This window comes from Streptomyces gelaticus, from assembly GCF_014649535.1.
Classification (GTDB): Bacteria; Actinomycetota; Actinomycetes; order Streptomycetales; family Streptomycetaceae; genus Streptomyces; species Streptomyces gelaticus.
Genome location: NZ_BMTF01000026.1, coordinates 1 through 56090 on the forward strand (window position 1 = coordinate 1; position 56090 = coordinate 56090).

The following is a 56090-nucleotide window of genomic DNA, read 5'->3' on the forward strand; positions in this document are numbered from 1 at the left end:
ACACACCGCGTCGGTGTGGCCGATCAGGGGTTCACCTACAGGTCGGCCGGTGGCAAGATCCCACACCCGCACCGTCTCGTCGGCGCTACCGGTGACGGCAACCGCACGGTCCCCCACCGCCCCCGTTGCCACCGCACACACCGCGTCGGTGTGGCCGATCAGGGGTTCACCCACGGTCCGGCCAGTGGCAAGGTCCCAGACCCGCACCGTCCCGTCATCGCTGCCGGTGACGGCGACCGGGCGGCCCTCCATTACGGTCGTCGCTACTGCCCACACCTCCTTGGTGTGGCCGGTGAGGGGGTCGCCGACAGGTCGCCCGGTGGCAAGGTCCCAAACCCGCACCGACTTGTCGGCACTGCCGGTGACAGCGACCGGGCGGCCCTCCACCATAGTCATCGCCACCGCCTCGACCGGGCCGGTGTGGCCGGTGAGGGGCTCGCCGACAGGTCGCCCGGTGGCAAGGTCCCAAACCCGCACCGACTTGTCGGCGCTGCCGGTGACGGCGACCGGGCGGCCCTCCACCACACCCGTCGCCACCGCACACAACCCGCCGGTGTGGCCGGACAGGGTATGCCGGAGACGGTGGTCGACCATGCTGCCAGTAGCCCACTCCAGCCCCCACCGTGCGGCCGCCGCACCGTCCACTGGTGCGGCGGTGATCCGTGCCGACAGCCCGTGGTCCCCGTAGCGGGCCGCGTCCAACGCAAGCACCTGCCGTCGCGCCCCCGCACTGGCATCCCAGTGCACATGCGCTGACGCCCGGTATACCGCCGCCGCGAGCATCTCCTCCCGCCCCGTCGCGCCGTCCAGCGCCGCCAGGACCTGCCCGGGGTCGGCGTTCACCAGCCACCCTGGATCGCTCAACTGCCCACCCGCCACCGCGGGCTCACGGCCCCGACCGCCACTTTGATGACCATCCGACATGACCGACACGGTAACCGCCCTCGCCCCCAGCCAACACGCCCCTCCCCACGCCAAAACAAACTCCGGTAACAAGACACGTACTTCTACGCACACCTCGACCAACCCCAGCCCGATCCACAATGCCCGGCACAATGAACAGAACCGCACCACGTCCCCGAGCCCACCAGCAGCGACCGTTCCAACACCCGCAATGTCACAGCGAGTAGAGATCTCTCGAACCACGGTCAGACCCAAACGATCCCTTCAACCTGCGCCTATCCGCGCGGCCTGTTAATCCGTTGGTTGTGGGTTCGAGTCCCACACGGCCTACCACTGGCAGGCAGGGAAAACCCCTCTGACCTGCTACGGAGCGCCTCGATCGGTTTCCGCCGGTCGGGGCGCTCCGTCGTTCGCGGCCTCGTGCGTGAGCGGACGGTCCGGCAGCAGCCGCTACGGGGGCGGCTTTACGGGCACGAGGCACCAGCGCAGCGGCGGCTTCTGCCGCGGCCTTGTCGACCTCAGGCAGCAGGCTCGTGTACGTGTCCGAGGTCAGCGTGATCGTGGAGTGGCGGAGCGTCTCCTTGATCGTGTGGAGGTCGCCTCCGCCGCCGTGCGTGAGGGTCGCGGAAACGTGCCGCAGGTCCCGGAGGGTGATCGGCGGAAGATCGGTGCGCGCCAGGATGCTGCGGAACGTCTCGGAGACGGTCTCGGGGTGGAGCCAGGACCCGTCCTCCTGGGTGAACACCTTGCCGGTGTCCTTCCACGCCGTGCCCCACTTCTCCTTCTCCTTGAGCTGGCGCTCGCGGAGCACGGCCACGTTCAGGCTGTCGAGGGCGATGGTGCTGGCGCTTCCGTCGGTCTTGGGCGCGGACTCGTACGGGTCCCAGCCGTCGACCACGATCTCCTTGGCTGGAGTGATCAGCCCGGCGTCCAGTTCGACGTCGGCCCAGTCCCGGCCGACCGCCTCTCCCCGCCGAAGGCCCCGGGTGCCCGACAGGTGGAAGAACGCGTACAGCCGTTCGCCCTCGGCCGCGTCGAGGAGGGCGCCGAACTGCTCCGGCGTCCACACCATGACAGGGGAGGGCTTCTCGCCGGTGGCACGCCATCGCGCGACGCGCTGCTCGGTCCACAGCAGCGGCTTCGGCCGCTTGCCGGACTCCAATTCGACGTGGGATGCCGGGTTGAACGTGATGAGCTGCTGGCTGATCGCCGCGTTCAGCGCCGCTCGGAGCGTCCGCCGGATGCTCTGCCGGGTGGCCGGCCCGGTCGGCTTCCGGAACGGCTTCATCTCGTCGAGCTTCGCCCGCTGGACGGCCAGCCGCGCACGCTCGGCCGCGACCGGGCGTCCCGGCTTGCTGGGCTTGCACCTCGCGATCTGTTCGCGACGGGCCTGGTTCTCGGCCTCGATCACCTCATTCGCGTCGGCGATGGCATCGAACATCTCCACAAGGTGGCCGACGTTGAGACGATCGAGCCGCCCAGTACGACCGCCTCCGCGAAGACGCCTTCGACCTCGCGGAACAGGTCTCCGAGGGTCTCCTCACCCTCGACGACGCCACAGCGGCACTCGACGAGCGGCAAGAGGAGGAACGGCTCCGGCAGTACGTGATCGATGCCGACGCCATCCGCCTCGCGGACGGCGATACCGCCCCGCCCCTGGCCCAGCTCGCCGAACGGGGCGACATCACCTGGCACCAGGCCCACCAACGAGCCGATCAGTTCCTCGCCCACCGACAGGAAGCCGTCCACCGAGCGCGGCAAGCCCTCCAACTGATTGCCGAGAACTGGGCCGCCATCCCAGACCTTGCCGCCCAACCCGACACCCTCTTCGCCCGGGACATCTTCGAGGGCCTCGCACCCGAAGCCCGTTCCCTCGCCCAGCGCTTGATCACCCTGATCTGAGCCAGCGCAAGCCCTCGGGGCCAGAGTGAAGACGCCAGTCCCGTGGGCGATCCCGTGCAGAGGGAAGCCCGCCCTGGTCGCGGGGCTCATGACGCGGGGGGTGCCTCTATGTCCTTCGTCAAGTTCGCGCTGCCGGTTTTGAGGGTTTTCATCCTGGTCATGCGGCGAGGGTGACGGTGGGGGGTTCGGGACTCGTAGAAGGTGCCGTCTCGGAGCATCGCGAACAGGACGCTGGTGCGTTGGCGGGCGAGGCGGAGGAGGGCCTGGGTGTGGGTTTTGCCGCGGGCGCGTTGCTTGTCGTAGTAGGTGCGGGAGGCGGGATCGGCGTTCATGCAGGCGAAGGCGGAGAGGAACATGGCGCGTTTGAGCTGCCGGTTTCCGCCTCGGGGTGCGTGCTCGCCGTGGATCGATGTGCCGGACGATTTCGTGGTGGGGGCGAGGCCGGCGTAGGAGGCGAGGTGGGCGGCGGTGGGGAAGTTGGTGCCGTCTCCGACGGTGACCAGCAGCACGGCGGCGGTCCTGACGCCGACGCCGGGCATCGACGTCAGGACCGGGGAAAGAGGGTGAGCCTCCAGCAGGGTGTTGATCTGGGCTTCCAGGGCCCGGCGCTGTTCCTGGACGGCCGCGAGCGAGCGGGCCAGGGAGGGAACGACGATGTCGAGGGTGCCGCTCCCTGGCACGACGACGGTCTGCTCGTCGAGCGCGTCGAAGACGTCGTCGATCAGCCGGGTGGCCATGCGCGGGGCCTTGGGCCGGACGAGTTCGACGAGGCGGCGGCGTCCGGCCTTTCGCAGTGCGGCCGGGGATCCGTGGCGTTCAAGAAGCCAGGTGACGGCCTGGTGGTCGAGACGGGGGCCCAGGACACGCTCCAGGCTTGGGTGGAACTGGGTGAGCAGGCCGCGTATCCGGTTGGACGTGCGGGTGGCCTCGGCGGCCAGGTCCTGGTCGAAGCCGACGAGCACGGTCAGCTCGGCGGTGATCTCGTCGGTCAGTTCCAGAGAGCGCAGGGTGTGCGGCAGGGTGCGGGCCGCATCCGCGATCACCGCCGCGTCACGAGCGTCGGTCTTCGCCTCGCCGGGATACAGGTCGGCGATCCGGCGCATTGCCAGGCCGGGCAGGTAGGCGACCTTGCAGCCCGCGTCCCGGGCCACGGCCAGCGGGAGGGCGCCGATCGAGGCGGGCTGGTCCACGATTACCAGGACGGTGCCGAACTTCGCGGTCAGCTTGTCGAACACGGCCCGCAGCCTCGGCTCGCTGTTGGGCAGCTGCTTGTCGAGGACCTTCTTCCCGGCCGGAGTGAGTCCGTGGCCGTGATGAGCACTCTTGCCGACGTCCAGGCCGAGGAACACGCCCACGTCTTCGGTATCGAACATCGCACCCCTCCAGGCGAGTTGAACGTGCCGGCCTCGGCAGTGGTGTCGTACGCGCGCATCCACGTTATGCAGACCTGCTGCCCGCGAGCTGTCCGGCATTGCGCCGGACCGGGCAGTGGCCGGACCTCTCATCAGCGTCTCCGACGGCACCTCCCGGGCCCGGTGACACCACCCCCCAGGTCATCCGTTCGACAGGGGGACACAGTCATGCCGGACCCGGAGGCCAGCGGCCCTCTTGCAGGGCCGCGGAAACATAACGGGGGAACGGCAGGCACTTCCGTGGCCAGGGGGCTGCGAAGTGCGGCTGCACGACACCACCCTCTACACGTCGCTGTTCCGTTACGACGACAACCTGCTGATCAACCCGCACGTGTGGGGCCAGCCGGCCAGCGCCAACCCTCTGCTCCACCTCAACAAGGCTGACGGCATGGGGTGGTTCGGCAACTACGCTCAGAGCTTCGAAGCCGTCTGGGCCGGCGCACGGCCCTGGACACCCGACCAGGAGGGGACCGCCGCACATGGGCAGGACTGAGTACTACAACGACCCCGCCGCTCCGAAGGCGAACACTCTCATCCCCGCCAGCAACCTGCTCGTTGTCGACGACAGCGGTGCCATCCTTCTGCAGCGCCGCCGCGACACGGGCCAGTGGGCTCTCCCGGGCGGCGCCCAGGACATCGGCGAGACCGCCGCTCAGTGCGCGGTGCGGGAGTGTCTGGAGGAGACCGGCATCGTCACCGAGATCACCGGCTTCCTCGGCGTCTACACGAACCCGAACCACATCGTCGCCTACACCGACGGCGAGATCCGCCAGCAGTACGAAAACACCTACATCGGCCGCCCCGTCGGCGGCGAGCCCACCATCAACGACGAGGCCGACGGCGTCCGATTCGTCCAGCCGGCCGACCTGGACGAATACGACATCCACGCCAGCATGCGCCAGCAGATCGGCGACTACCTCGCCGGCACCTACCCCTACCTGGGCTGAGCCGCCAGTTCCGCCTCCACCCGCGCCACGGCAGCGAAGATTTCCGGCGCCGCCCGTCGGATGAACTGTCCGACGATGCTTTCGGCGCCGTAGCGTCCGACGATCTCTGCGACCCGCTCCCTGGCGGTGGTCTGTTGGCCGTGGGGAGTGGTCGTCATGTCGCAGTAGACCAGCGCGTCCACCAGCAAGGGCTCTTCCAGCATTGGGAACTCCGTCGCCAGCTCGTCTCGCAGCCCGCGCTCCTCGGCCTCCAGCAGTGCGAACGAGTGGTTCGCTACCAATCGCACTAGCCGCTTGTCGGCCCCGTGCTCGTCATGGAGGAACCGGGCGCCGTCGAGCGGGTGGAAGCCGGTTACCGCGAGCCGGGGCGCGTACCCCACGTCATGGAGCACAGCGGCTGCCGTCAATAGGTTGGCGTCGTTCCGCAAGATCCGTCCGACCTCGGCCGCCCGGGCTGCGACTCCCTGGCTGTGCGCCCACCGCCGAGGGAACGCATCACCGAGCTCAACCTCTGCGACCCGCCTGGCCCAGTCCACCGTCACCTCGTCCATGGCCCACTACATGCCCTGGACGAGTGGCTGCCAGTCGTACCAGAAAGGGAGGCCGTGCCCGTGAGTCTTGCCGAAAGCTTTCCGGTGCACCGGAAGCCCCCGGGGAGAGCGAGTAGATCAACCAGGAGGATGGCCAGCCCTTCAAGGGAAATGGTCCTGGGCATAAGGCGAGGCCCGGGTGTGTGGATAGAGAACATCCATGCACCCGGGCAACTCCATAAAGAGTCCATCAGCTCAGATGACCCGCGCTTCGCCGCTCCAGCGCCCCAATTCTCCGAGGCGGGAAACAATATCCTCGAAGCGCTTTACTGCCGACGCTATGCGCTTCTGCTGCTCAATATCTAGGTTGCCTGATGTGTCAACAGGGACATCGACGCTGAGTTCCTTTACGCGGGTGGCAAACAGCTTCGCCTCGTAGAGGAATCCACCCGCGGTGACGGCGCTCTGGAGTGCAACCGAGAGGTAGTCGAGATCGATATCCTGGCCTGCTTGAGGCTGGACAACGATCACGTCGTCAGCAAGGAGGCAGCCAGCGGGACGCACAAAAACCTTTCCGACGGAAGCTCCATTTGCGTTCACGGCAACTGAAGGCGCCTTCTCCAGAGGGAACGCCGGTTCCGTCGGAGGGGCATCCTTGGGAGTTCCGCGAGCCCGCTTCTTCTGGCTAGCGAGCCATGTTGTCCCCGCGCCCACGGGGGTGGTCCGGCCAGTGGTTCCTGGTCGACGCGAGCGCTTTTCTTCCCTGGGAAATAGCTATCTCGCCGGAGCCATCCCGCGAAACTCGCACCACGTGTCTACTGCCGAAATCAAGGAAGCTCGATGCGGGGCAGGGTCGGACCGCACCCGGCGGACGCAGGTGGTACGTGCCGGCGCCCACTCCGGGCAGCATCACGACCACGCCGACCCGCCCGTCCTTGGCGGTGTCGCGGGCAAGGTCGCCGAGTCGTGGATAGAACGGTCCGGCCGTCCCTAACTCGCTTCCCTGTGAAGGGAGATGGGGTGTTGGTCGTCCTGTCATGCCCCAGAAGTTAGCGCCACGTCAGGGGGCAATATGAATCGGAGGAATACGGCCCTCATCCGTCCAGGTGGAAGCGGTCGGACATGCGGCGCAGCTTCTCGCGGGTGGCGATCCGCTCGGCGTAGACGATGCCACGGAGGGTCGACCGGGCGATCGGATGGTTCCGTACGAGCTGCGGGGCGATCCGCTCCGCGGTCTCCAGCGCGGTGAGCGCGCGATCGCGGTTGCCGTCCCAGAGCCACGCGCGGGCGAGGTCCATGTGGTGGTGGCCCTGGCGGGAGTTGGGAAGTGCGGCGACGAGTTCGGGGGCCATGCGGCGGTTTATGGCGAGCGCCTTGGTCTGCTCGCCGGTCTCCAGGGCGACGCTGACCGCGTGGATCTGCACGTTGCCGGGGGAGAAGGTGACCGAGTGCCGGTCGTAGATCGGTGGGTTGTGGCGGCCTGCCATCCGGCCGGCAGCATGGCGGGCGTGGTTGATCCGCTCGTCGGCCTCAGCCGGTCGGCCCGCGCGGGCCGCGGCGACGGCGGCCCGCAGGTGGAGCGCGCCCCACATCCGTAGGGCGAGCGGCTCGCCGAGTTCGTACTCGCGCTGCACGCTGGCGATGGCCTTGTCGGACAGGGTGAGCGAGTCGTCCCAATCGGCCGTGGCCCACATGTCCCAGACGCGCATCCAGTCGGCGAGTGCGGACATGACGGGGTCGGCCGAGAGGCGGGCGGCCCACGCTGCGCGCTCCGCCGCCATGGCGACGAGCTCGGGATGTCCGAGGGCGTGCGCGGCGGTGTGGGCGAACTTGCACGCCACGGCGTAGATCGCGAACGCTTCCTCGCGCTCGTGGCCGGTCGCGGCCTCGGCCAGGGCGCGAGCCTCGCGCAGCAGGTCGGGGAGGGTGGCGAGGATCGCCGTGTTGGCGGCGGCGTCCCGAAGACGGTGCAGGCGGGTCATGCCCCGCCACAGGTCGCCGGACGGTCGTGGGGTGCCGTCGAAGATCGGCGCGAGGTCGTAGCGGCGCAGCTCACGCAGGATGGACGCCGCCGAGACCTGCCACTGATTCTCGGCGGGACTGCTTGCGTACGGCCGACCGATGAGGTCATTGGGATGCACGTGCAGCTCGGCTGCCACGAGGTTCAGCAGCCCGACCCGATCGAGCTCGATGAGGCCGCGTTCCATCTTGGACACCCAGCCCTGGGTCTTCCCCAGAGCTGCAGCGAGGTCTGCCTGCGGCATACCGAGCCGCAGCCGTGCCCGCCGGACACGACGACCGATCTCCTCGGCTTCCTCCAGCACGAGAGCACCTCCTGCACATCGATGACAGCCGCCGCACGTGTTCGACGGTGCCAGGCAGTTGCAACTGCTGCGGCCATGTACCAGAACGGTACCTGCGTCGAATCAGCGGCGCTGGGTGTCAAGGCCATCAGCCTTGAACCATGGACGGACGCGTGCGCGCAATGCCATGCGCCTTGCCGCGCACAGGCATGTTCAAGCTGCCGGTCCTCATCCCTTCCCATCTGATGAGGCGTCAGTTCTAATCGAAGGGTGATGGGACACGCAGGCATGGCCGCCATCGCCGTCCGGTACCTCAGGTCCGTCGGCGCCGCCACCACCGCCGGACCGGCACCGGTCGATCCGCTGCCGCGCCCGCATCTGCGAGCCGTGGCCGACGGCGAGCGGCCGCCCGTGGACCCGGGCGAATTCCGCCGTGTGCTGGGGAGCTTCGCCAGCGGCGTCACGATCGTCACCGCGCACGCCCCGGACGACGCGCAGGGCCCGGCGGGCTTCGCCTGCCAGTCGTTCGCCTCGCTCTCCCTCGACCCGCCGCTGGTCACCTTCATGGTCGCCCGTACGTCGACGACCTGGCCGCGCATCGCACAGGCCGGGGCGTTCTGCGTCAACATCCTCGGCGCGGACCAGGGCGCGCTGTGCCGGAGCTTCGCGGTGAGCGGCGCGGACAAGTTCGCGGGGGTGGCGTACGGGGCCGCCCCGGTGACCGGGTCGCCGCTGCTGGACTCCGTACCGGCCTGGGTCGACTGCCGCATCCAGGCCGTCCACACCGGGGGCGACCATCTGATCGTCGTCGGCCGGGTGGAGGCGCTGGGCGCGGTGGACGGGGCCGATCCGCTGCTGTTCCACCGCGGGGTGTTCGGGCGGTTCGGTCCGCTCGACGGGTGAGCGCGCGGCGGGCGCGCCGGTGCCCCGCTCCGTAGCGCCTCGGACGTTCAGCCGAGGCGGTCGCGCGGAACGGCCCCGTGCAGCAGGTCCCGCAGCGCCAGGGCCGCCGGAAGCGGGGCGGCGGGCAGGGCGACATGCACGGTCCGGCGCGGGGCGAGGCCGCCGAGCCGGCAGAGGGCGAGCTCGGCGGGGACCGCCCAGGCGGCCAGCGAGGGGACCAGCGCGACCCCCAGCCCGGCGGCCGCGTAGCCGAACTTGCCGGTCCACTCGGCGATCCTGGTGATCCGCCTCGGCGTGAAGCCGGCCCGGCCGCACACCTCGGCGAGCATCATGGGCCGGTCGGCGGACACGTCCTGGAGCCAGGTCTCGTCGCGCAGTTCACGCAGATCGACCGTCCCGGCTCCGGCCAGGCGGTGGTCACGCGGGAGCACGACGAACAGCTCGTCCTCCAGCAGCACCTCGGTCGTGACGGCGTCGGCCGACGGCAGACCGGACGGGTAGTCGCTGACCACGGCCAGGTCCAGCGCGCCCTCCGTCAGACGCTGCATCAGCTCACCGCTCCGGCCCTCGGCCGCGACGACCTCGACGTCCGGCCTGGACCGTACGAACGCCCGCAACGCGGCGGGCACCAGCGAGATGTTGGCCGTGGCGAACGCCCCCACGCGCAGCCGCCCGCCCAGCCCGGCGTGGATCGCGGCCATCTCGTGCTCCGCACTCGCCAGCCGCGCGAGCACCTCCACCGCGTGCCGGTGCAGCGCCCGACCGGCCGGGGTCAGCCGTACGCCCCGGGCTAGCCGTTCGAAGAGCGGTCCGCCCGCCTGTTTCTCCAGCGCGGCGATGCGCCGCGACACCGCGGACTGCGTGTAGTCGAGCCTGACCGCGGCCCTCGTGAACGATCCGGTGTCGGCCACCGTCACCAGCAGACGCAGTGCGTCGATCCCGAACACATTCCTCCTCCGCATGACTCACATGCAATCTAGTCGCTGGTGGAATGCCTTGTCCCGCCCTAGCGTCGAGGAGCGGGGCCGGCGGGCCGCGGGATCCGGTCCCGCAGGCGACCGGACACCGTCCATGACGACCGGCCGCCCTCCGCATCCGGTGCACACACGAGGGAGAAGCCCATGGCGGCAGCACCCACCACCCTGTCGTCCGAGGCGGCCGAACTGGCCTCGTCCCATCAACTGGGCGCGCTGGAAGGCACGTTCACCCCCAAGCGTCTGAACAAGGCGCTCTTCGCCCTCTACATCTTCACGACGCTCAACCTGCTGGTGATGTTCGTGATACCCGGCCTGCTGTTCCTCTGGTGGCTGCGCCGGACACCGGACTTCAGCCGACGGCAGGCCGCCAAGCGCCTCCACCTGTTCGAAAACGGAATGATCGTGCACCCCGAGTCGGGCGACGGCACGGTCGTCATCCGCTGGGACTCCGTACGGCTCTACCAGGACATCACCCGGAAGGTCATCAACGGCATCCCAGGGCCCACCGAGTACGCCTACTCCGCGGTGGGTCCGGACCGTGCCGGCGCGAGAATCACGCACTTCTACGAAGACCCCGAGTCCTGGGGACCCCATATGCAGCAGGCCGTTCTCCGAGCCCAGGGACCGGCGGTCCTGCAATCGGTCCTGGCCGGGGAGACGGTGAACCTCGGGGACATCTCGCTCTCCCGCACCGGCCTGACCGCCCGGGGGAAGGGCCACCTCCCCTGGTCCGGCGTCCAGGAGATCCAGGTCGCGGCGGGCCGGGTCCACGTCATGGGGACCGGCGGGTCGGGGCAGTGGTGCAGCGTCGCGGTCAGTGACATCGCGAACCTTCACGTCTTCCTGGCCGTCGCCCAGCACCTCGCCGCCCCCGGCCCGTCGGTCTGAAGGCCCCCGCCGTCAGCCCAGTCCGGCGACGGCGTCCGAGGGCTCCCTCACCCGGCGGATCACGAGTGCCATCAGCGCCGCCGTCGCGCACAGCGCCCCCGACGCGTACCAGACCACGTCGTACGAGCCGAAGACGTCGCGCGCCACTCCGCCCAGGAACGCCACCAGCGCCGCGCCCACCTGGTGGGAGGCCAGCACCCAGCCGAAGACGATGGCGCTGTCCTCCCCGTACTGCTCGCGGCACAGGGCCAGCGTCGGCGGGACGGTGGCGACCCAGTCCAGGCCGTAGAAGACGATGAAGAACACCATCGGCGGATGCACCGTCGGCGCCATCAGCATCGGCAGGAAGAGCAGCGAGACGCCGCGCAGCGCGTAGTAGACGGCGAGGAGCCGCCGGGCGTCGAAGCGGTCGGTGAGCCAGCCGGAGAAGACGGTGCCGATGACGTCGAAGACCCCGATGACGGCGAGCAGCGAGGCCGCGGCGGTGATGGGCATGCCGTGGTCGTGGGCCGAGGGCACGAAGTGCGTACGGATCAGGCCGTTGGTCGAGGCCCCGCAGATCGCGAACGTACCGGCCAGCAGCCAGAAGGGTCCGGTGCGCGCCGCGTCGGTCAGCACGCGCAGGGTCCGCCGCGCCGCCCCGCGCGTGGGCGCCGGCTTCTCCACGTAGCCGCCGCCGTACGGGGCGAGGCCCACATCGGCCGGGTGGTCGCGGAGCAGGAACCAGACGAACGGGACGACGACCAGGGCCGCGAGCGCCACCGTGACCGACGCGGGGCGCCAGCCGTGGTGCTGGACGATCCAGGCGCACAGCGGCAGGAAGACCAGCTGGCCGGAGGCTCCGGCCGCGGTGAGGATGCCGGTGACCAGGCCGCGCCGGGCCACGAACCAGCGGTTGGTGACGGTGGCGGAGAACGCCAGCGCCATGGAGCCGGTGCCGAGGCCGACGAGCAGGCCCCAGTAGATCATCAGCTGCCAGGAGGCCGTCATCCATACGCTCGCCAGTGCCCCGGCCGCCACGGCGCTGAGGGCGACGACGACCACCCGCCGGATGCCGAAGCGGTCCATCAGCGCGGCGGCGAACGGTGCGGTGAGCCCGTACAGCGCCATGTCGACGGATACGGCGAGTCCGATCTCCCCGCGCGACCAGCCGAACTCCCTGTTGAGCGGGTCGATGAGGAGGCCGGGCAGGGAATTGAACGCGGCGCCGCCGATGATCGTCACGAAGGTGACGGCGGCGACGATCCAGGCGCGGTGGACGCGTCGGCGGGAGGGGCGCCCGAGGGCTGCCGGGGTGACGGCCTGCCGGTCGTCGTCCCGGGCGGCGCTTTCGGTTGTCTGGGTCACGTCACTCAGCATCGGGCCGGCGCGTTCCTCCTCACGAGTGGCCGGAGGGACACCCTTCGCAGGAATCGGGCCACCGCGATCGTCGCTTTCCGGCCCGGGGCGCCGTACCGCTACCGCGCCTTGTCCCGTCGCGAGGCGGAGGCGGCCAGGGCCGTCACGGCCCAGGCGAACCCCGCCCCCACCGCATACCAGAACAGATCGGGCGCGTTGAAGGTCGAGCCGAGCACCAGCCGCGCCACCGCGCTGTGGCGGGACAGCTCCGCGGGCACCCCGGTCAGTTGCAGCAGCTCCACCACCCAGCTGAACGCCAGCCCCGCCCCTGCCGTGACGGCCGGCCGCGCACCGGGCGCGATCACGGCGGCCAGGGCGCAGATCAGCACGGCGTAGAGCGCGTCCCCGGCGTACTTGGCGAAGTCGCCGTCCGTGCACGCCCTGACCGCGAGTCCGGCCAGTACGGTCAGCACCGCGGCCCCGGCCGCGACCGCGCGGGTGCGCGGGGCCGTCCGGGACCCGGCCGCCGGCCGCCCGTCCCCGGTCACGCGGTCCGCTCCAGCCGGCTGATCGGCCGGGCCACCAACAGCACCGCCGCCACCACCATGTTGATCACCGCTCCGGCCAGCAGCACCTCGGGCGCGCCCACCCGGTCCGCGACCGGCCCCGCCAGCGCCCGGCCCGCCGCCATCATCAGCAGTGAGCCCGCCACGTCGTACGCATGCAGGCGGTTCAGCGCCTCGGGCGGCACCTTGGTCTGGACCGTCGTCGACCACATCACCAGCCAGAACGCGAACGCCGCGCCCGCCGCGAACTGCCCCGCCCCGAGCGCGAACACCGGCAGCCCGAGGCCCAGCACCAGCAGGTTCACACAGACCCCGGTCAGCGCGACGGCCCCCGCCGCGAGCGGGCGGCGGGGTCTCAGGCGCAGGGCGAGCAGCCCGCCGACGACGCTGCCCGCGCCGTTCACCGCCATCATCACGCCGTACGTCCCCGAGCCGTGCGCCTCGGTGATCTCGACCGCGGTGAGCGGCAGCATCGGGCCGATCACCGTGAAGCCGTACACCGTCCAGATCGCGATCACCCCCCACAGCCAGCTGCGGGCCCGGAACTCCCGCCAGCCGTCGGCCAGTTCGGCGAAGAAGCCGCCGCGCTGCGCGTCGTCCGAGGGGGCCGGGGCGAGCCGCAGCAGGAACAGGCAGAGGCCGGAGACCAGGAACGTCGACGCGTTCGCCGCGTAGACCACACCGGCGCCGGCCAGCCCGACCAGCACGCCCGCGAAGGCCGGGCCGGCCATGGTCATCAGCGCCTCGGAGACCCTCAGTACGGCGTTGGCCCGCTGCACGTCCGAGGCGACCCGGGGCACCGTCGAGGCGACGCCCGGCTGGAAGAGCGCGGCGCCCACCCCGGCCACCGCGCTGAGCGTGTACACCGCCCACAGCGGCGGGTTCCCGGTGGCGAAGGAGAACGCCAGCACCGAGGCCCCGACCAGCCGCAGCGCATCCGCGATGATCATCATCCGGCGGGGGGTGAACCGGTCCGCCAGCACCCCGCCGAAGAGCACGAAGAGCGCCAGCGGCCCCATCCAGGCCGCGAGCGCGAACCCCACGGAGGAGTGCGGGCGGCCGGCGCCCAGCAGTCCCGCGGTGAGGGCCACCGGGATCATGCCGTCGCCGAAGAGCGCGGCGGTGCGGGCGACGAAGAAGAGCCGGAAGTTGCGGTTCCAGAGCCCCTCCGGCCGGCCGCCGGGCATCGGGTGCTCCGCGGAGGAACGGAGCAAAAGGGGCTGCGCACCCTCGCGTTCGGCGGTGGGAATGCGCGGGCGCCGCGCTGACTTTTTCTTCACAGGAGTGACATGTATCAGCCTTGAGGTCTATACCACTAGGGGTGAAGGGAGTCCGCCCATGCCGCACCGGATCGCCGTCCTGGCCCTCGACGGGCTGTATTCCTTCGAACTGGCCATCCCCCAGCGGATCTTCGGCCGTTCCTTCGGTGCCGGGCCGCACGACGAGGGCCGCACTCTGTACGAAGTCGTGACCTGTTCCGTCCGCCCGCCGGGCCCGGTCCGTACCGACGCCGACTTCACGATCAACGTCGAACGCGGCCCGGAGACCCTGGCCACCGCCGACACGGTGCTGATTCCCGCCACGTACGAACTCGGCCCCGTCCACTCGGAGGGCAGGCTCACCGACGAACTGGCCGCCGCTCTGGCCCACATCAGGCCGGGGACCCGGATGGTCTCGATCTGCACGGGCAGTTATGTGCTGGCCGCCGCCGGATATCTCGACGGGCGCCCCGCCACCACCCACTGGTCGCACGCCGACCACTTCCAGCAGCTCTTCCCCGAAGTGCGGGTCGACCCGGACGTCCTGTTCATCGACGACGGGGACGTCCTGACCTCCGCCGGGGTCGCCGCCGGGATCGACCTCTGCCTGCACATCGTGCGCCGGGACCACGGCATCGCCGTCGCCAATGACGTCGCCCGCCGCACGGTCGTGCCCCCGCACCGGGACGGCGGGCAGGCGCAGTACATCCAGCGCCCCGTGCCCGACACCCGGTTCGCGAACACGACCACCGCACGCAACTGGGCGCTCGGGCGGCTGGAGCGGCCGATCCTGCTGCGCGACATGGCGCAGCAGGAGTCGATGAGCGTGCGTACCTTCACCCGGCGGTTCCGGGAGGAGGTCGGGGTCAGCCCCGTCCAGTGGCTGACCCGGCAGCGGATCGAACGGGCCCGCCACCTGCTGGAGTCGACGGATCTGTCGATCGACCAGGTGGCGCGGGACGCGGGCTTCGGGACGTCCACCTCGCTGCGGCAGCACCTCCAGACGGCGCTGGGGGTGTCCCCGACGGCGTACCGGCGCACCTTCCGCGCCGGACGGAGCTGAGCGGCGCCGCCCGGAAGGTCAGAACACCAGCACGCCCCGCGCCACCCGGCCGTGGTGCGCGTCGTCCGCCGCCTCGGCGAAGTCCTCCACCGGGTAGGTGGTGGTGACGAGTTCGTCCAGGAGCAGCCGGCCCTCCCGGTACAGCTCCGCGTAGAGGGCGATGTCGCGCTGCGGGCGCGAGGAGCCGTACCGGCAGCCCAGGATCGACTTGTCCAGGTACATCGACGAGACGAGGAACGAGGCCTCCGCGTTCGCGGCCGGGACGCCCAGCAGGATCGCCTGGCCGTGCCGGTCCAGCAGGTCGATCGCGGTACGGATCAGCTCGGTGCGGCCCACGCACTCGAAGGCGTGGTCGGCGCCGTTCGGCAGGATCTCCCGCACGCCGTCCGCCGAGGTCAGGAAGTGCGTCGCGCCGAACTGCCGGGCCGCCGCCTCCTTCGCCGGGTTGGCGTCGACGGCGACGACGGTCAGCGCGCCCGCGATCCGGGCGCCCTGGATCACATTGAGCCCGATGCCGCCGGTGCCGATCACCACGACCGTGTCGCCCCGGTCGGCCTTCGCCCGGTTGAGCACGGCGCCGACCCCGGTCAGCACCCCGCAGCCGATCAGGGCCGCCGAGGTGAGCGGGATGTCCGCCGGGATCTTCACCGCCTGCACGGCCTTGACCAGGGTCCGTTCGGCGAAGGCCGAGTTGGACGCGAACTGGTACAGCGGTTTCCCGCGCCGTGCGAACGGCTGTCCCGGCATCCCGATCGCCTTGCGGCACATGGTCGGGCGCCCCCGGTCGCACTGGGCGCACGCCCCGCAGTTGGCGAGCGTGGACAGTGACACGTGGTCACCGGGCACCACATGGGAGACGCCTGCGCCGACCGCCTCGACCACGCCCGCGCCCTCGTGCCCGAGCACCACCGGCGAGGGGAACGGGATCGTCCCGTCGATCACCGAGAGGTCGCTGTGGCACAGCCCGGCCGCGGCCACCGCCACCAGCACCTCGCCGGGGCCCGGATCGCGTATCTCCAGATCGTCGACGACCTCGGTCCGCTTGCCGTCGAAGACGACGCCTCTCATCTCGGCTCCCTCGGTAGGCCGAGCACCCGCTCGGCGATGATGTTCCGCTGGATCTCGTCCGAGCCGCCGTAGATGGTGTCGGACCGGGTGAACAGGAACAGGCGCTGCGCCTCGTCGAGTCCGTACGGTTCCTTCGCCGACCAGTCGTCCGGGCCGACGGCCGCCGCCGCGCCCCTGACCTGCACGGCCAGCTCGCCCAGGCGCTGGTGCCAGCCGCCCCAGAGCAGTTTCGCCACACTGGGCGCGCCGGGGTCGCCGGTGGAGCCGAGGGTGCGCAGCGCGTTCCAGCGCATGGTCCGCAGCTGGGCCCACTGCCGTACGAGGCGTTCGCGCAGGACCGGGTCGGTGACGGCGCCGCTGTCGACGGCCGCGCGGACCACCCGGTCCAGTTCGGCGGCGAAACCGATCTGCTGGACGAGCGTGGAGACGCCGCGTTCCAGGGCCAGCAGTCCCATGGCGACCGTCCAGCCGTTGCCCTCGCCGCCGACGCACTCCTCGGCGTGCGCCCCGTCGAAGAAGACCTCGTTGAACTCGCTGGTCCCCGACATCTGACGGATCGGCCGCACCTCGATCCGGCCGGGCTGGTCCATCGGCACCAGCAGGAACGACAGGCCGTGGTGGCGGCGGGAGCCGGGCTCCGTGCGGGCCAGCACGAAGCACCAGTCGGCCTCCTTCGCGAGCGAGGTCCAGATCTTCTGCCCGGTCACCCGGTGGCCGCCGCGGCCCCGGTCGGGCACCGCGGCCGTACGGACCGCGGCGAGGTCCGATCCGGCGTCCGGCTCGCTGTACCCCTGGCACCAGAGCGCGTCGCCACGTGCCACGGCGGGCAGGAATCGCCGCTGCTGTTCCTCGCTGCCGTAGGCGATCAGGATCGGTGCGAGGAGGTTCTCGCCGATGTGGCCGACCCGGGCGGGGGCGGCGGCGCGGGCGTACTCCTCGGCCCAGACGACCTGCTGGACGAGGCTCGCGCGGCGGTTGCCGTGGCCGGCGCCGCGGTCCTCCCAGCCGAGGCCGATCCAGCCGTCGCGGCCCAGTTCGCGCTCCCAGGCGCGGCGGACCGCGAAGCCCTCGTGCTCGCTGCCGGGACCGCCGGTGCCGGCCGCCGCCGCGTACGCGCCGACGAGGTGCGCCTCCAGCCAGGCACGGGCCTCCTCGCGGAAGGCGGTGCCGTCGGGGCCGAAGCTGAAGTCCACGGTGCCTCCTGACTGTTGCCGCTCACCATCAAGGCCGGCCGTGGCGGAGCCCCGGCGGGGCGGGACTCACGCGTTCGGCCGGGCCTTCGCCGCGGCCGCCGCGGCCATCTCCTCCAGCCGCGCCAGCATCGGCATCGGGTCCGTGCCCACCGTCCCCGGCAGGAAGTCCGCGATCCGTTCCGGGGTCCACGCCCCTTCCACGTATCCGGCCCGCAGCTCCCTCGGCTGGGCCCAGACCGCGATCTTCGGCCCCGCGACCGTGTAGACCTGGCCGGTGATCTTCTCCCGGCGGGCCCGGTCGCTGAGCAGGTAGACGACGAGCGCCGCCACGTCCTCCGGCTCGCCGATCTCCTTGAGTTCCATGGGGACGTTGGCGGACATCCGGGTCCGGGCGACCGGGGCGACGGCGTTGGCCGTGACGCCGTACTTGTGCAGGCCGAGCGCCGCGCTCCGTACCAGCGAGATGATCCCGCCCTTCGCGGCGCTGTAGTTGGCCTGGGCGACGCTGCCCTGGTGGTTGCCGCTGGTGAAGCCGATCAGGGTGCCGCCGCCGTCCTGCTTGCGCATCACCGCCGACGCGGCCCGGAAGACGGTGAAGGTGCCCTTGAGATGGGTGGCGACCACCGGGTCCCACTCCTCCTCGGACATGTTGAACAGCATCCGTTCCCGCAGGATCCCGGCCACGCAGACGACCCCGTCGATCCGCCCGAACCGTGCGAGCGCCGTGTCCACGATCCGCTGTCCGCCGGCCATCGTGGAGATGTCGTCGGCGACCGCCACCGCCTCGCCGCCCGCCGCCTCGATCTCCTTGACGACCGACTCGGCGACCTCGCTGCTCGGCTCGCCGCCCTCGATGGAGACGCCGTAGTCGTTGACGACGACCCGTGCCCCCTCGGCCGCCGCCGCGAGCGCGACCGCCCGCCCGATGCCGCGCCCGGCACCCGTCACGGCCACCACCTTGCCTGCCAAGAAGTTCCCCATGCCCGGCCCCTTCCCGCGGTTTCTGACGGACCGTTAGATTTTATGGGCCATCAGGTCCACGAGCACAAGCCCCAGGAGGCGCCATGTCACTGCCGGCCGAGTTCCACGACATCGCGAAGCGGGTCAGCAACTGGGGCCGCTGGGGCGCCGACGACGAGATCGGGACGCTCAACCTGATCACCGACACCGTGGTGCGCGAAGCCGCCGCGACCGTCCGGAGCGGTCTGCGGATTCCGCTCGCACTCCCCCTCCAGCAGGACGGCGTACAGAGCGGGCTGATCCCCGGGCGGATCAATCCGCTGCACACCATGGTCCAGATCAACCAGGAGCTCTTCGGCCCCGGCACCGTCGCCACCAGCGACGACACCGCGGTCCTGAGCCTGCAGACGGCCACCCACTGGGACGCCCTCACCCATGCCTCGCACTCCGGGAAGATCTACAACGGCCGTCCGGCCGCAACGATCACCGCACACGGCGGCGCGGAGTTCAGCGGGATCGACAAGGCACCGCACATCGTCTCGCGCGGGGTGCTGCTCGATGTGGCGCGCGCCCTGGGCACGGACCGGCTGCCCGGCGACCACGCCGTCACCCCCGAGGACCTGGAGGCGGCCGAGGAGCTGGCGGGGGTGCGCGTCCGGTCCGGCGACATCGTGCTCGTACGGACCGGGCAGGTGCAGGTCCTCCTGGCGGGCGACCGGAACGCGTACGGCTACCCCTCGCCCGGCCTGTCGATCCGGACGCCCGAATGGTTCCGCGCCCGCGATGCGGCGGCGGTCGCCAACGACACCCTGACCTTCGAGATCTTCCCGCCGGAGATCGACGACCTGTGGCTGGGGGTGCACGCCCTGGACCTGGTCGAGATGGGCATGCTCCAGGGCCAGAACTGGAACCTGGAGGCGCTGTCCACAGCCTGTGCACAGGAGCGGCGGTACGCCTTCCTGCTCTCCGCGATGCCGGAACCGTTCGTCGGGGCGACGGGCACCCCGGTCGCACCGGTCGCGATCCTCTGATCCGCCCGGAGCAACTGCTTTAACCTTTATGCAAGATGCGTCACGGCGCGCGAAACCTTGCGCGCGTCGCACTCCGGGTCGCCCGCGCCCTGCGCGCCGGGGTGCAACGGCAGCTGGATCAGCGGCGCGCCCCGGTCGACCTCGCACCAGATGTGCTTGCCCGCGCCCTCCGGCTGCCAGCCCCAGCGGTCGGCAAGGCCGTCGACCAGCTCCAGGCCCCGGCCGTTGGTGTCCTCGCCCGCCGCGTGGCGCTGCTGCGGCGGGCGACAGCTGGTGTCGGCCACCTCGACCCGGACGGTCCCGGCCGTGCCCGTCAGGCCGAACAGCATGCGCAGCACGGCCGGGCACCCGGTGTGCACCACCGCGTTGGTGACCAGCTCCGAGATCAGCAGGATGAGCGTCTCGGCCAGCGGCTCGTCGTCCCTTATCCCGGACCCGGCCAGTCTCGACCGGGCCCATCTACGGGCCCGCCCGACCTCCGCGGGATCCGGCCCGACCTCCAGCTGAACCTGAAGCACCTGCACCGCTCACACCATCCGAACCGGCGGACACATCGCCTCGCGCCTCCTCGGGGTCACGGAACGTGATTCCCCTACGAGACAGCATGGTTGACGTACAGTCACCGCAACAAGCGCTTCGGGCATATTCCAGCGCGAAGGAGTACGCGTGGTGCATACTGTGCGACGCACATTGCGGGGAGTCGAACAGAGGCGCGTCGGGGCCGCGGGAGCTGTCTCCCGGGCACGTCCGGCGCTTCTGCCTGGAAAGCGAGCAGAGCACCGCTTCCGGACCGGAGTCGCCGCACGGGCAAGACCCGGATGACCCGGTTCCAGTTCCTGTCGCATCCCACGGAGCGTACCCGAGCCCGGCACCGACTCCGCCCCGTGACGGAGTACGTGAAGGACACGGGCCGACGTCCGCGCCCACCGACTCCACTGCGTAACTCCGCAGCGTGAGGCTCATACCGCTGCCTGTCACGGGCCTGCGTCGGTCATCGGCCCGGTTCCGGCCGCCCGAAGCCTGCACGGAACCTGTCCGGCTTCAGCACAGGTCCCCCGCAAGCATCTCCTCGGCCGCCGCCGCCGTCAGCCACTGCCCGGACCGCAGCCAGGCCCGCTTGAGGTGCAGATGGACGTCCGACTCCCAGGTGAAGCCCATGCCGCCGTGCACCTGGAGGCAGTCCCGCGCGTTGCGGACCGCCGCGTCGTCGGCGAGCAGTTTGGCGCCCGCGATCTCGACCGGGTCCGCGGTCACGGCCGCCGCGTACACGGCACTGCGGGCCAGTTCGGCGCGGACCAGCATTCCGGCGCACAGGTGTTTGACCGCCTGGAAGGAGCCGATGGGCGCGCCGAACTGTTCGCGCGCACCGGCGTGTTGCACGGCCATCTCGGTCGTGCGGGCGGCGCTGCCGAGCTGTTCGGCGGCGGCGAGCAGGGCGCCCTCCTCGCGCAGCCGCCCGGCCCCGGGCAGCGGCTCGCCCGCCTCCACCGGGTCCGTGACCCGCCACAGGGGCGTGAACGGGTCGGCCGACCGTACGGGGCCGGCCGCGTCCCGTACCGGTGCGGCGTCCCGCAGCGTGCCGCCCGGTGCCCGCGGCGCGTTCGCGGGGGCGAGGACGAGCAGCGCGTCCGCCTCTCCCAGGTGCGCCACCGGCTGCCCCGCGTCGAGCACGGCGACCACCGCCTCGCCCCGCGCCGCACCCTTCACCGAACCGGCGACGAGATGGGTGGCGATCAGCGGCCCCGGCAGCAGCGAGCGGCCCGCCTCCTCGAAGAGCAGGGCGGCTTCGGGCAGCCCGAGGCCGACGCCGCCCTCCGCCTCCGGCAGCCGCAGCGCGAAGAACCCGGCTTCGCCGAGCTCCCGCCACAGCGCCCGGTCGACACCGGTGGCGGCGTCGAGCGCGGCCCGCATCCGGTCCCTGCCGAAGCGCCCGGCGAGGAGTTCCCGCACCCCCGCCCGCAGGGCCCGCTGGTCGTCCGACAGCTGGAAGTCCATGAGTGCGTCAGCGCCCCTTCGGCAGGCCGAGTATGCGTTCGGCGACGATGTTCCGCTGGATCTGCGAGGTGCCCGCGGCGATGGTGTACGAGAGCGAGGAGAGCCGGTCCAGGACCCACTCCCGGTCCAGATCCGCGCTGTCCGCGCCGAGCACCTCGGCGGCCGCCTCGTACAGCTCCTGGCGGGCGTGCGAGTAGCGCAGCTTGAAGACCGAGCCGCCGGTCCCGGGCACGCCGCCGCTCCCGGCCCGCTGCGCCTCGCTGACGTTCCACTGGGTGAGCCGCCACAGCGCCCGGAATTCGGCGTTCAGCCGGCCCAGCCTGCGGCGCAGCACCGGATCGTCCCAGCGTCCGTTGCGCCGGGCGTCGGCCGCCAGTGCCGCCAGGGTGCGGCGGCAGGCGACGACCTCGCCGACGAAGGCCGTGCCGCGCTCGAAGGAGAGGGTGACCATGGTGACCCGCCAGCCGTCGTTCTCCGCGCCGACGCGGTGGGAGACCGGCACCCGCACCTCGTCGAGGAACATCTCGGCGAACTCGGTGGACCCGGCGAGGGTGCGCAGCGGGCGGACGGTGACGCCGGGGGCGTCCATCTCCATCGCGAGCCAGCTGATGCCTCGGTGCCTGGGCGCCGCCGGGTCCGTACGCACCAGCAGCTCGCACCAGTCGGCGACCTCGGCGTGCGAGGTCCAGATCTTGCTGCCGCTCACCACGTAGTGGTCGCCGTCGCGCACCGCCCTGGTCCGCAGCGCGGCGAGGTCCGAGCCCGCCTCCGGCTCGCTGAACCCCTGGCACCAGATCTCGTCGCCGCGCAGCACCGGCGGCAGCCAGCGGGCCCGCTGCTCCGCGGTGCCCTCGGCGGCGATCGTCGGGCCGGCGTGCAGCAGCCCGACGAAGTTCGCGCCGACGTAGGGGGCTCCGGCCCGCTCCGTCTCCTCCAGGAAGATCAGGTGCTGGGTCGGGGTCGCGCCCCGGCCGCCCGCGTCGACGGGCCAGTGCAGACCCGCGTAGCCCGCGTCGTACAGCATCCGCTGCCAGGCCGTGTCGTACGCCCGGCGCCCCGGCCAGTCGTCGGGGCGGGGCTTCGCGGGGAGCCCGGGGAGCACGGCGGCCAGCCACGCGCGCAGCCGCGCCCGGAACTCCTGTTCCTCCTCCGTGTACGCGAGGTCCATCGCGGGCCTACTTCTCCCGGTCCCGGTCCAGGTCCAGACCGAGCATCCGGATCGCGTTCCCGCGCATCAGTTTGTAGACGGTCTCGTCGTCCAGTCCCTTGACGTGGTCGAGGGCGACCTCCTTGGTGTGCGGGAAGGTCGAGTCGACGTGCGGGTAGTCGGTCTCGAAGGTGGCGTTGTCCCGTCCGACGACGTCGAGCGAGGCGACACCGTGCTTGTCGCGGAAGAAGCAGCAGAAGATCTGCCGGTAGTAGTACGTGGACGGCGGCTCGGGGATCAGACCGCGCACCCCGCCCCAGGCCCGGTGTTCCTCCCAGACGTCGTCGGCGCGCTCCAGGGCGTACGGGATCCAGCCCATCTGGCCCTCGCTGTAGGCGAGTTTCAGCCGGGGGAACTTCACCAGGACCCCGCTGAACAGGAAGTCCATCATCGAGGCCATGGCGTTGTTGAAGGAGAGACTGGCCTGTACGGCGGGCGGGGCGTCCGGCGAGGCGGCGGGCATCTGGGAACTGGACCCGATGTGCATGTTGACGACCGTGCCGGTCTCCTGGCAGACGGCGAAGAACGGGTCCCAGTAGCCGGTGTGGATCGACGGCAGCCCGAGATGGGTGGGGATCTCCGAGAAGGTCACCGCCCGCACCCCGCGTGCCGCGTTCCGCCTGATCTCGGCGACGGCCAGGTCGATGTCCCAGAGCGGGATGATGCAGAGCGGGACGAGCCGGCCGCCGCTGTCGCCGCACCACTCCTCCACCATCCAGTCGTTGTAGGCGCGGACACACGCGAGCGCCACCTCTTTGTCCTGGGCCTCGGCGAAGGTCTGGCCGCAGAAGCGCGGGAAGGTGGGGAAGCAGAGGCTCGCCTCGACGTGGTTGAGGTCCATGTCCTTGAGCCGCTCGGCCGGGTCCCAGCAGCCGGGCCGCATCTCCGCCCGGGTGATCCCCTCCAGCGTCATGTCGTCGCGGTCGAAGCCGACGGCGGCGATGTTGCGCTTGTACGGAAACTTCAGGTCCTCGTAGATCCACCAGTCGGTGGGCGGGCCGTCCGGGTCCATCGTGATGACGTACTTGCCGCCCGTGTACGCCAGCTCGCCGATGCCCGCGGTGAGCGGCTGCGGGCCGCGCTCGCGGTACTTGGCGGGCAGCCAGGTCGAGAAGAGGTGCGGCGGCTCGATCACATGGTCGTCGACGCTGACGATCCGAGGCAGTTCCGTCATGGTGTCCCTTTCGGTGCACACTTTTCTGATGACCCGTCAGATTGACGTCGCCCTCAGGCTAGCCCCGCACCCCTGGACCGACAAGGCGCAGCGCTCTACGCTCTCCGCACTATCTGACTGTCCGTCAGCTGTGAGGGGTGGGGTTCGTCGTGACCGAGACCGCGCACGCCCTGGGTGCATCGGGCACCTTCTGGGAACTCGTCGAACGCCGGGCCGGCCTGACTCCGGACCGCCCGTTCCTGATCCAGGACGACCGCACCCTGACCTTCGGCGAGCTGCGCAGCCGCGGCGAGCGGGTCGCGGCCGGACTGTGGGAGATGGGTGTGCGCCCCGGCGGCGTCGTCGCCTGGCAGCTGCCGACCCGGATCGAAACGGTGCTGCTGTCGTTCGCGCTGACCCGGATCGGGGCGGTGCAGTCGCCGGTCATCCCGTTCTACCGGGACCGCGAGGTGGGGTTCGCGCTGCGCGAGTCGAAGGCGGAGTTCTTCGCCGTACCGGGCACCTGGCGCGGCTTCGACCACACGGCGATGGCCGGCCGGCTGGCGGCAGAACAGCCACCGGTGGTGTTCGAGGCGTACGCCTCGCTGCCGGACGGCGATCCGTCGGTGCTCCCGCCGCCGCCCGCCGATGGTACGGCGGTGCGCTGGATCTACTGGACCTCGGGCACCACCTCCGACCCGAAGGGGGTGCTGCACACCGACCGCAGCCTGATCGCGGGCGGGTCCTGCCTGGCCCACGCGCTGCGTCTCACAGCGGACGACACCGGCTCGGTGGCCTTCCCGTTCGCCCATGTCGGCGGGCCGGACTACGCGGTGATGCTGCTGCTGTACGGGTTCCCCGCGGTGCTGTTCGAGCACTTCGCCATGGCTCACGCGCTGGCGGAGTACCGGCGTCACGGGGTGACGGTCGCGGGCGGGTCCACGGCGTTCTACTCGATGTTCCTGACCGAGCAGCGCAAGGCGCCGGGCCGGAAGGTGGTCCCCACGCTGCGGCTGCTGGCGGGCGGCGGGGCGCCGAAGCCACCGGAGATCTACCACGCGGTGGTACGGGAGATGGGCGTCCAGCTCACCCACGGGTACGGCATGACCGAAGTCCCCATGATCACGATGGGCACCCCCGACGACACGGTGGAACACCTCGCCCAGACGGAGGGGCGGCCGCCCGCGGGCATGGAGATCCGGATCACCGACGGGGAGGGCAAGCCGCTGCCGCACGGCACGGACGGCGAGGTGCGGCTGCGCGGGGAGGCCGTCTGCGCGGGCTATCTGGACCCGGCGGCGACCGCGGCGGCGTTCGACGCGGAGGGCTTCCTGATCACCGGCGACATCGGCCATGTCAGGGAGAGCGGGCATCTGGTGCTCACCGGGCGGCTGAAGGACATCATCATCCGCAAGGGCGAGAACATCTCCGCCAAGGAGATAGAGGACCTGCTGCACCGTCACCCGGACGTCGGGGACGCGGCGGTGATCGGGCTCCCGGACCCGGAGCGGGGCGAGCTGGTCTGCGCGGTCGTGGAACAGCCGACGGGCGCCGCACCGCTGACGCTGGCGCAGGTCACGGGGTATCTGCGGGCCGAGGGACTCTCCGTGCACAAGCTGCCGGAGCGGCTGGAGGTGGTGGCGGCGCTGCCGCGCAACGAGGCCCTGCGCAAGGTGCTCAAGTACCGGCTGCGGGAGCAGTTCGCCTGACGGGAGGGGAGGGGCGGCGCCCCCGCCCCTCCCGTCTCCTACGCGTCCGGGGCGAAGACCGTGAAGTAGTCGGCGAATGCCGACACCGCCTGGTCCTCCGTCACCTTGCCGTCCCGGTCCGCGTCCAGGCTCCGCGCCGCGAGCTCCGCCGTCGGGGCGTCGGCACCCAGCACCCGCAGCGCCCGCTCCAGGGCGGGCACGGACGCGGCACCCTGGTTGTCCCCGTCCGTCACGGCGATCGCCGCGCGCAGGAACGGGCGGGCGATCTCCGCGAAGCGCTCCGGGTTGTCGCGCAGCCGTTTCACGGCCCCGCCCACGAACTCCTCACGGGTGACGCGCTGGTCCCCGTCGACATCGGCGATGCCCGCCATGCCCTGCCAGAACGCCTCGGCCCCGGTGTAGAGCGCCTGGCCCTTGTCGCAGCGCGCCGTCGTACCGAATTCGGCGAGCAGACGGGCGGCGGCGGCGTTGAAGTCCGCGCGATCGATGTATCCGTTGCCGTCCTGGTCGAAGGCGGCGAAGCGGAAGGCGATCTTGCGCTCATATTCTGCGCTGTCCATGCGGGGAGCGTACGACGCCGGAAGGCGTCACGTGTCCCTTACGCGCTCCACCGGTGCCATGGGCCGGCCTTCGCGCCCGTTCCGGGGCACCGCGGTCTCACGCGGAGAGCGGCCGGGACCGCTCGTCGACGGCCGCGTACCGGTCGGGGTAGACCTCGAAGAGACGGCGTACGCCGAGGGTGGCGAGCACCCGGTTGACGTGGGAGCCCTCCTCCGCGCCCCGGGCCGGGAGGATCAGCCGCAGCCGGCCCCCGCAGGAGCGCATCAGCCGGCGGGCGGCGATCAGCACGCCGACTCCGCTGGAATCGCAGAACAGGACCTCGGAGAGGTCGAGCACCACGTCGTGGCGGCCGTCGGCCACCGCGTCGTGGACGGACTGGCGCACGGCGGGCGACGTCATCAGATCCAGTTCGCCGCGTATGTGCAGTACGGTCCATTCACCCTGCACGCACTCGGCCACCGTCAGTGTGTTCCGGGAATGTTCCTGGGCGGGCCAGGGGGCGTGGGTGGTTGCGGCCCGGGGGTGGTTTCCGGGAGGACAAGGTTTCCTCACGCGACTGGCCCTCTCGCTCCGGGGATTCCGACGATCCGGAAGTTTCCGTTCCTTCTCGCGGCTGCCCCGGCCGCACCCCTGTGAAACACCGAGCGACCTGTCAGGACAGAGCAGGATTCCGGAAGAAATGATCACTTCGCCCCGGATTCCACCAACGCTCCAGGACGCACTCCTTACCATCCCGGGCCGCTTCGCGGGCGTACTTGCCACAAAGAGGCGTGCATCTCCGGCGCCGCCGACTACATTCGGTGTGACGAGGGGAACAGGGCTGGGGGTCGCATGGCTGGAAACGCACCACCCCGCTGGGACCGCAGGATGCAGCAGCGGCTGGCGCGTGGTGAGGCGGCTGCTCTCGGCGAGCTCTACGACCGGTTCGCCTCGCTCGTGCACAGCCAGGCCCACCGGATGCTCGACGACGAGACCGCCGCCGACCTGGTGACCCGCGAGGTCTTCGGCTACGTGTGGGAGAACCCCGGCGCCTACGACCCCCAGCAGGGCTCGATGCGTTCCTGGGTGGCCCGGCTCACGCACCGCCAGTCCGTGCGGCGGCTGCGCGAGGAGGAAGACCGGCGCGACGAGGCGGACGAGGACGGCATCGGGCTGGAGGAGCGGGTGCACCGGGCCACCGCCGCGGCGCGGGCGGACTACATCGTCGCGTCCATGCCCGCCCCGCTGCGGGCCGCGCTGGAACTCGCGTACATCCAGCGCCGGGACTACCGGCAGACCGCGGCCGACCTCGGGGTCACCGAGGACGAGGCCCGCCGCCGGCTCCGGCTCGGGCTGCAACTGCTCTCCACCGCGCACACCCGCCCGCTCGAAGGGATGTCGCCGCCCGGATACGGACGGCCCCTGTGACCGGCGACACGAACGGAAGCGAGGACGGCGGGCGCGAGGACGAGGTGCGGGGCGCACCGCGCATACCGGGGCCACGGTCCGCCGCGGACGACCTCGACCTCTCCGCCGTACCGCTGCCGCCGCCTGTCCCCGCGACCCCGCCCGAGGAGCCGCGGCCGGGCCCGCAGCGGGCTGCGGAACCGGCCCCGCAGCCGACAACACCGGAACCGGAAACCGACGTGGCACCACGGCACCCATCGGACGCAACGGATGCAACGGACCCGCCCGGCCCGCCGGTGCTGGCGCACGGCGTCCTCAAGGCGCTCCTCGGCGCGTGGGCCCTGGCGGCCTGCTCGGCGGAGGAGACCGAGGCCGTCGAGGCGCATCTGACCGAGTGCGCCGCCTGTGCGGACGAAGCACTGCGGCTGCGCGACGCGGTCGGGCTGCTGCACACCGACCGCAGTCTCGACCTCGATCCGACGCTGCGCACCCGGGTGATCGACGCCTGTCTGAGCCGCCGCCCGGCCGACATCCCGGTGCCGGACTGGGCCTCGCCGTACGACGCGGAGACCGCGCGGCTCGACGCGCTGCTCCGTGACATCGGCGACTCGGAGTGGCACGCCCCGGTCCGGCTGAAGTGGTTCGAGAGCGAGCAGGAGACCACCCGCAAGACCACGGTCGCGGGCGTCATCGGCCATCTCATGGCCGTCGACGGACTGGTCGGCACGGCCCTCGGCCTCGACGTGCCGCTCGGCGACGGCACCCGCGGTCCGGGCGCCGACTGGCCGCTCTCACCCACCGCGCGTACCGAGAGATACTGGTCGGCCGGCCGGCGCCCGCCCACCGGGCGGATCCACGAGCCGTGGCGCGAGCAGAGCCACACCCTCATCCGCACGGTGTCCTTCGCCGGCCGCAGGGTCTGCGAGCTCTCCGTCTCGTACGGAGACTTCGCCCTGCCGATGCACGACGCCCTGCTGGACCGGGCCTTCGAATGCTGGGTGCACGGCGGCGACATCGCGGACGCGGTGGACTATCCGTACGAGGCACCCTCCGCCGCCCACCTCAACCGGATGATCGGCCTGGTAACCCGGCTGCTGCCCGCCGCACTCGCCGAGCGCCGAAGAACGGGGCTGGCCGGGCCCGCCCGCCATCTGGTGACGGCCGGTTCACCGGGCCGTTCGCTCCATCTGGAGATCGAGGGCTCGGGCGGCGGCGACTGGTACATCCCGCTGGACTCCCCGGCCGCGCTCGGCTCCCCCGCCCACGCGGTGGCGCAGGTCGCGCTCGACGGCGTGGAGTTCTGCCAGCTGGTGGCCGGGCACGTGCCACCGGTGGAGGCGGCGGCCGGTCAGGAGGGCGACCGCGAGGCGATCCGCGACGTACTCTTCGCGGCGGCCTCGCTGAGCCGCCTGTAGCGCCTTCGGCCGCGGGCTCCCACGGGACGGCCTTTAAGCGCCCTTAAGCGAAGACCACCGTGCGGCGGCCGTTGAGCAGGATGCGGCGCTCGGCGTGCCACTTCACGGCCCGCGCCAGCGCCTGGCACTCCACATCGCGCCCGATGGCGACCAGTTGGTCCGGCGTGACGCCGTGGCCCACCCGCTCGACCTCCTGCTCGATGATCGGCCCCTCGTCCAGGTCCGCGGTCACATAGTGCGCCGTCGCCCCGATCAGCTTCACACCACGGGCGTGCGCCTGGTGGTACGGCTTCGCGCCCTTGAAGCTCGGCAGGAAGGAGTGGTGGATGTTGATGATCCGGCCGCTCAGCTGCTTGCAGAGGTCGTCCGAGAGGACCTGCATGTAGCGGGCGAGGACGACCAGCTCGACGTTCTCCTGGCGGACCAGCTCCAGCAGCTGCGCCTCCGCGGCGGCCTTGGTCTCCTTGGTCACCGGGATGTGCCGGAAGGGAACGTTGTACGAGGCGACGAGCTCGGCGAAGTCCGTGTGGTTGGAGACGACGGCGGCGATCTCGATCGGCAGCGCCCCGATCCGGGAGCGGAACAGCAGGTCGTTGAGGCAGTGTCCGAACTTGCTGACCATCAGCACGACCCGCATCCGGTCCGAGGAGCGGTGGATCTGCCAGTTCATCCGGAAGGAGTCGCCGACCGCGGCGAAACTGGCCCGCAGCTTCTCCACCGTCACCGGGGCGTCCGCCGAGAAGTGCACCCGCATGAAGAACAGACCCGTGTCGTGGTCGCCGAACTGCTGGCTGTCCTCGATATTGCAGCCGGTCATGAAGAGGTAGCTCGACACGGCGTGCACGATGCCCTGTTTGTCGGGGCAGGAAAGAGTGAGGACGTACTGCTCGGGAGTGGTCTCAGCAGGCTGCGGCGCGGTCATCCCCGTAGCGTGCCACACCGGACCGCCCTCAGGCCGAGCTGGTCAGAATGCGGAGCACGTCGAGGGAGCGCGGCGGCGTGTCGGGGTCCTCGCCGTCGTTGCCGGCAAGCAGCACATGGGCCTCGCGGGCGGCCCGTACGGCCTCCTGCCAGCCGTGGTGCTCCAGGTACGCCGAGACGGGGGCGTCCGCACCGACCTGGTGCATGATGCGCAGCACCCGCAGCACCGCGACGTCCACGAGGGCGGCCTCGCCGGCGTCGCGGAAGATCGTGCCTATGTATTTCTCGGCGGACCAGTTGTCCAGCCAGGTGTCCTCGACCAGGCGGTACACGGCGTCGGTGACGTCTCCGTACCCCTCCCGGCCGGCCAGCCAGCACTCGTGGTGGAAGACGGGGTCGGAGAGCATGTGCAGCGCCGAGCGCACGTTGCTGCGCCAGCGCCACCAAGGCATGTCATTCAGCGGCATGCCGCCCATGGTGGAGGAGCGACGGCCGCGACGGGAAGAGTTCTCCGAACCTTGCTGCACGGTCATCGATCGTACGTTCCCTTTCCGGCCTTCCACACCGGCCCCCGCAATTCACCCGGATGTCACCGAGCGTTGAGCGGGGCACACTGCGGCGTTACCCCACGGCCGGAAATGTTCAGACCCATGACCGAACGGCGACGCCCCACCTCCCTGCGCCCCTACAAGTTCCTCACAAGTACGGCGGCGGCCGGGGCGTTGCTGATCACCGGTTGCGGCGCACTCCCTGGGGCAACGGGGGGCTCCAGGGAGCCTGTCACCGTGGTCACATGGGCCCCCAGCGGGGCCGCGGGACCGGACACGGTGAACATGGCGGGCATGACCGCCATGGCGCGCACCTATGCCCGCTGGGCCAACGAGAACGGCGGGCTGGACGGCCACAGACTGCGCGTCGTCACCTGCGACGAGCAGGACACCTCGATCGGCGCGGCGAACTGCGCCCGGCGGGCCGTCAAGGAGAAGGCGGTCGCGGTCGTCGGCTCGTACAGCCGGCACGGCTCGGCGTTCATGCCGCCGCTGGAGGCCGCCGGAATCCCCTACATCGGCGGATACGGCGCTTCCGACGAGGAGTTCAGCAGCTACGACTCCTATCCGGTCAACGGCGGTCAGCCGGCCCTGCTCGCCGGCAACGCCGGGCAGTTGGCCCGCGACTGCGAGCGGGTGTCCGTGGTCCGGCCCGACACCCTGGGCGGCGACGGCCAGGCCTGGCTCCTCAAGACCGGACTCACCGAGGCCGGCCGGCCCGCGCCCGCCGACATCCGGGCGTCGGAGACGGCCACTTCGTACGACGCGGCCGCCGGGTCGGCGCTCCAGGCGGCGGGGGCGGCCGACGGCTGCGTGACGGCCGTGCTCGGCAAGCGCACGGAGACCTTCTTCGACTCCTTCCGGCGCCTGGAACCGTCGTACGGGAGCGGCAGCGTACGGATCTCCTCCGTGCTCGGCAGCGTCGACCAGCCGCTGATCGACAGCACCGGCGGCCGGAGCAGCCCGTTCGAGGGGGCCTATATCACCGGCTGGTACCCGGACGCGGGCGACGCCCGCTGGGACGGGATGCGGAACGTGATCCGCGAGCACGCCTTCGGCGACAACCGGATCGACCCGGACGACACGGGCGTGCAGACCACCTGGATCGCGTTCACCGTGCTCAAGGAGATCGTGGAGGCGGTCGACTCCCCGCAGATCAACGCCTGGAAGCTGACCTCCGCCCTCAACGGGGGCACCCCGGCCGACACCGGCGGCCTCACGCCGGTGCTGCGCTGGAGCTTCGAGGACGTGCTGGGCTCGTCCACGTATCCGCGGATCGTCAACACCAGGGTGACGTTCCAGGTGGTGCGCGACGGGCGGCTCGTCGCGGACCGGAAGGGCTTCGTGGACGTCGCGAAGACCTTGTCGGAGGCCGGCGCGAAGAGCTGACCTCCGCGTCCCCGCGGGGCGCGGGGCGGCGGACCCGTTCCGGGCTCCCCCGCCCCGCCCGGCTGTCACAGCTCGGTGGCCGCCCGACGGGTCAGCCCGTACTTCGAGGCGATCGAGTTCCACAGCCCCGACGCCTGCTCCTTCGCCTTGCTGGCCTCGCCGCTCTGCACGGTGGCCTGCTGCGTCTCGGAGGTCGTGCGCGCCTTCCCGTGCTTGCACACCTTCTTGCCGTGCTTGGCCTGCGCGGCCCAGGCGGCGTAGTGCTCGTCGGCGGCGGCGGAGGCCTGCCAGGCCTTGGTGAGGGAGGAGGTGAGCTGCGCGTGGTTCGGCAGCTTGTCGACGGACAGCCCTTCGAGCCGGGTCACCAGATCGCGGCGCTGCTGGGCGGCGCCCTTCAGATCGGTCACGGCCTGGTCCAGATCCGTGCAGCTCTTGGTCTTCTCCACGGCCCCGATCACCGCGGCACGGCTGTTGTTGCTGTCCGCGAGCAGCTTGTCGAGCGCCTCGGCCTGCGTCTTCACCGGATCGGGCGCGGCCTTGGCCGAGGTTTCCTCGGTGGGTGAACTCGCCGCGGCCACCGGCTGCTTGTCGTCCTTGCCCTTGTCGTCGCCGCCGCTCATCAGCGCACCCGCGCCGAGACCGACGACGGCGCAGCCGACCACGACCGCCCCGATGAGCGTGACGTGCGCCCGCTTCTTGCGCGGCCGCTGCGGCTCCTCGTCCACGGGCCGGTACGGAGGCTGGGCGGACTGCGGGGGCTGCTGGGCCCCCTGGTACCGGGGCCCGGGGTCGAGATGGGGCATCTGCTGGGTGGCGCCCGCCGGCTCGTCGCTGCGGAACAGGTTGTCGAACTCGGCGGGCGGCTGCCGGTCCCCCGGGGCGCCGGGCCGGATGCCGTACGGGGCGCCGCCCGGGACCGGCGGAATGTACTGGGTCGCCTCGGCGTCGCCGCCCTGACCGGGCTGCTGCTGGTAGGCCTGCCCCGGCTGCTGCTGCGGCACCGGGCCGCCGCCGAGGAACCGGGGCGACTCCGCGGGGTTCTCCGGCGGCAGCCCGCCCGGCGCGGGACCGCCGGCCACCGGCGCGATGTACTGCGTGGCCTCCGCCTCCCCGCCCGCGCCCGCCCCGGGCACGGCCTCGGGCGGCAACGGCTGCGCGAAGGACTGCGGGGGCTGCTGAGTATGCGGAGGCTGCGGTTGCTGCTGCGGCAGGTGGGGCTGCGGAGGCTGGTGAGGTTGGTAGGACTGCTGCGGCAGGTGGGGCTGCTGAGGCTGCGCCGGCGGCAGCGGCTGGGCCTGCGGCATCTGCGCGTGCTGCGGGGCGGGCGGCTGCCCGTACCCCTGCCCCGGCTGCATCTGGCCGTACTGTCCCTGCCCGTACGCTCCCGGCCCCTGGTCGGAGGCCTGGGGCAGCGGCTGGGACTGATGCGAGGCGTCCGGGTGCGCCGTCTGCGGCCCCCAGGGCTGCCCCCACGGCTGGCCGCCCGCCGGGGCGGCCTGATCCGCGGGCCCCCCCGGTATCCAGGGCTCGCCGCCACCCGCGGGCAGCACGACACCTTCGTGCGCGGGCCGTACAGCAGGGAGCTGCTGCTCGTCACCCTGTCCGCTCTGCGTCACCGGGACTCCTACGTGTAAACCTACGGAATCGTCGGCTCACGCTATCGGGTGGTTGCCGCCGTTCGCCAAGCGCGTGCTGTCACTCACCAGCCCTTCACACGCGCTGTAACGCTCGGCGCTCTCCAGACGCAGTTAAGGGGCGGCTTCGCGCGTACCCCCGGTCAGGCGGCCTGGAGCTCCAGCCGCGCGCCGAACTCGCGCACCGCCGCCTCGTCCCCGTACGGGAGCAGCCGCTGCTGGAGGTCGTCCAGATACTCCGCGCCCCGGCTGGAGCGCACCGATCCCAGCAGCTCCATCGCCTGCGTGCCCGTGTGGCAGGCCTGCTCCACCTCGCGCATCTGGACCTGGGCCGTGGCCAGGAGCACCAGGCCGATGCCGCGGCGGCGAGCCCGGGACTCCGGGTGGCCGGCCAGGGACTCCTTCGCCCGGCGCGCGGCGGCCTCCGCCTGCCCGAGGTCGCGGTGGCAGTGCGCCAGCTCGTCCGCGAGATAGGCGTGGTCGAAGTGGGCGATCCAGTCCGGGTCGTCGCCGGTGCCGGGTTCGGCCTGCTCCATGGCCGTCAGCGCGCGGCCCGCCACCGCCTGGCAGGTGCGGGCGTCACCGAGCAGGGCGTGGCCGCGGGCCTCCGCCGCGCAGAACATCGCCTCCGCCCTCGGGGTGACCTGCCCGCGCGCACCCTCCTGGGCGGCGCGGGCCAACTGGGCGATCTCCCGGGGATTGCCGAGCTGCGCGGCGAGATGGCTCATCGAGGCGGCCAGTACGTATCCGCCGTACGCCCGGTCGTCCGCCGCTTGGGCCAGGCGCAGCGCCTGGATGTAGTAGCGCTGGGCGAGCCCGGGCTGGCCGGTGTCGACCGCCATGTACCCGGCGAGTTCGGTGAGCCGCGCGACCGCCCCGAACAACCGCCGGCCGACCGATTCGCGGTACGCCCCGGAGAGCAGTCCGGAGACCACGCTGTTCAGGTAGTGCACCAGGACCGGCCGCACATGTCCGCTGCCGAAGCGGTGGTCGAGGTCGACCAGCGCGGCCGTCATCGCCCGCACCGCCTCCACGTCCGACATCCCGACCCGGGCCCCGGCGGCCCGCGCCACTTGCGGGTCGGCGCCGGTGATCAGCCAGTCGCGGCTGGGTTCGACGAGTGCGGAGGACGCCACCGCCGAGCCGGACGGGAAGTCGCGGCGGCCGACATCGCTGCGCCACAGCTCGCAGACCTGCTCGATCGCGCCGATCACGGTCGGAGCGAACTGCAGGCCGACGCCGGATGCCAGATTCTTGCCGTTGGCCATCCCGATCTCGTCGATCGTGACCGTACGGCCGAGCTTGCGGCCGAGTGCCTCGGCGATGATTCCCGGTGCCCTGCCGCGGGGTTGCTGTCCGCGCAGCCAACGGGCCACGGACGTCTTGTCATAGCGCAGGTCGAGCCCGCGTTCCGCGCCGACCATGTTGACGCGGCGGGCGAGGCCGGCGTTGGAGCATCCGGCTTCCTGGATGAGTGCCTGGAGCCGTTCGTTCGGCTGGCGTGCGACGAGAGGCCTGGCTGCCATGTTTCCCCCTGAGGCCGCAGTGGTCATTGAGCCGATCACTGCCCGGCGATTACGCGGAAAATGCACAGATTCATCGTGTTCGTCACGTGCGTCGTGTTCCTTGTCATTCCTGTCGGCATATGACAGAGGCCGACCATTCCGGACCCGCACATCGGCCGCCCGGCGGTTGCCCGTATAGGGCTACCCGCCCCGCCGGGCACCGCCTCACGCGCGCCCCCGCCCATGCATCCATGCGCCCCACGTGCCGGATCGGTGCACCGCGTACGCACCCGTCGCTCCCGTAACCCCGAGCGTTGGCCGTAGTTGTGCTCTGCGTGGAAGAGCCCATCGGAGTCGAAGAGCCCGTCGCAGTCGCCGAGGCCGCGGAGGTCCCCCGGCCGCGGGGCGAGCAACTGCTGGACGCAGCGGTGCGGTACGCGGAGGAGCGGCACTGGGACGTGTGCCCGGGCACCTGGCTGGAGGTGGTGGACGGTGCCGAGCGGTGCTCCTGCGGCGACACCGGCTGCGACGCTCCCGGTGCCCATCCCGCCGGGCCGGACTGGGCTGGCCGGGCGACCGGCAGCGGTGCCGCGGCCCGCCGGATGTGGTCGAGGCACCCGAAGGCGTCGATCCTGCTCCCCACCGGGCGCGCCTTCGACGCCATCGACGTACCGGAGTCGGCGGGATTCCTGGCGCTGGCCCGGATGGAGCGGATGGACCTGCGTCCGGGGCCCGTCACCCGCAGCCCCGACCGGCGGATGTTCTTCTTCGTGCTGCCGGGTGCGGCGGCCAAGTCGGACGGGCTGGTACGGAAGTTGGGCTGGCGGGCCGCCGCCGTCGATCTGGTCGCACGCGGCGACGGCCGGTACGTGACCGGTCCGCCGACCCGCGTCGGCGGGCGCGGAGCGGTGCAGTGGGCCCGCCGCCCGACCCCCGCCAACCGGTGGCTGCCGGACGCGGAGGAGCTCATCGGTCCGCTCGCCTACGCCTGCGCCAGGGCAGCCGCCGACGCACGTGCCCGCCCCTCGGCATAGCACCCTTTCGTAGGGTGGTCCCGAAAAACGGGGACATCGAAAGGCAGTGCATCATGCAGGACCGGGCAGAGACCGACAGAGCGGCGCGGGCGGGTGAGGCGGGCCGACCGGCCACGCCGCCGGCCGTGCGCGTACAGGGGCTGTGGAAGCGGTTCGGGCAGCAGACCGCGGTGGCCGGGATCGATCTGGAGCTGCCCGCGGGCAAGTTCATCGGTCTGGTCGGGCCCAACGGCGCCGGCAAGACCACCACGTTGTCGATGGTCACCGGGCTGCTCCGCCCGGACCAGGGGACCGTCGAGGTCGCCGGCCACGACGTGTGGCGCGACCCGGTCGAGGTGAAGAGCCGGATCGGCGTGCTCCCGGAGGGGTTGCGGCTCTTCGAGCGCCTCTCGGGGCGCGAACTCCTCGCGTACACCGGCAGATTGCGCGGGCTGCCGGGCGCCGAGGTCGACAAACGGGCCACCCAGCTCCTGGACGTGCTCGATCTGGCGGGCGCCCAGCACAAGCTGGTCGTCGACTACTCGACCGGCATGCGGAAGAAGATCGGGCTGGCGGCCGCACTGCTGCACAACCCCGAAGTGCTGTTCCTGGACGAGCCGTTCGAGGGCGTCGACCCGGTCTCGGCGCAGACCATCCGCGAAGTCCTGGAGCGGTACACCCGCTCGGGAGCGACGGTCGTCTTCTCCAGCCATGTGATGGAGCTCGTCGAGTCCCTCTGCGACTGGGTGGCCGTCATGGCGGCCGGCTCGATCCGGGCCCAGGGCACCCTCGACCAGGTGCGCGGCGAGGCGTCCTCGTTGCAGAACGCCTTCCTCGAACTCGTCGGCGCGGGCTCCCGCACCGGCGGCGACTCCCTGGACTGGCTGGGCGGCAAGCGATGAGCGTGCTCGACGCCCCGGTGGGGGCGGCGCCCGGACCGGCCGGCACCGGCGAGGGACTCGTCGGCGTCTTCGTACGGCTCAAGCTGACCCTGTTGCGCAACGGGCTGCGGCAGTCGGCCGGCCGGAGGGCCGCGTACATCACCTCCGTCGTCTTCGCCCTGCTGATCGCCGCGAGCCAGCTGCTCGGGCTGATCCTGATGCGTGGAAACGCCCATGCCGGTGCGCTCGTCGTCCTGCTGACCGGGGTGCTGGCGGTCGGCTGGACCGTGATGCCGCTGTTCTTCCCCAGCGGTGACGAGACCCTCGACCCGAGCCGTCTGGTGATGCTGCCGCTGCGGCCGCGCCCGCTGATCGCCGCGCTGCTGGCGGCGTCACTGGTCGGGATCGGCCCGCTGTTCACGCTCTGCCTGGCGGCCGGCTCGGTGGTCGCGGTGGCGCACGGGGCAGCCGGTGCGGTGTTCGCCGTGGTGGCCGCGCCGCTCACACTGCTGCTGTGCGTGGCGCTGACACGTGCCGTGGCCACGGCCAACACCCGGCTGCTGACCTCCCGCAAGGGCCGTGATCTCGCGGTGCTCAGCGGGCTCGTGATCGCGGTGGGCCTCCAGGTCGTCAACTTCGGTGCGCAGCGGATCGGCCAGGCGGGCGGGCTGGCCGCGCTCGAACCGGCCGCGGACGTGGTGCGCTGGCTGCCGCCCGCCTCGGCGGTCGGGGCGGTGGACTCGGCGTCCCGGGGGGCGTACGGCCAGGCCCTCGTACAACTGCTGCTGTCCGTCGCGGCGCTGGTCGCGCTGCTGTGGCTGTGGCAGCGCAGCCTGGTGAAGCTGATGACCGCCCCGGACGGTTCGACCCTGGCCGCCGCCGGGCCGGGCCGCGAGAAGGCCGGCAAGGACGGCTCCAGGCTTTCCGCGCTGCTGCCCCAGGGGCGCACGGGACCGGTGATGGAGCGCAGTCTGCGGTACATCGCACGCGACCCGAAGACCAAGGCCGCCTGGGTCACGGCGCTGGCGATCGGGCTGATCGTGCCCGTCCTCAACGCGCTCCAGGGCACCGGCTCGATCTACTTCGCCTGCTTCGCCGCCTGGATGCTCGGCATCCAGATGTACAACCAGTTCGGGCAGGACACCTCCGCGTTCTGGATGGTGGCGCTGACGATCTCCTCGCCCCGTGACGCCTACCTGGAACTGCGGGCGCGGGCCCTGGCGCTGCTGCTGATCACGCTGCCCTACACGGCCCTGGTGACGGTGGTGACCGCCGGGGTGCTCGGTGACTGGGGCGATCTGCCGGAGGCCATGGGGCTGTCGTTCGCCCTGCTGGGCGGGATGCTGGCGACGGGCGCAATGGCGTCGGCGCACTTCCCGTACTCGATCCCGCAGGACGGGGCGTTCAAGAACGTGGCACCGGGGCAGGCCGGGCTCGCCTGGATCTCGATCTTCGGCGGCATGGTCTCGGCGGGGCTGCTCTGCGCACCCGTGATCGCGGTGACGATCTGGCTGCACCTCGCCGATCTGGAGCAGTGGCTGTGGCTGCTGCTGCCCGTGGGAGCGGCGTACGGGGCGCTGATCTCCTGGGCGGGGCTGCGGCTCGCCGCGCCCCGCACGGCGGACCGGCTCCCGGAGATCCTGACGGCGGTCAGCAAGGGCTGAGGGCCTGCGCGGCGGTCCGGGGCCGGGCAGGCCCCGGACCGCCGACGGCCCCGTCCGCGTCCTTCTTCCGCTCCGTCACGACGGGACGGGCTCGCGCTCGTTCCGGTGGTCCTCGGCGAACTGCTCCAGGAAGGGCTCGACCGCCGCGCGCCAGCCCTCGGGCTGGTCGTAGTGGACGAGATGGCCGGCGTCGGCCACCTCCGCGTACTGCCCGCGCGGCAGCACGCGGACCATCTCCTGGGCCTCCGCCCGGCCCAGCTCGCCGTCGAGGCCGCGGAGGACCAGGGTGGGGCAACGGACCTGTGCCAGCTCCTCCCAGTGCGCGTCGAACACCCACGTCGCGCGGGACTGGAGCATCTGGCGGCGGGAGAAGACGGGGCGCCAGCCGTCGGCCCGCTCGGCCATCACCTCGGCGAAGAACTCGCCGCGGGCGGGGTTGGGCCGCTCCACCCGGGGGTCGTCCTCGCCGAACCACTTCCGTACGTCGGAGAGCGTCGCGAACGGCACCGGCCAGGTCTTGAACCAGTCCTCCCACTCGCGCTGCGAGGCCGCGCCGAGCGCGGAGGCCCGCATGTCGCAGATGACCAGGGCCCGGACCAGATCGGGGCGCTTCGCGGCGAGCTGCCAGGCCGTCAGTGCTCCCATCGAATGGCCGACGAGGGTGACGGGGGCGAGGCCCAGCTGCTCGATCGCCGCCTCGGCGTCGGCGACGTACGCGTCACGGGTGTACGGGCCTTCGGCCGGTTTGTCGCTGCGGCCGTGGCCTCGCTGGTCGAGGCCGACGGCGCGGTGACGCTCGGCGAGCCAGCGGGCGGTGGAGGCCCAGTGCGCGGCCCGGCCCATCAGTCCGTGGAGCAGTAAGACCCCGGGGGCGCGCTCGCCCTCCGCGCGCGCCTTGGGCGGGTCGGCGAACTCCCAGGCCGCGAGGCGTACGCCGCCGGTCCCGGTCACATCGATGCGCCGCACCATATGTCCTGGCACCCCCTTCTGGTCCTCGATCACCGCTTGATCCGCTGCTCGATCACCGCGTGGTCGCATCAGTCAGACTATCGAACCTGTATTCGAAAAGTGGCTTCTGCCACTCAACACCGCTCGTTCGAGTGACCGCCCCCAAGGATTGACCGCGGCGGCGGAGGGGAGACCTTCTCCGGGAGGCGGGCCACTCGGGGATGAGGGCCCGTGGGGACCGACCTCGAGAGCTCGGGGCTCCAGGTCGGAACAGGGGAGGACAGGCCCCGGCGCCGCACGGCGCCGGGGCCCTCTGTCTTCCGGGAAGCCGCCCGCGCCGGTACGCGACGACGGGGCGGGCGGCATCGGTTTCACGGGTGGAGGGAGCGATTCACGGACGGCCGGGACCGTGGCAGCCGCATTCCGATCGACGCGCCGGACATGCCGGACGCGCCAGTACGACGGGCGCATTCACCTGCTCCCTCCCCGACCGCGCGGCCAGGCGGCCGACACTCTCAGGTATGCCTCAGCCACAGCCTGGCACGCGATCCGTCCGGGCGCTGCGGTTCCGAACGGAAAAAAAGGGAAAGCGGACGTCACACGCGAACACCGCGGCAGCGGTGGTCGGCCGAGCGGTGGTACGCGGAAGGCGAGGCGCTCAGCGTTTGCCCACGAACACGTGCGAGGCGACCTCGGCGCCCAGCTCCGCCGCCTCGCCGCTGCTGCCGACCAGCACGCCGCCGGGCGACTGGGTCACGCTGACCACGGAGCCGGGCTGCACCCCCGCACGCCGCAGCGTGTACATCAGCTGGGCGTCCGTCTGGATCGGCTCACCGATCCGGCGCACGACCACCGTCTTGCCCTCGGCGCCCGGGTCGAGCTCCGACAGGCTCACCATGCCCTCGTCGAGGAAGGGATCGGCCTCGGCCTTCTCTCCCAGCTCCTCCAGGCCCGGGATCGGATTCCCGTACGGCGACTCCGTCGGATGGCGCAGCAGCTCCAGCACCCGCCGCTCCACGGCCTCGCTCATCACATGCTCCCAGCGGCACGCCTCGGCGTGGACCTGCTCCCACTCCAGGCCGATCACATCGACGAGCAGGCACTCGGCCAGCCGGTGCTTGCGCATCACACGCGTCGCCAGGCGGCGCCCCTCGTCGGTCAGCTCCAGATGCCGGTCGCCCGCGACCTGCACCAAGCCGTCACGCTCCATGCGCGCCACCGTCTGGCTGACCGTCGGACCGCTCTGGTCCAGCCGTTCCGCAATCCGGGCGCGCATGGGGACCACGCCTTCCTCTTCGAGTTCGAGGATGGTGCGGAGATACATCTCCGTGGTGTCGATCAGTCCGGACATTCGTGCCCCTCGATGCTGTGACAGGAAAACGTCGTAAGCGCTGCGCGCTGGCCCTGACCCAATTCTGACGCATACCACCGACAACCGTGCCGCGCCGGCCGAACACCGTGCAGCGGAGCCGCAGGGGCGGTATTGACAGGTCACTGGTCCAGACCGCAACGTGATCCGCGGCACGGACACCCCTGAGTACCTCCTTCCGCCGGAAAGGGCCTCCTCGATGAGCGACAGCAAGCTGGCCGGTCAGTTCTTCGACGCAGCGATCGGCCTGCTGGAGCGGGTACGCGACGAGGAGTCCGGCAACATCGCGGCCGCCGGTGCCGCGATCGCCGACACCGTCGCGGCGGGCGGCCGGCTCTTCGCCTTCGGCGCCGGTCACTCCTCGCTCGCCGCGCAGGACGTCGTGTACCGGGCGGGCGGCCTCGCCCTGATGAACCTGCTGACCGTACCGGGGACGGTCGGCGTCGACGTCATGCCCGCGACCCTCGGCTCCGCGCTGGAACGGGTCGACGGGCTGGCCGGCGCCGTGCTGGACTCCAGCCCCGCCGGGGCCGGCGACGTCCTCGTGATCATCTCGCTCTCCGGGCGCAACGCGCTCCCGGTGGAGATGGCGCAGAACGCCCGGGCGCTCGGCCTGAAGGTCATCGGCGTGACGTCGGTGGCGTACGCGGAAGGCACCCGCTCCCGGCACTCCTCGGGCGGCTTCCTGCGGGACCACTGCGACATCGTGCTCGACAGCAAGATCGCCATCGGTGACGCGGAGCTGACCCTCGACGGGATCGAGGCCCCGTTCGCCCCCGCGTCGACGGTGGTCACCAGCGCCCTGATGCAGGCGATGATGGCCGCCGCTGCGGAGCAGCTCGTGGAGCGGGGCGTGGAGCCGCCGCTGCTGCGGTCGGGGAACGTCGACGGCGGCCACGAGTGGAACGGGCGCGTGATGACGGAGTACCAGGACCGGATCTTCTACCGGCAGTGAAGTGGTGACGGGCGACGGCCCGAAAAACGCACCGTCACCTCGTCGGCGCCAGCACCTGCGCCAGGTCCACCGCTGCGGCCACCCGCACCGCCACACTCTCCGCGTACGCCGCGTCGGGGCGCTCGAAGGCCGTGCGGTGGGCCGAGCGCAGGAAGGTCACCACGCCCAGCGTGCGCCCCCTGCTCCGCAGCACCACGCACAGCGCGTGCACACAGTCGCCCGGCCACTGCCGCTCCGCCGCCCACACCCCGGCCCCGGGCCCGGCCCCCGCACTGGCCCGCACCGACCCCGTCCGGTCCATCGCCTGGAGCGCGGGGTGCCCCGCCACGTACCGCAGCGGAATGGAGCCGCCCGCCACCGGCAGGCACGGCCCCGGCTCGCCGGACGGTGTCGCCGCCACCCGCACCAGCCGCTCCCCCGCCACCAGGTCGACCAGCGCATGGTCCGCGAAACCCGCGAGCGCGTAGTCCAGATAGGACGTCGCCGCCTCCATCGGGTCCTCGCACTCGGACGCCGACCGCGAGGCCCGGTGCAGCTGGTTCGACCGGAACCTCATCCGGTCCGCCTCCTGCGCCGCCAGCTTCTCGGCCGTCACGTCCTGGAACAGCCAGCCGACCCCCAGCGGGACCCGCTCCTCGGCGAGCGGCGACGTCAGCCGCAGAAAACCACTGCGCCAGCAGCGCCGCCGCTTCCCCTCAGCCGTCCGCAGCGTCACCCACAGCTCGACGGGCGCCGGTGGTGCGCCCTCGGCGAGCACATGCTGCAACGCGCCCTCCAGATCCTCGACGCCCTGCACGATCAGCTCCCCCAGCGGGCGCCCCAGCAGTGTCGTACGGCCTCCGCCCAGCGCCCGCGCCGCGTACGCGTTCACGACCGTCGGCCGCAGATCCGCGTCGACCAGCACCACACCCCAGGACGCGTCCTCGAACAGCGCCCCGCTCAGCGCGATCGACCGCTCCAGACCGATCTGCGTGTGCACCTCGCTGAACGCGCAGTACACCCCGGCCGGTCTGCCGTCCGCGCCCCGGACCCCGGCCGACTGGGTCCGCACCAGCACCCGCCCGCCGTCCTTGCGCAGCAGCGCGAACTCAAGGACCCGGCGGCCCGGCCCGTCCATGGCCGCCATCAGCCGCCCCTGCACCTCCCCCGCGTCCGCCGGCCGCACCGCCCACCCGTCGAACCCGGGCCGCCCCACGGCCTCCTCGGCGGACCAGCCCAGAATCCGCTCGGCCTCGCGGTTCCAGTGGGTGATCGTGCCGTTCGCGTCGAACGCGCAGAGCGCGGCGTCCATCCCGTCGAGCAGCGCGGCGAGCAACTCGGCCCCGGGCCCCGCCTTCGGGCCCTCGTCGGGTCCGAGCGCCTCGGTCGTTCCACTGCTCTTGGACGCACTCATCCCGTACCCCCCCGCAGGACGCATCCGGCATTTCCGCACGTCAGACCATTGAACTCGAAGGTGACTCAGCACACACCGACTTCCCGGAAATCGGCTCCCCTCCCCGTGCAAGAACCTGCCGACTAACACATCGAACGATCGCGCATTCGATCTCCGCCGAAAGATCACACATCTGTGCGGTGACACCGGCGCGTCGAACAACTCCGACGCAGACACGGCTAGCGTCCCTGACCAACACGCGAAAGGAGATCACTCGCTCCCGCTCCCTCCCCGCGAGGCGAGCCGAGTGAACAGCCCCAGTCATCGCCATCACCGATCAAAGGCAGGTGCCCTTGATGACTACGTTTCCCGCAGGCGAGCAGACCCACCGAGCTGTGCTTCCTCAGCAGCCCGCACTGGAATCCGCGAGAGCAGACACCCCTGGGAGCAGGGACGAAACGGCTCACGGACATCCCGCCCCCGCGCGGGACACCGGCAGGGAACATGGGCGAGGGGAGACCGACGGACGCGGCACCGGACACCGTCGGCGTCACGCCGAAAAGGCAGCGAACAGGGACGGTGACGTCCCTCCACAGCACATCACCCACCACGGCGGAACAGGCTCGGGCAGGGTCTTCGTCCTCGCAAAAGGCGGCGAACCACTCATGCCCTGCCACCCCGCCCGCGCACGGCAACTACTCACCAACGGCCGCGCCGTCGTCGCGCGGCACACTCCCTTCACCATCCGCCTCAAGGACCGCACGGACGCCGACTCCCAGGTCGACGGCGTACAACTGCGCATCGATCCCGGTTCGAAAGGAACCGGAATCGCGATCACCGAAACGAAACAGGAATCCACCCCGGACGGAGCAGCCACGACCGTACGGCGCGGGCTCATGTCGATCGAACTGCGACACCGCGGCTGGCAGATCCACCGCGCCATGCGGCAACGAGCCGGATACCGCCGCAGACGGCGCTCGGCGAACCGCCGCTACCGCGCCCGCAGATCACACAACCGCACCCGCCCGAAAGGCTGGCTGCCGCCCTCGGTGCAACATCGGGTCGACACCACACTGGCGACCGCACACCGTCTCTCCCAGTACGCACCGATCTCCGAGATCCACATCGAGCAGGTCGCCTTCGACACCCACGCCATGAGCGCGGGCTGCGACCTCACCACCGCCGAGTACCGCAGCGGCACTCTCGCGGGAACCGAGATCCGCGAATACCTGCTCGCCACGTGGGGACGCACCTGCGCCTACTGCGGAGCCTCCGGCGTGCCCCTGAACATCGACCACATCCGGCCCCGCAGCCGCGGCGGCTCCAACCGCGTCTCCAACCTCACCCTCGCCTGCATCAGCTGCAACCAGGCCAAAGGCTCCACCCACGTCGAAGAATTCCTGGCCCACCACCCCGCCCGCCTCGCGGCCATCCGCGCACAGATCAAGTCACCGCTCCGCGACGCCGCCGTCATGAACGCGACCAGACAGCTGCTCACAGACGCCCTCGCCGGCCTCGGGAAACCGGTGCTGACCTGGTCGGGAGGTCGTACGAAGTGGAACCGCACCGCCATGGGTCTGCCGAAGACCCACACGCTCGACGCCCTCTGCGTCGGACAGCTCAACCACGAGGCGGGCAACAGGATTGTCCGCGTGCCCCAGCAGGTCCAGGTGATCACGGCGACAGGGCGCGGAAGCTACGCCCGTACCACTCCCGACCGGTACGGATTCCCCCGGCTCACCCGTGCGCGCAGGAAGCGGCACCACGGCTTCGCCACCGGCGACCTCGTCCACGCCTCCGTGCCCAGGGGCAACTGGGCGGGGACCTGGACCGGACGCGTCTCCGTGCGCGCCTCCGGAAAGCACAGCCTGGGCACCCCCATGGGCCGCTTCACGGTGTCCCACGTGCACCTGCGGCTGCTGCAGCGGGCCGACGGGTACGCGTACAGCTGCCGGCAGGAGGCCGCCGAATAAATGGGTTGTGGCGTCCCCCGCCCCTTCCTAGGCTGCTTCCAGCGAACGGAAAGGAGGTGTTCCAGAAGTGATTTCTTCTCGGACTCGTGAGGTGGCTGCGGGCTGACGCCCGTTGTCGCGCTCTTTGCAGTGCAGGCCGGTCGTCGGCCAATCCCAAGCAGTCACCGACCCGCAGGCTCGCCGGTAAGTCCGGCCGGCCCCTCCGCAAGGAGGGACCAGAGCCTGCGGGTTTCTGCATGTCCGAAGGGGCCGTGCCGGCCAGGCCCTACGGGCACAGGCGCTCGACGCGCCACTGCTCGCCCTCGCGCACGTACCTCAGCCGGTCGTGCAGCCGGTTCTCGTGGCCCTGCCAGAACTCGATCGTGTCGGGGACGACGCGGAAGCCGCCCCAATGCGGGGGCGCGGGGACCTGTTCACCCTCGGGGTAGCGGGCCGCCAGCTCCTCGTAGCGGGCGAGCAGCTCGTCGCGGGAGCCGATCACGGCGGACTGGGGGCTCGCCCAGGCGCCGAGCTGGGAGCCGTGCGGGCGGGTACGGAAGTAGGCCACCGTCTCGTCGCGGCCGATCCGGTCCGCCCGGCCGGTGACGATGACCTGGCGGGCCATCGGGTGCCAGGGGAAGAGCAGCGAGACGTACGGGTTGGCGGTGAGTTCGCGGCCCTTGCGGGACTCGTAGTTGGTGAAGAAGACAAAGCCGCGCGCGTCGTACTTCTTCAGCAGCACGGTGCGTGAGGACGGCCGGCCCTCGGGGGTGGCGGTGGAGACCACCATGGCGTTGGGCTCGTGGAGCAACCCTCCCACGGCGACCTGCCGGAACCAGTGGGCGAACTGCTGCATCGGGTCGGCGGCCAGCGTGTCCTCGGTGAAGCCCTCGGAGCGGTACTGCTCGCGCATCGCGGCCGGATCGGTGGTGGAATCGGAGGGGGAGTCTGCGGTGGGCACGGGGTCATCCTGCCGCAGCGGTCGAGTGGGCCCGGCAAGGAGGGGTAGGGAGCGCGGTGGGCAGTGGTCCGGGGCGGTGCCGATTCGGGGTGCTGTGCCGGATGTCACGCTTCCCCGTGTCGGGGTAAGCCGCCAATATCTTGAGGCAGGCCACTGTGGCCTCCGCAGAGCCGTCGACCGAGGGAGCCGCCATGTCCGACTTCGTACCGGGACTAGAGGGAGTCGTCGCCTTCGAGACGGAGATCGCCGAACCGGACAAGGAAGGCGGTGCGCTCCGCTACCGGGGTGTCGACATCGAGGATCTCGTCGGCCATGTGTCGTTCGGCAACGTCTGGGGCCTGCTGGTCGACGGGGCGTTCAACCCCGGTCTGCCGCCCGCCGAGCCGTTCCCGATCCCGGTGCACTCCGGGGACATCCGGGTCGATGTGCAGTCCGCGCTGGCGATGCTCGCCCCGGTGTGGGGCCTGAGGCCACTGCTCGACATCGACGAGGAGACCGCGCGCAACGACCTGGCGCGGGCCGCCGTGATGGCGCTGTCGTACGTCGCCCAGTCGGCGCGCGGGCAGGGGCTGCCGATGGTCCCGCAGAGCGAGATCGACAAGGCGCAGTCGGTGGTCGAGCGGTTCATGATCCGCTGGCGGGGCGAGCCGGACCCCAAGCATGTGAAGGCCGTCGACGCGTACTGGACGTCGGCCGCCGAGCACGGCATGAACGCCTCGACGTTCACCGCCCGCGTCATCGCGTCGACCGGCGCCGACGTGGCGGCGGCGCTGTCGGGCGCGGTGGGTGCGATGTCGGGGCCGCTGCACGGTGGTGCGCCGTCCCGGGTGCTCGGCATGATCGAGGAGATCGAGCGGACCGGCGACGCCGTCGCGTACGTGAAGAAGGCCCTGGACAAGGGCGAGCGGCTGATGGGCTTCGGGCACCGGGTCTACCGGGCGGAGGACCCGCGGGCGCGAGTACTGCGGCGCACGGCCGAGGAGCTGGGCGCGCCGCGCTTCGAGGTGGCGCAGGCGCTGGAGAAGGCCGCCCTGGAGGAGCTGCACGCGCGGCGCCCGGACCGGGTGCTGGCGACGAACGTCGAGTTCTGGGCGGCGATCATGCTGGACTTCGCGGAGGTTCCGGCGCACATGTTCACGTCGATGTTCACCTGCGCGCGCACGGCGGGCTGGTCGGCGCACATCCTGGAGCAGAAGCGGACGGGGCGGCTGGTGCGTCCGTCGGCGCGGTACGTCGGTCCGGGGGCGCGCGACCCGCGGGAGATCGAGGGGTACGACCAGCTCGCGGATCTTGGGAATTGAGCCCGATCCGAACGGGAGACCCTAGAGCTTGCCGCGGAGTGTGACGGTGCGGTGTCCGCCGAGGCGGCGCCGCACCTCCTGCTCGAAGTCGGGGGTCAGCTCCGCCCAGTTCCAGAAGGTGAGGCCGAGCTGCCCGCAGGCGTAGTAGCCGTCCTCCCAGCTCCATCGGTCGATGCCGGAGGGCCGGTGGCAGGAGGTGCATTCCACGGCCCCTTCGCCGCCCTTCTCCCAGTCCTCGAACCGGCCCGCGAACGGTTCCCAGGCATCGTCGACCGGGCACCAGGTGTCGTCGACCAGGCGGATGGTCGTGGCGCAGAGCGGACAGGTGGCCACGCCGGCCTCACCCTGGCCGCTGTCGAAGACGGTTCTTCCGGTCGCAATGTAGAGGCCGTTGCTCCACAGCTCGACCGGTTCGGGGTCGTCGACGGCCTTGGCGTAGTTCGGTCCTGGCGCGTTGCCGTAGCCGTCTGCATCGAGGACGCAGTCGGTGCGCTCGGCGTCGACGATTCCGTCGGCGATCAGCCGGTCCAGGAGCACGGCGCCGAGCCGTGCGGCGTCCTGTTCGGTGGCGTCGAGGTCGACGATGGTCTGGAAGTAATCACCCACAGGTCCCCCGTGGTCAGTCGAGTACGTCGTCCAGCAGCAGCGCCCACTGTGCCACGACCCTCTGACGGCGGGCGGTGTCGTCGGTGAGGACGTTGGCAAGGCCGAGGCCGCGGGCCATGTCGAGGAGGCCCTGGACGGTTTCGCGCACACCGGGCCTGGTCTCGTCGGCGCCCAGCAGTTCGACGGCGATGCGGTGGGTCTCGCGGCCGACGCGGGCTTCGAGTTCGGTGACGCGGGGGCGGAGCTGTGCCTCGTTGGAGGCGGCGACCCAGAGTTGGAGCGCGGCGCGGAAGAGCGGGCCGGTGTAGAGGTCGACCAGTGCGGCGACGACGTCCGTGCGGCCCTGGACGGGCAGGGCGCGCAGCGCGGCGGAGCGTTCCTCGGCGACGTATTCGACGGCTGCGGTGAACAGGTCCTCGCGGGTGGGGAAGTGGTGCTGGGCGGCGCCCCGTGAGACGCCCGCGCGTTCGGCGACGACGGAGACGGTGGAGCCCGCCCAGCCGTGTTCGGCGAGGCAGGCGACGGCGGCTTCGAGGAGCCGGCGGCGGGTGGCCCGGCTGCGGTCCTGCTTGGGGGTCCGGTCGGTGGGGGGCGTCACAACACCCATGCGGGCTCCCGTCGTTCGAGGAAGGCCGTCATTCCTTCCCGTGCCTCGGCGGAGGCGAAGAGGGCCGCCGAGCGGGCGATGAGGTCTTCGGCATGCTGGTCGAAATTCTTCAGCACACTAGCCGTGACCAGCTCCTTCGATGCCGTCAGCCCCTGGGGGGACGCCTTGCGCAGGCCGTCCAGGACGGGGGCGAGGCCCTGGTCCACCTCTTCGGCGGCGAGCGTGATCAGGCCGATGCGGGCGGCCTCGGTGGCGTCGAAGCGTTCTCCGGTGAGGTAGTAGCGGGCGGCGGCGCGCGGGTCGGTGCGGGGCAGCAGGGGCAGGGAGATGACGGCGGGGGCGAGGCCGAGCCGGGATTCGGTGAGGGCGAAGGTGGCTCCGGGGCCGGCCGCGGAGATGTCGCAGGCACCGAGCAGGCCGAGGCCGCCCGCCCGTACATGGCCGGTGACCCGGGCGACGACGGGTTTGGGCAGGGCGATGATCTGCCGCATCAGCGCGACGAGGGCGTGCGGCTCGGGCGGTGCGGTGAGGTCGGCGCCGGCGCAGAAGGTGTTGCCGGTGTGGGTGAGGACGACGGCCCGTACGGTGTCGTCGGCCGCGCAGGCGTCCAGGGCGGTGGCGAGCTCGCCGACCAGGGCCGCGGAGAGTGCGTTGCGGTTGGCGGGCGAGTCGAGGGTGAGCGTGGTGATGCCCCGGTCGTGGGCGGGGGCGGCGAGCGCCGTCATGGGGGGGTCGTCTCCTTCTGGTGTCCTCGGCCGGTGGTGGTCCGGCGGGCGGAGGAGTCGCGGAGCTGTTCGGCGTACTCCTCCGCCGTGGCGAGCGGATGGACGGTGGTGGCGGTGGCTCCCAGGACCGCGTCAGGGACGGGCAGGCCGAGTGCCCGCACGGCCGGGTGGTCGCTGCGGAACGTGTGCGCCGTGGCGGTGGGCCCGTCGGAGCGGCGGTGCGGGGAGACGGACTGCCGTGTGTCAGTACGACTTGGGCAGGCCCAGGGACTGGTGGGAGACGTAGTTCAGGATCATTTCCCGGCTGACGGGGGCGATCCGGGCGACGCGGGCCGCCGTGATCAGGGAGGCGAGGCCGTACTCGCGGGTGAGGCCGTTGCCGCCGAGGGTGTGGACGGCCTGGTCGACGGCCTTGACGCAGGCTTCGCCGGCCGCGTACTTCGCCATGTTGGCGGCCTCGCCGGCGCCGATGTCGTCGCCGTCGTCGTAGAGCCGGGCGGCCTTCTGCATCATCAGCCGGGCCAGTTCCAGTTCGATGTGGGCCTGGGCGAGGGGGTGGGCGATGGCCTGGTGGGAGCCGATGGGTTCCTTCCACACCTGGCGGGTCTTCGCGTAGTCGACGGCGCGGGCGAGTGCGTAGCGGCCCATGCCGATGCCGAACGCGGCGGTCATGATGCGTTCGGGGTTGAGTCCGGCGAAGAGCTGGAGGAGTCCGGCATCCTCGTCCCCCACCAGGGCGTCGGCGGGCAGCCGTACGTCGTCGAGGACCAGCTCGAACTGCTTCTCCGGGGCCTGGAGTTCCATGTCGATCTGCGAGCGCCGGAAGCCCGGGGCGTCGCGGGGGACGATGAAGAGGCAGGGCTTGAGCCTGCCGGACCTGGCGTCCTCGGTGCGGCCGACGACGAGGGTGGCGTCGGCGATGTCGACGCCGGAGACGAAGACCTTGCGGCCGGTGAGCAGCCAGTCCTCGCCGTCCTTGCGGGCGGTGGTGGTGATGCGGTGGGAGTTGGACCCGGCGTCGGGTTCGGTGATCCCGAAGGCCATGGTGAGGCTGCCGTCGGCGAGGCCGGGGAGCCACTGCCGCTGCTGGGCCTCGGTGCCGAAGCGGGCGATGACGGTGCCGCAGATCGCCGGGGAGACCACCATCATGAGCAGCGGGCTGCCTGCCGCGCCCAATTCCTCCAGGACGATGGAGAGTTCGGCCATGCCGCCGCCTCCGCCGCCGTACTCCTCGGGCAGGTTCACGCCGAGATAGCCGAGCTTGGCGGCTTCGGCCCACAGTTCGCGCGGATGGGCGCCGCCACGGACGACGGAGGTGGTGTAGTCGCGTCCGTAGCGCTTTCCGAGGGCGGCGACGGCGGCGCGCAGGGCCTGGTGCTCTTCGGTTTCGAGGACGGTGCTCATTGCTTCGGTTCCTCCTGTACGTCTTGCACGACGGCGAGCAGGGCGCCGACCTCCACCTGGAGGCCGGGGGCGGCGTGGAGCGCGGTGAGGGTGCCGGAGGCGGGGGCGAGGATGCGGTGTTCCATCTTCATCGCCTCCAGCCAGATCAGGGGCGCTCCGGCCGCGACCGCCGTCCCGGCGGTGAGGCCTTCGGCGACGCGGACGACGGTGCCGGGCATGGGGGCGAGCAGCGAGCCGGGTTCGGTCCGGTCGGTGGGGTCGGTGAAGCGGGGCAGGGCGGTGAAGGTGTACGAGCCGCCGGCGGTGTCCACGTACGTCTTGTCGCCGTGGACGGCGATGTCGAAGTGGCGGGTGATGCCGCCGGTTTCGAGGGTGACGCGGTCGGGCCCGGCGGCGATGACGCGTTCTCCGGTCTCGGGGACGGGGCCGGTGCGGGTGGTGCGGTAGGCGGGCTCGTGTTCGGTGCCGTCGGGTTCGGCGCGGTAGCGCTTGGTCCGGGGCTGCGAGGAGATGTTGCGCCAGGCGCCGAGGCGGACGGGGCCCGGTCCGGGGCCGTGCTGCCGGGCGGCGGCGTCGGCGAGTGCGGCGGCCAGGGCGGCGAGGCGCGGCCCGGCTTCGTCCGGGGCCGGGGCCTGGGTGAGGGCGTCCAGGTGGCGGTCGTAGAAGCCGGTGTCGAGGCGGGCGGCGAGGAAGTCGGGGTGGCGCAGGGACCGTACGAGCAGCTCGCGGTTGGTGACCGGGCCGTGGATGCGGGCGTCCTCCAGGGCGCGGGTGAGGAGGCGTACGGCTTCGGTGCGGGTGGGGGCGTGGGCGATGACCTTGGCGAGCATCGGGTCGTAGTGCACGCCGATGGTGTCGCCGCCGGTGTATCCGGTGTCCAGGCGCAGTCCGGGTGCCTCGGGCACATGGAGTGTGTGCAGTGCTCCGGTCTGCGGCTGCCAGTCGCGGGCGGGGTCCTCGGCGTAGAGACGGGCCTCGACGGCGTGGCCGTGCGGTGCGGGCGGTGCGGTGTCGGGCAGTGGTTCGCCCTCGGCGATGCGGAGCTGGAGGGCGACGAGGTCGAGTCCGAAGACCGCTTCGGTGACGGGGTGTTCGACCTGTAGGCGGGTGTTCATCTCCAGGAAGTACGGGCGCCCGTCGGCGGCGAGGAGGAATTCGACGGTGCCCGCGCCCCGGTAGCCGACGGCCTGCGCGGCGGCCACGGCGGCGTCGTGCAACCGGGTCCGCAGCGCGTCGTCGAGGCCGGGTGCGGGGGCTTCCTCGACGACCTTCTGGTGGCGTCGCTGGAGGGAGCAGTCGCGGGTGCCGAGCGCCCAGACCCCGCCGTGCCCGTCGGCCATGACCTGGACCTCGACGTGCCGGCCGCGTTCCACGTACGGCTCGGCGAAGACCTCGCCGTCCCCGAACGCGGCCGCGGCCTCGGCGGCCGCCGCCGTCAGTTCCGCGGGCAGGTCGGCGAGTTCGCGCACGATCCGCATCCCGCGTCCGCCGCCGCCCGCCGCCGCCTTGAGCAGCAGCGGCAGGTCGTCGGCGGTGGCCCGTTCCGGGTCGACGGGGGCGAGCAGCGGCACCCCGGCGGCGGCCATCAGTTCCTTGGCGCGGGTCTTGGACGCCATCAGTTCGATGGCCTTGACCGGCGGGCCGACCCAGGCGAGCCCGGCGTCCTGCACGGCACGGGCGAATCCGGCGTTCTCGGAGAGGAAGCCGTAGCCGGGGTGAACGGCGTCGGCACCGGCCGCGAGCGCGGCGCGTACGACGAGGTCGCCGCGGAGGTAGGTGTCGGCCGGGGCGGCGCCGGGCAGCCGTACGGCGGTGTCGGCCTCCCGCACGTGGAGCGCGCCGGCGTCCGCGTCGGAGTACACCGCGACGGTGGCGATGCCGAGCGCGCGGCAGGTGCGGAAGATCCGGCAGGCGATCTCGCCCCTGTTGGCGACGAGGAGCGATCGAATCGTGGCAGGCATGAGAAAGACTCTTTCCACTAGGACACCGCAACCATCAATTGAGGAACCCCTGCGGCGAGCAACCCCCTCCGCGAGAGCGGCGGCGGTTCAGCCGCAAAAGACGTCCTCACATCCGGAAGATGCCGAAGCCACCGCGGGCGCCTTCGACCGGGGCGGTGTGGATCGCGGACAGGCACATCCCGAGGACGGTCCTGGTGTCGCGCGGGTCGATGACCCCGTCGTCGTACAGCCGCCCGGAGAGGAACACGGGCAGCGACTCGGACTCGATCTGCTGCTCGACCATGGCGCGCAGTCCGGCGTCGGCCTCGTCGTCGTAGGGCTGCCCCTTCGCGGCGGCGGAGGCACGGGCGACGATGGACAGCACCCCGGCGAGCTGCTGCGGGCCCATGACGGCGGACTTGCTGCCGGGCCAGGCGAAGAGGAAGCGCGGGTCGTACGCCCGGCCGCACATGCCGTAGTGCCCGGCCCCGTACGAGGCGCCCATCAGCACGGACAGGTGCGGGACCTTCGAGTTCGACACCGCGTTGATCATCATCGCGCCGTGCTTGATGATGCCGCCCTGCTCGTACTCCTTGCCGACCATGTAGCCGGTGGTGTTGTGCAGGAAGACCAGCGGGATGTCGCGCTGGTTGGCGAGCTGGATGAACTGGGCGGCCTTCTGCGACTCCTCGCTGAACAGCACGCCCTGCGCGTTGGCGAGGATGCCGACGGGGTAGCCGTGGAGCCTCGCCCAGCCGGTCACGAGGCTGGTCCCGTACAGCGGTTTGAACGCGTCGAAGTCGGAGCCGTCGACGAGCCGGGCGATGACCTCGCGCGGGTCGAAGGGCACCTTCAGGTCGCCGGGCACGATGCCGATCAGCTCGTCCTGGTCGTACTTCGGCGGCTCGGCGGGGCCCGGATCGGCGTGCGCCTTGCGCCAGTTGAGGCGGGCGACGATCCGGCGGGCCTGGCGCAGCGCGTCCTGCTCGTCGACGGCGAAGTGGTCGGCGAGCCCGGAGGTGCGGGCGTGCATCTCGGCGCCTCCGAGCGATTCGTCGTCGCTCTCCTCGCCGGTCGCCATCTTGACCAGGGGCGGTCCGCCGAGGAAGACCTTGGACCGTTCCTTGATCATGACGGTGTGGTCGGACATGCCCGGGACGTACGCCCCGCCCGCGGTCGAGTTCCCGAAGACGACGGCGACGGTCGGGATTCCGGCCGCGGAGAGCCGGGTGAGGTCGCGGAACAGTGCCCCGCCAGGGATGAAGATCTCCTTCTGCGAGGGGAGGTCGGCGCCGCCCGACTCGACGAGGCTGATGCAGGGCAGCCGGTTGGCGAAGGCGATCTCGTTGGCCCGCAGAGCCTTCTTCAGGGTCCAGGGGTTGGAGGCGCCGCCGCGTACGGTCGGGTCGTTGGCGGTGATCAGACACTCCACGCCCTCGATCACCCCGATCCCGGTGACGATCGAGGCGCCGACCGCATAGTCGCTGCCCCAGGCGGCGAGCGGCGAGAGCTCCAGGAACGGGGTGTCCTCGTCGATCAGCAGCTCGATCCGCTCCCGGGCCAGGAGCTTGCCGCGCGCGCGGTGCCGTGCCACGTACTTCTCACCGCCGCCCGCCTGTGCCTTGGTGTGTTCGGCGGCCAGTTCGTCGAGTTTCGCGAGCATGGCCGTGCGGTTCGCGGCGTATTCGGGGCTCGCGGTGTCGAGCGCGGTGGGCAGGACGGTCATGCGTTGGCCTCCGGTGCGTGGACGGTCTCCAGCAGCGATACGGGAATGGGCAGGTGCCGGGAGCGCAGCCACTCCCCCACCGCCTTGGCCTGCGGATCGAACCGGTGCCGGGCGGCCACGCCCTCGCCCAGCAGCCCGTGAACGGTGAAGTTCAGAGCGCGGAGGTTCGGCAGGACATGGCGTACGACGGTGAGGTCCGCGGTCTCCGGCAGCAGTTCACAAAACCGTTCGACGGTCAGTTCATGGGCCAGCCACCGCCAGGCGTCGTCGTCGACGGCCCACACGCCCACGTTGGCGTCCCCGCCCTTGTCGCCGCTGCGGGCGCCCGCGATCCGGCCGAGCGGGGCGGTACGGGTGGGTCCGGGGTCCGGCAGGGGTTCGGGCAGCGGCGGTTCACCGGCGTCCCGGAGCGGGCACGTCACGGCGGGAGGCGCCAGCTCCTGCCGCCGTCCGTCGGGGAGCACGGCGGTGTGCGGGACCTCGTCGGCCGGTACGTACCGGGCCTCGAACACCCCGTACGGCGCGCCCTTGCCGGGTGGGGCGGTGACGTGGAAGCCGGGATAGCTGCCGAGCGCGAGCTCGATCGCGGCACCGGAGACCGCGCGTCCGACGGTCTCCGGGTCCCGGTCGCGGACGACGAGCCGGAGCAGGGCGCTCGCGCTCTCCTCGGTGGCGGCGTCGGCCCGGTCGGTCCGGGACAGCTCCCAGCGCACCTCGTCGGGTTCGGCGCCCGAGCGGGCGAGCGCGTCGGCGAACTGTGCCTGCACCAGGTGTGCCTTGGCCTCGATGTCGAGGCCGGTGAGCACGAAGACGACCTCGTTGCGCCAGCCACCGAGCCGGTTCAGCCCGACCTTGAGGGTGGGCGGCGGGGCCTCGCCGCGCACCCCGCAGATGCGCACCCGGTCGGGTCCGTCCTGGGTCAGCGTCACGGTGTCGAGCCGGGCGGTGACGTCCGGCCCCGCGTACCGGGCGCCTCCGGTCTCGTACAGCAGCTGGGCGGTGACGGTGCCGAGGTCGACGACTCCGCCGGTGCCGTCGTGCTTGGTGATGACGGACGAGCCGTCGGCGTGGATCTCGGCGACGGGGAAGCCGGGCCGGCGCAGGTCGTGGTCCCGGAAGAACGAGTAGTTCCCGCCGGTGGCCTGGGTGCCGCACTCCAGGACGTGTCCGGCGACGACGGCCCCGGCGAGCGCGTCGAGATCGCCGGGCCCCCAGCCGAACCGGGCCGCGGCGGGTCCGGTGACGAGAGCCGCGTCGGTGACCCGTCCGGTGACGACGACGTCCGCGCCCGCGTCGAGGCAGGCGGCGATCCCGGCGCCGCCGAGGTAGGCGTTGGCGGTGAGGAACCCCTCGGGCACGGGGAGGCTGTCGCCCTCCACATGGGCGACGCGCACGGGGACGCCGACCTTCTGCGCCAACTCCCGCACGGTGTCGGCCAGTCCGGCCGGGTTGAGCCCGCCCGCGTTGGCGACGATCTTCACCCCGCGCTCGTGGGCGAGCCCGAGGCCCTCCTCCAACTGGCGCAGGAAGGTGGTGGCGTAGCCGCGCGCGGGGTCCTTGAGCCTGCTCCGGCCGAGGATGAGCATGGTCAGCTCGGCGAGGTAGTCCCCGGTGAGGACGTCGAGAGGGCCGCCGGTGAGCATCTCGCGGACGGCGTCGAAGCGGTCGCCGTAGAACCCGGAGGCGTTGCCGATTCGCAGTGGTGCGGTCACTTGTCTTCTCCCCGGGGTGCGCGGCCCGGTCCGGCGGGCCCGGCGAAGGCCTGGGCGATGTCGAGCCACTGGTCGGCGTCGGGGCCGGCCGCCCGGACGGCGAGGTCGTCGCGGTGGGCGCGCTGGGTGACCAGGAGGCAGAAGTCGAGGAGCGGGCCGGTGACACGCTGCGGCGCGTCCGACGCCCCGAAGGCGATCAACTCGCTGTCAGATCCTCGGAGTTCCACCCGGAACTCCTCCTCGGGCGCCTTGATCCCCCGTACCAGATAGGCGTAGTCGCGGGCCCGC

50 protein-coding genes and 3 pseudogenes (1 of these 53 running past the window's edge) are annotated in these 56090 nt (G+C 71.6%); 16 read left to right on the forward strand and 37 right to left on the reverse strand.

Annotated features, from left to right (window positions below; genetic code table 11):
- The 4 genes and pseudogenes from IE107_RS28430 to IE107_RS28445 form a co-directional block, all read right to left on the reverse strand.
- The coding region (locus tag IE107_RS28430) for a WD40 repeat domain-containing protein (RefSeq protein WP_189547213.1) at nt 1-864 on the reverse strand (864 nt) is incomplete at its 3' end.
- Nucleotides 865-1360: 496 nt separating this feature from the next.
- Nucleotides 1361-2380: pseudogene (locus IE107_RS28435) on the reverse strand (site-specific integrase); the annotation flags it as partial.
- Nucleotides 2311-2718: a hypothetical protein gene (locus IE107_RS28440; RefSeq protein ID WP_189547214.1), complete on the reverse strand. Its 408-nt coding sequence runs from the start codon at nt 2716-2718 to the stop codon at nt 2311-2313. The pseudogene IE107_RS28435 and the gene IE107_RS28440, both read right to left, overlap by 70 nt.
- 266 nt (nt 2719-2984) lie before the next feature.
- A pseudogene (locus IE107_RS28445) lies at nt 2985-4178 on the reverse strand (IS110 family RNA-guided transposase); the annotation flags it as partial.
- A gap of 283 nt (nt 4179-4461) precedes the next feature.
- On the opposite strand from IE107_RS28445, the pseudogene IE107_RS28450 reads away from it, so the two are divergent.
- Together IE107_RS28450 and IE107_RS28455 are read left to right on the forward strand one after the other, a co-directional pair.
- Nucleotides 4462-4710: pseudogene (locus IE107_RS28450) on the forward strand (XRE family transcriptional regulator); the annotation flags it as partial.
- On the forward strand, nt 4697-5164 hold the full coding sequence (locus tag IE107_RS28455; protein WP_189547215.1) for an NUDIX hydrolase: 468 nt from the start codon (nt 4697-4699) through the stop codon (nt 5162-5164). The pseudogene IE107_RS28450 and the gene IE107_RS28455, both read left to right, overlap by 14 nt.
- On the opposite strand, the gene IE107_RS28460 is transcribed toward IE107_RS28455, so the two are convergent.
- From IE107_RS28460 to IE107_RS28470, 3 genes are all read right to left on the reverse strand, one after another.
- On the reverse strand, nt 5152-5715 hold the full coding sequence (locus IE107_RS28460) for an HD domain-containing protein (protein WP_189547216.1): 564 nt from the start codon (nt 5713-5715) through the stop codon (nt 5152-5154). The genes IE107_RS28455 and IE107_RS28460 overlap by 13 nt on opposite strands.
- 234 nt (nt 5716-5949) lie before the next feature.
- On the reverse strand, nt 5950-6225 hold the full coding sequence (locus tag IE107_RS28465; protein ID WP_189547217.1) for a hypothetical protein: 276 nt from the start codon (nt 6223-6225) through the stop codon (nt 5950-5952).
- A gap of 563 nt (nt 6226-6788) precedes the next feature.
- Nucleotides 6789-8018 carry a helix-turn-helix domain-containing protein gene (locus tag IE107_RS28470; protein WP_189547218.1) on the reverse strand — a complete coding sequence of 410 codons (1230 nt, stop codon included), beginning with the start codon at nt 8016-8018 and terminating at the stop codon, nt 6789-6791.
- A 267-nt stretch (nt 8019-8285) separates the two neighbouring features.
- Between IE107_RS28470 and IE107_RS28475 the strand changes: the two genes are divergently transcribed.
- Entirely contained in the window at nt 8286-8900 is a 615-nt protein-coding gene (locus IE107_RS28475; RefSeq protein WP_189547293.1) for a flavin reductase family protein, read from the forward strand.
- Between the two features lie 47 nt (nt 8901-8947).
- Here the strand turns inward: IE107_RS28475 and IE107_RS28480 are convergent, their stop codons facing one another.
- Entirely contained in the window at nt 8948-9862 is a 915-nt protein-coding gene (locus IE107_RS28480) for a LysR family transcriptional regulator (RefSeq protein ID WP_373302518.1), read from the reverse strand.
- Between the two features lie 159 nt (nt 9863-10021).
- Here IE107_RS28480 and IE107_RS28485 point away from each other — a divergent pair, with 159 nt between their 5' ends.
- The gene (locus tag IE107_RS28485) at nt 10022-10765 is read left to right on the forward strand and encodes a DUF6585 family protein (RefSeq protein ID WP_189547219.1); all 744 of its coding nucleotides are present in this window, start codon (nt 10022-10024) and stop codon (nt 10763-10765) included.
- 12 nt (nt 10766-10777) lie between these two features.
- On the opposite strand, the gene IE107_RS28490 is transcribed toward IE107_RS28485, so the two are convergent.
- The 3 genes from IE107_RS28490 to IE107_RS28500 form a co-directional block, all read right to left on the reverse strand.
- Entirely contained in the window at nt 10778-12124 is a 1347-nt protein-coding gene (locus IE107_RS28490) for an MFS transporter (protein ID WP_189547220.1), read from the reverse strand.
- A 98-nt stretch (nt 12125-12222) separates the two neighbouring features.
- Nucleotides 12223-12651: a ribosomal maturation YjgA family protein gene (locus IE107_RS28495; protein WP_189547221.1), complete on the reverse strand. Its 429-nt coding sequence runs from the start codon at nt 12649-12651 to the stop codon at nt 12223-12225.
- Entirely contained in the window at nt 12648-13856 is a 1209-nt protein-coding gene (locus tag IE107_RS28500) for an MFS transporter (RefSeq protein ID WP_189547222.1), read from the reverse strand. Before IE107_RS28500 ends, IE107_RS28495 begins: the two co-directional genes overlap by 4 nt.
- A gap of 151 nt (nt 13857-14007) precedes the next feature.
- Between IE107_RS28500 and IE107_RS28505 the strand changes: the two genes are divergently transcribed.
- Nucleotides 14008-14991 carry a GlxA family transcriptional regulator gene (locus IE107_RS28505; protein ID WP_189547223.1) on the forward strand — a complete coding sequence of 328 codons (984 nt, stop codon included), beginning with the start codon at nt 14008-14010 and terminating at the stop codon, nt 14989-14991.
- Nucleotides 14992-15009: 18 nt separating this feature from the next.
- On the opposite strand, the gene IE107_RS28510 is transcribed toward IE107_RS28505, so the two are convergent.
- The 3 genes from IE107_RS28510 to IE107_RS28520 form a co-directional block, all read right to left on the reverse strand.
- Nucleotides 15010-16059 (reverse strand): Zn-dependent alcohol dehydrogenase, encoded by a 1050-nt coding sequence (locus IE107_RS28510; protein WP_189547224.1) that lies wholly within the window; start codon nt 16057-16059, stop codon nt 15010-15012.
- Entirely contained in the window at nt 16056-17252 is a 1197-nt protein-coding gene (locus tag IE107_RS28515) for an acyl-CoA dehydrogenase family protein (RefSeq protein ID WP_189547225.1), read from the reverse strand. Before IE107_RS28515 ends, IE107_RS28510 begins: the two co-directional genes overlap by 4 nt.
- A gap of 66 nt (nt 17253-17318) precedes the next feature.
- Nucleotides 17319-18233: an SDR family oxidoreductase gene (locus IE107_RS28520; protein ID WP_189547226.1), complete on the reverse strand. Its 915-nt coding sequence runs from the start codon at nt 18231-18233 to the stop codon at nt 17319-17321.
- A gap of 83 nt (nt 18234-18316) precedes the next feature.
- Here IE107_RS28520 and IE107_RS28525 point away from each other — a divergent pair, with 83 nt between their 5' ends.
- Nucleotides 18317-19243, forward strand: a complete 927-nt coding sequence (locus IE107_RS28525) for a cyclase family protein (RefSeq protein WP_189547227.1) — start codon at nt 18317-18319, stop codon at nt 19241-19243.
- Nucleotides 19244-19269: 26 nt separating this feature from the next.
- Here the strand turns inward: IE107_RS28525 and IE107_RS28530 are convergent, their stop codons facing one another.
- From IE107_RS28530 to IE107_RS28545, 4 genes are all read right to left on the reverse strand, one after another.
- Nucleotides 19270-19767 carry an ATP-binding protein gene (locus tag IE107_RS28530; RefSeq protein ID WP_189547228.1) on the reverse strand — a complete coding sequence of 166 codons (498 nt, stop codon included), beginning with the start codon at nt 19765-19767 and terminating at the stop codon, nt 19270-19272.
- A gap of 517 nt (nt 19768-20284) precedes the next feature.
- On the reverse strand, nt 20285-21238 hold the full coding sequence (locus tag IE107_RS28535; protein WP_189547229.1) for an acyl-CoA dehydrogenase family protein: 954 nt from the start codon (nt 21236-21238) through the stop codon (nt 20285-20287).
- A gap of 7 nt (nt 21239-21245) precedes the next feature.
- Complete coding sequence (locus IE107_RS28540; RefSeq protein WP_189547230.1) at nt 21246-22406, reverse strand: acyl-CoA dehydrogenase family protein; 1161 nt, start codon at nt 22404-22406, stop codon at nt 21246-21248.
- A 7-nt stretch (nt 22407-22413) separates the two neighbouring features.
- Nucleotides 22414-23619, reverse strand: a complete 1206-nt coding sequence (locus IE107_RS28545; protein WP_189547231.1) for an amidohydrolase family protein — start codon at nt 23617-23619, stop codon at nt 22414-22416.
- 149 nt (nt 23620-23768) lie between these two features.
- Between IE107_RS28545 and IE107_RS28550 the strand changes: the two genes are divergently transcribed.
- Nucleotides 23769-25307 carry a class I adenylate-forming enzyme family protein gene (locus IE107_RS28550; RefSeq protein ID WP_189547232.1) on the forward strand — a complete coding sequence of 513 codons (1539 nt, stop codon included), beginning with the start codon at nt 23769-23771 and terminating at the stop codon, nt 25305-25307.
- Between the two features lie 38 nt (nt 25308-25345).
- Here IE107_RS28550 and IE107_RS28555 read toward each other — a convergent pair whose 3' ends face one another.
- The gene (locus tag IE107_RS28555) at nt 25346-25867 is read right to left on the reverse strand and encodes an EF-hand domain-containing protein (RefSeq protein ID WP_189547233.1); all 522 of its coding nucleotides are present in this window, start codon (nt 25865-25867) and stop codon (nt 25346-25348) included.
- A 97-nt stretch (nt 25868-25964) separates the two neighbouring features.
- Nucleotides 25965-26333, reverse strand: coding sequence for an STAS domain-containing protein (locus tag IE107_RS28560; RefSeq protein WP_189547295.1), 369 nt, complete (start codon nt 26331-26333; stop codon nt 25965-25967).
- Between the two features lie 366 nt (nt 26334-26699).
- Between IE107_RS28560 and IE107_RS28565 the strand changes: the two genes are divergently transcribed.
- Both IE107_RS28565 and IE107_RS28570 read left to right on the forward strand, forming a co-directional pair.
- Nucleotides 26700-27275, forward strand: a complete 576-nt coding sequence (locus IE107_RS28565) for an RNA polymerase sigma factor (protein ID WP_189547234.1) — start codon at nt 26700-26702, stop codon at nt 27273-27275.
- Nucleotides 27272-28669 carry a zf-HC2 domain-containing protein gene (locus tag IE107_RS28570; protein WP_189547235.1) on the forward strand — a complete coding sequence of 466 codons (1398 nt, stop codon included), beginning with the start codon at nt 27272-27274 and terminating at the stop codon, nt 28667-28669. Before IE107_RS28565 ends, IE107_RS28570 begins: the two co-directional genes overlap by 4 nt.
- A gap of 43 nt (nt 28670-28712) precedes the next feature.
- Here IE107_RS28570 and purU read toward each other — a convergent pair whose 3' ends face one another.
- Together purU and IE107_RS28580 are read right to left on the reverse strand one after the other, a co-directional pair.
- Entirely contained in the window at nt 28713-29591 is an 879-nt protein-coding gene (gene purU, locus IE107_RS28575) for a formyltetrahydrofolate deformylase (RefSeq protein WP_189547236.1), read from the reverse strand.
- Between the two features lie 28 nt (nt 29592-29619).
- A complete protein-coding gene (locus IE107_RS28580; RefSeq protein ID WP_189547296.1) occupies nt 29620-30066 on the reverse strand; it encodes an SCO4402 family protein in 447 nt (148 codons plus the stop codon).
- A gap of 174 nt (nt 30067-30240) precedes the next feature.
- Here IE107_RS28580 and IE107_RS28585 point away from each other — a divergent pair, with 174 nt between their 5' ends.
- Entirely contained in the window at nt 30241-31527 is a 1287-nt protein-coding gene (locus tag IE107_RS28585; RefSeq protein WP_189547237.1) for an ABC transporter substrate-binding protein, read from the forward strand.
- A gap of 65 nt (nt 31528-31592) precedes the next feature.
- Here IE107_RS28585 and IE107_RS28590 read toward each other — a convergent pair whose 3' ends face one another.
- Nucleotides 31593-32882 carry a hypothetical protein gene (locus IE107_RS28590; RefSeq protein ID WP_444545022.1) on the reverse strand — a complete coding sequence of 430 codons (1290 nt, stop codon included), beginning with the start codon at nt 32880-32882 and terminating at the stop codon, nt 31593-31595.
- A 422-nt stretch (nt 32883-33304) separates the two neighbouring features.
- Complete coding sequence (locus IE107_RS28595) at nt 33305-34687, reverse strand: NsdA family TPR-like regulatory protein (RefSeq protein WP_189547239.1); 1383 nt, start codon at nt 34685-34687, stop codon at nt 33305-33307.
- A gap of 305 nt (nt 34688-34992) precedes the next feature.
- Here IE107_RS28595 and IE107_RS28600 point away from each other — a divergent pair, with 305 nt between their 5' ends.
- The 3 genes from IE107_RS28600 to IE107_RS28610 are packed head-to-tail and all read left to right on the forward strand — an operon-like array spanning nt 34993 to nt 38224.
- Nucleotides 34993-35700 (forward strand): bifunctional DNA primase/polymerase, encoded by a 708-nt coding sequence (locus tag IE107_RS28600; RefSeq protein WP_189547297.1) that lies wholly within the window; start codon nt 34993-34995, stop codon nt 35698-35700.
- Nucleotides 35701-35753: 53 nt separating this feature from the next.
- The gene (locus IE107_RS28605) at nt 35754-36581 is read left to right on the forward strand and encodes an ABC transporter ATP-binding protein (protein WP_229867301.1); all 828 of its coding nucleotides are present in this window, start codon (nt 35754-35756) and stop codon (nt 36579-36581) included.
- Entirely contained in the window at nt 36578-38224 is a 1647-nt protein-coding gene (locus tag IE107_RS28610) for a transporter (RefSeq protein ID WP_189547240.1), read from the forward strand. Before IE107_RS28605 ends, IE107_RS28610 begins: the two co-directional genes overlap by 4 nt.
- A gap of 75 nt (nt 38225-38299) precedes the next feature.
- Here IE107_RS28610 and IE107_RS28615 read toward each other — a convergent pair whose 3' ends face one another.
- Complete coding sequence (locus tag IE107_RS28615) at nt 38300-39193, reverse strand: alpha/beta fold hydrolase (RefSeq protein ID WP_189547299.1); 894 nt, start codon at nt 39191-39193, stop codon at nt 38300-38302.
- Nucleotides 39194-39830: 637 nt separating this feature from the next.
- A complete protein-coding gene (locus IE107_RS28620) occupies nt 39831-40523 on the reverse strand; it encodes an iron-dependent transcriptional repressor DtxR (RefSeq protein ID WP_189547241.1) in 693 nt (230 codons plus the stop codon).
- 217 nt (nt 40524-40740) lie between these two features.
- Between IE107_RS28620 and IE107_RS28625 the strand changes: the two genes are divergently transcribed.
- Nucleotides 40741-41496 (forward strand): SIS domain-containing protein, encoded by a 756-nt coding sequence (locus IE107_RS28625; RefSeq protein ID WP_189547242.1) that lies wholly within the window; start codon nt 40741-40743, stop codon nt 41494-41496.
- A gap of 34 nt (nt 41497-41530) precedes the next feature.
- Here IE107_RS28625 and IE107_RS28630 read toward each other — a convergent pair whose 3' ends face one another.
- Nucleotides 41531-42889 carry a PAS domain-containing protein gene (locus tag IE107_RS28630; RefSeq protein WP_189547243.1) on the reverse strand — a complete coding sequence of 453 codons (1359 nt, stop codon included), beginning with the start codon at nt 42887-42889 and terminating at the stop codon, nt 41531-41533.
- Nucleotides 42890-43467: 578 nt separating this feature from the next.
- Between IE107_RS28630 and iscB the strand changes: the two genes are divergently transcribed.
- Nucleotides 43468-44841, forward strand: a complete 1374-nt coding sequence (gene iscB / locus IE107_RS28635) for an RNA-guided endonuclease IscB (protein ID WP_268246622.1) — start codon at nt 43468-43470, stop codon at nt 44839-44841.
- A gap of 265 nt (nt 44842-45106) precedes the next feature.
- Here iscB and pdxH read toward each other — a convergent pair whose 3' ends face one another.
- On the reverse strand, nt 45107-45733 hold the full coding sequence (pdxH, locus tag IE107_RS28640) for a pyridoxamine 5'-phosphate oxidase (RefSeq protein ID WP_189547300.1): 627 nt from the start codon (nt 45731-45733) through the stop codon (nt 45107-45109).
- Nucleotides 45734-45972: 239 nt separating this feature from the next.
- Here pdxH and IE107_RS28645 point away from each other — a divergent pair, with 239 nt between their 5' ends.
- Complete coding sequence (locus IE107_RS28645) at nt 45973-47082, forward strand: citrate synthase 2 (protein WP_189547245.1); 1110 nt, start codon at nt 45973-45975, stop codon at nt 47080-47082.
- A 21-nt stretch (nt 47083-47103) separates the two neighbouring features.
- On the opposite strand, the gene IE107_RS28650 is transcribed toward IE107_RS28645, so the two are convergent.
- The 9 genes from IE107_RS28650 to IE107_RS28690 all read right to left on the reverse strand — a co-directional run.
- Nucleotides 47104-47688, reverse strand: a complete 585-nt coding sequence (locus IE107_RS28650; RefSeq protein ID WP_189547246.1) for a hypothetical protein — start codon at nt 47686-47688, stop codon at nt 47104-47106.
- A gap of 13 nt (nt 47689-47701) precedes the next feature.
- Nucleotides 47702-48295 (reverse strand): TetR/AcrR family transcriptional regulator, encoded by a 594-nt coding sequence (locus IE107_RS28655; RefSeq protein WP_189547247.1) that lies wholly within the window; start codon nt 48293-48295, stop codon nt 47702-47704.
- Entirely contained in the window at nt 48283-49020 is a 738-nt protein-coding gene (locus IE107_RS28660; protein ID WP_189547248.1) for an enoyl-CoA hydratase family protein, read from the reverse strand. Before IE107_RS28660 ends, IE107_RS28655 begins: the two co-directional genes overlap by 13 nt.
- Nucleotides 49017-49181: a hypothetical protein gene (locus tag IE107_RS28665; RefSeq protein ID WP_189547308.1), complete on the reverse strand. Its 165-nt coding sequence runs from the start codon at nt 49179-49181 to the stop codon at nt 49017-49019. Before IE107_RS28665 ends, IE107_RS28660 begins: the two co-directional genes overlap by 4 nt.
- An 82-nt stretch (nt 49182-49263) precedes the next feature.
- Nucleotides 49264-50424, reverse strand: coding sequence for an acyl-CoA dehydrogenase family protein (locus IE107_RS28670; RefSeq protein ID WP_189547249.1), 1161 nt, complete (start codon nt 50422-50424; stop codon nt 49264-49266).
- Complete coding sequence (locus IE107_RS28675; protein WP_189547250.1) at nt 50421-52385, reverse strand: acetyl/propionyl/methylcrotonyl-CoA carboxylase subunit alpha; 1965 nt, start codon at nt 52383-52385, stop codon at nt 50421-50423. The genes IE107_RS28670 and IE107_RS28675 overlap by 4 nt, the downstream gene beginning before the upstream one ends.
- Before the next feature lie 106 nt (nt 52386-52491).
- Nucleotides 52492-54090, reverse strand: coding sequence for an acyl-CoA carboxylase subunit beta (locus IE107_RS28680; RefSeq protein ID WP_189547251.1), 1599 nt, complete (start codon nt 54088-54090; stop codon nt 52492-52494).
- The gene (locus tag IE107_RS28685; protein WP_189547252.1) at nt 54087-55802 is read right to left on the reverse strand and encodes an acyclic terpene utilization AtuA family protein; all 1716 of its coding nucleotides are present in this window, start codon (nt 55800-55802) and stop codon (nt 54087-54089) included. Before IE107_RS28685 ends, IE107_RS28680 begins: the two co-directional genes overlap by 4 nt.
- Nucleotides 55799-56090 carry the 3' end of a TIGR03084 family metal-binding protein gene (locus IE107_RS28690; protein WP_189547253.1) on the reverse strand. Its footprint extends 506 nt past the window's final position, so only the last 292 of its 798 coding nucleotides appear in the window; the start codon falls outside the window, past its right edge; the stop codon is at nt 55799-55801. The genes IE107_RS28685 and IE107_RS28690 overlap by 4 nt, the downstream gene beginning before the upstream one ends.

Bases quoted from the DNA above. Each gene is read 5' to 3' on its own strand.
- IE107_RS28535 (WP_189547229.1), bottom strand. From the start codon at position 21,238: ATGGACTTCCAGCTGTCGGACGACCAGCGGGCCCTGCGGGCGGGGGTG.
- IE107_RS28670 (WP_189547249.1), bottom strand. From the start codon at position 50,424: ATGAGCACCGTCCTCGAAACCGAAGAGCACCAGGCCCTGCGCGCCGCC.
- IE107_RS28580 (WP_189547296.1), bottom strand. From the start codon at position 30,066: ATGGGCGGCATGCCGCTGAATGACATGCCTTGGTGGCGCTGGCGCAGC.
- IE107_RS28455 (WP_189547215.1), top strand. From the start codon at position 4,697: ATGGGCAGGACTGAGTACTACAACGACCCCGCCGCTCCGAAGGCGAAC.
- IE107_RS28585 (WP_189547237.1), top strand. From the start codon at position 30,241: ATGACCGAACGGCGACGCCCCACCTCCCTGCGCCCCTACAAGTTCCTC.
- IE107_RS28675 (WP_189547250.1), bottom strand. From the start codon at position 52,385: ATGCCTGCCACGATTCGATCGCTCCTCGTCGCCAACAGGGGCGAGATC.
- pdxH (WP_189547300.1), bottom strand. From the start codon at position 45,733: ATGCGCGAGCAGTACCGCTCCGAGGGCTTCACCGAGGACACGCTGGCC.
- IE107_RS28475 (WP_189547293.1), top strand. From the start codon at position 8,286: ATGGCCGCCATCGCCGTCCGGTACCTCAGGTCCGTCGGCGCCGCCACC.
- IE107_RS28595 (WP_189547239.1), bottom strand. From the start codon at position 34,687: ATGGCAGCCAGGCCTCTCGTCGCACGCCAGCCGAACGAACGGCTCCAG.
- IE107_RS28605 (WP_229867301.1), top strand. From the start codon at position 35,754: ATGCAGGACCGGGCAGAGACCGACAGAGCGGCGCGGGCGGGTGAGGCG.
- IE107_RS28555 (WP_189547233.1), bottom strand. From the start codon at position 25,867: ATGGACAGCGCAGAATATGAGCGCAAGATCGCCTTCCGCTTCGCCGCC.
- purU (WP_189547236.1), bottom strand. From the start codon at position 29,591: ATGACCGCGCCGCAGCCTGCTGAGACCACTCCCGAGCAGTACGTCCTC.
- IE107_RS28625 (WP_189547242.1), top strand. From the start codon at position 40,741: ATGAGCGACAGCAAGCTGGCCGGTCAGTTCTTCGACGCAGCGATCGGC.
- IE107_RS28500 (WP_189547222.1), bottom strand. From the start codon at position 13,856: ATGCCCGGCGGCCGGCCGGAGGGGCTCTGGAACCGCAACTTCCGGCTC.
- IE107_RS28485 (WP_189547219.1), top strand. From the start codon at position 10,022: ATGGCGGCAGCACCCACCACCCTGTCGTCCGAGGCGGCCGAACTGGCC.
- IE107_RS28620 (WP_189547241.1), bottom strand. From the start codon at position 40,523: ATGTCCGGACTGATCGACACCACGGAGATGTATCTCCGCACCATCCTC.
- IE107_RS28590 (WP_444545022.1), bottom strand. From the start codon at position 32,882: ATGCAGCCGGGGCAGGGGTACGGGCAGCCGCCCGCCCCGCAGCACGCG.
- IE107_RS28680 (WP_189547251.1), bottom strand. From the start codon at position 54,090: ATGACCGTCCTGCCCACCGCGCTCGACACCGCGAGCCCCGAATACGCC.
- IE107_RS28525 (WP_189547227.1), top strand. From the start codon at position 18,317: ATGTCACTGCCGGCCGAGTTCCACGACATCGCGAAGCGGGTCAGCAAC.
- IE107_RS28630 (WP_189547243.1), bottom strand. From the start codon at position 42,889: ATGAGTGCGTCCAAGAGCAGTGGAACGACCGAGGCGCTCGGACCCGAC.
- IE107_RS28565 (WP_189547234.1), top strand. From the start codon at position 26,700: ATGGCTGGAAACGCACCACCCCGCTGGGACCGCAGGATGCAGCAGCGG.
- IE107_RS28510 (WP_189547224.1), bottom strand. From the start codon at position 16,059: ATGAGAGGCGTCGTCTTCGACGGCAAGCGGACCGAGGTCGTCGACGAT.
- IE107_RS28615 (WP_189547299.1), bottom strand. From the start codon at position 39,193: ATGGTGCGGCGCATCGATGTGACCGGGACCGGCGGCGTACGCCTCGCG.
- IE107_RS28520 (WP_189547226.1), bottom strand. From the start codon at position 18,233: ATGGGGAACTTCTTGGCAGGCAAGGTGGTGGCCGTGACGGGTGCCGGG.
- IE107_RS28660 (WP_189547248.1), bottom strand. From the start codon at position 49,020: ATGACGGCGCTCGCCGCCCCCGCCCACGACCGGGGCATCACCACGCTC.
- IE107_RS28645 (WP_189547245.1), top strand. From the start codon at position 45,973: ATGTCCGACTTCGTACCGGGACTAGAGGGAGTCGTCGCCTTCGAGACG.
- IE107_RS28460 (WP_189547216.1), bottom strand. From the start codon at position 5,715: ATGGACGAGGTGACGGTGGACTGGGCCAGGCGGGTCGCAGAGGTTGAG.
- IE107_RS28610 (WP_189547240.1), top strand. From the start codon at position 36,578: ATGAGCGTGCTCGACGCCCCGGTGGGGGCGGCGCCCGGACCGGCCGGC.
- IE107_RS28480 (WP_373302518.1), bottom strand. From the start codon at position 9,862: ATGCGGAGGAGGAATGTGTTCGGGATCGACGCACTGCGTCTGCTGGTG.
- IE107_RS28540 (WP_189547230.1), bottom strand. From the start codon at position 22,406: ATGGACCTCGCGTACACGGAGGAGGAACAGGAGTTCCGGGCGCGGCTG.
- IE107_RS28490 (WP_189547220.1), bottom strand. From the start codon at position 12,124: ATGCTGAGTGACGTGACCCAGACAACCGAAAGCGCCGCCCGGGACGAC.
- IE107_RS28545 (WP_189547231.1), bottom strand. From the start codon at position 23,619: ATGACGGAACTGCCTCGGATCGTCAGCGTCGACGACCATGTGATCGAG.
- IE107_RS28505 (WP_189547223.1), top strand. From the start codon at position 14,008: ATGCCGCACCGGATCGCCGTCCTGGCCCTCGACGGGCTGTATTCCTTC.
- IE107_RS28655 (WP_189547247.1), bottom strand. From the start codon at position 48,295: ATGGGTGTTGTGACGCCCCCCACCGACCGGACCCCCAAGCAGGACCGC.